At 57.7% G+C, this 57,671-nt stretch carries 41 protein-coding genes and 10 tRNA genes (1 of these 51 running past the window's edge); 41 read left to right on the forward strand and 10 right to left on the reverse strand.

Going from position 1 to position 57,671, the window contains the following annotated elements; translation table 11 throughout:
• Positions 1-104 precede the first annotated feature (104 nt).
• From H7C18_RS02580 to H7C18_RS02625, 10 genes are all read left to right on the forward strand, one after another.
• Positions 105-180, forward strand: a tRNA-Thr gene (locus H7C18_RS02580).
• A gap of 13 nt (positions 181-193) precedes the next feature.
• Positions 194-268: transfer RNA gene (locus H7C18_RS02585), tRNA-Glu, on the forward strand.
• A gap of 5 nt (positions 269-273) precedes the next feature.
• Positions 274-349: transfer RNA gene (locus H7C18_RS02590), tRNA-Val, on the forward strand.
• A gap of 14 nt (positions 350-363) precedes the next feature.
• Positions 364-438 (forward strand) — tRNA-Gln (locus H7C18_RS02595).
• 7 nt (positions 439-445) lie between these two features.
• Positions 446-521, forward strand: a tRNA-Lys gene (locus tag H7C18_RS02600).
• A gap of 16 nt (positions 522-537) precedes the next feature.
• Positions 538-620, forward strand: a tRNA-Leu gene (locus H7C18_RS02605).
• A gap of 351 nt (positions 621-971) precedes the next feature.
• Positions 972-1,046, forward strand: a tRNA-Gly gene (locus H7C18_RS02610).
• Positions 1,047-1,049: 3 nt separating this feature from the next.
• Positions 1,050-1,126: transfer RNA gene (locus H7C18_RS02615), tRNA-Arg, on the forward strand.
• A 20-nt stretch (positions 1,127-1,146) separates the two neighbouring features.
• Positions 1,147-1,223 (forward strand) — tRNA-Pro (locus H7C18_RS02620).
• A gap of 16 nt (positions 1,224-1,239) precedes the next feature.
• Positions 1,240-1,313: transfer RNA gene (locus H7C18_RS02625), tRNA-Gly, on the forward strand.
• Between the two features lie 46 nt (positions 1,314-1,359).
• On the opposite strand, the gene H7C18_RS02630 is transcribed toward H7C18_RS02625, so the two are convergent.
• A complete protein-coding gene (locus tag H7C18_RS02630) occupies positions 1,360-2,499 on the reverse strand; it encodes a glycosyltransferase 87 family protein (RefSeq protein ID WP_185127458.1) in 1,140 nt (379 codons plus the stop codon).
• Positions 2,500-2,725: 226 nt separating this feature from the next.
• Here H7C18_RS02630 and ppc point away from each other — a divergent pair, with 226 nt between their 5' ends.
• From ppc to glmS, 7 genes are all read left to right on the forward strand, one after another.
• A complete protein-coding gene (ppc, locus tag H7C18_RS02635; protein ID WP_238357426.1) occupies positions 2,726-5,521 on the forward strand; it encodes a phosphoenolpyruvate carboxylase in 2,796 nt (931 codons plus the stop codon).
• Between the two features lie 157 nt (positions 5,522-5,678).
• Positions 5,679-6,233, forward strand: coding sequence for an RNA polymerase sigma factor SigW (gene sigW, locus H7C18_RS02640; RefSeq protein ID WP_420481832.1), 555 nt, complete (start codon positions 5,679-5,681; stop codon positions 6,231-6,233).
• Between the two features lie 106 nt (positions 6,234-6,339).
• Positions 6,340-6,948, forward strand: coding sequence for a zf-HC2 domain-containing protein (locus tag H7C18_RS02645; RefSeq protein WP_185127461.1), 609 nt, complete (start codon positions 6,340-6,342; stop codon positions 6,946-6,948).
• A 173-nt stretch (positions 6,949-7,121) separates the two neighbouring features.
• Positions 7,122-7,952, forward strand: a complete 831-nt coding sequence (gene cdaA, locus H7C18_RS02650) for a diadenylate cyclase CdaA (RefSeq protein WP_185127462.1) — start codon at positions 7,122-7,124, stop codon at positions 7,950-7,952.
• Positions 7,945-9,420 (forward strand): CdaR family protein, encoded by a 1,476-nt coding sequence (locus H7C18_RS02655; RefSeq protein ID WP_185127463.1) that lies wholly within the window; start codon positions 7,945-7,947, stop codon positions 9,418-9,420. The genes cdaA and H7C18_RS02655 overlap by 8 nt, the downstream gene beginning before the upstream one ends.
• A 48-nt stretch (positions 9,421-9,468) precedes the next feature.
• A complete protein-coding gene (glmM, locus tag H7C18_RS02660; protein WP_185127464.1) occupies positions 9,469-10,809 on the forward strand; it encodes a phosphoglucosamine mutase in 1,341 nt (446 codons plus the stop codon).
• 591 nt (positions 10,810-11,400) lie between these two features.
• On the forward strand, positions 11,401-13,233 hold the full coding sequence (glmS, locus tag H7C18_RS02665) for a glutamine--fructose-6-phosphate transaminase (isomerizing) (protein ID WP_185127465.1): 1,833 nt from the start codon (positions 11,401-11,403) through the stop codon (positions 13,231-13,233).
• 330 nt (positions 13,234-13,563) lie between these two features.
• Here glmS and H7C18_RS02670 read toward each other — a convergent pair whose 3' ends face one another.
• Both H7C18_RS02670 and H7C18_RS02675 read right to left on the reverse strand, forming a co-directional pair.
• Positions 13,564-14,625, reverse strand: coding sequence for an NADH:flavin oxidoreductase (locus tag H7C18_RS02670; protein WP_185127668.1), 1,062 nt, complete (start codon positions 14,623-14,625; stop codon positions 13,564-13,566).
• 333 nt (positions 14,626-14,958) lie between these two features.
• The gene (locus H7C18_RS02675; RefSeq protein WP_185127466.1) at positions 14,959-15,336 is read right to left on the reverse strand and encodes a winged helix-turn-helix transcriptional regulator; all 378 of its coding nucleotides are present in this window, start codon (positions 15,334-15,336) and stop codon (positions 14,959-14,961) included.
• A 327-nt stretch (positions 15,337-15,663) separates the two neighbouring features.
• Between H7C18_RS02675 and H7C18_RS02680 the strand changes: the two genes are divergently transcribed.
• The 6 genes from H7C18_RS02680 to H7C18_RS02705 all read left to right on the forward strand — a co-directional run bounded on the left by H7C18_RS02680 (position 15,664) and on the right by H7C18_RS02705 (position 24,128).
• Positions 15,664-16,326 (forward strand): MBL fold metallo-hydrolase, encoded by a 663-nt coding sequence (locus H7C18_RS02680; protein WP_185127467.1) that lies wholly within the window; start codon positions 15,664-15,666, stop codon positions 16,324-16,326.
• 397 nt (positions 16,327-16,723) lie between these two features.
• Positions 16,724-19,057: a helix-turn-helix domain-containing protein gene (locus tag H7C18_RS02685; RefSeq protein ID WP_185127468.1), complete on the forward strand. Its 2,334-nt coding sequence runs from the start codon at positions 16,724-16,726 to the stop codon at positions 19,055-19,057.
• A gap of 186 nt (positions 19,058-19,243) precedes the next feature.
• On the forward strand, positions 19,244-20,914 hold the full coding sequence (locus H7C18_RS02690; RefSeq protein ID WP_185127469.1) for an extracellular solute-binding protein: 1,671 nt from the start codon (positions 19,244-19,246) through the stop codon (positions 20,912-20,914).
• A 15-nt stretch (positions 20,915-20,929) separates the two neighbouring features.
• On the forward strand, positions 20,930-21,889 hold the full coding sequence (locus tag H7C18_RS02695; RefSeq protein WP_185127470.1) for an ABC transporter permease: 960 nt from the start codon (positions 20,930-20,932) through the stop codon (positions 21,887-21,889).
• Positions 21,890-21,901: 12 nt separating this feature from the next.
• On the forward strand, positions 21,902-22,783 hold the full coding sequence (locus H7C18_RS02700) for a carbohydrate ABC transporter permease (RefSeq protein WP_337912771.1): 882 nt from the start codon (positions 21,902-21,904) through the stop codon (positions 22,781-22,783).
• Positions 22,784-22,826: 43 nt separating this feature from the next.
• Positions 22,827-24,128 carry a sulfatase family protein gene (locus H7C18_RS02705; protein ID WP_185127471.1) on the forward strand — a complete coding sequence of 434 codons (1,302 nt, stop codon included), beginning with the start codon at positions 22,827-22,829 and terminating at the stop codon, positions 24,126-24,128.
• Positions 24,129-24,325: 197 nt separating this feature from the next.
• Here the strand turns inward: H7C18_RS02705 and H7C18_RS02710 are convergent, their stop codons facing one another.
• Complete coding sequence (locus H7C18_RS02710) at positions 24,326-25,171, reverse strand: SDR family oxidoreductase (RefSeq protein ID WP_185127472.1); 846 nt, start codon at positions 25,169-25,171, stop codon at positions 24,326-24,328.
• Between the two features lie 94 nt (positions 25,172-25,265).
• Here H7C18_RS02710 and H7C18_RS02715 point away from each other — a divergent pair, with 94 nt between their 5' ends.
• The gene (locus tag H7C18_RS02715; protein ID WP_185127473.1) at positions 25,266-25,679 is read left to right on the forward strand and encodes a MerR family transcriptional regulator; all 414 of its coding nucleotides are present in this window, start codon (positions 25,266-25,268) and stop codon (positions 25,677-25,679) included.
• Between the two features lie 63 nt (positions 25,680-25,742).
• On the opposite strand, the gene H7C18_RS02720 is transcribed toward H7C18_RS02715, so the two are convergent.
• Positions 25,743-26,612, reverse strand: coding sequence for a helix-turn-helix transcriptional regulator (locus tag H7C18_RS02720; RefSeq protein ID WP_185127474.1), 870 nt, complete (start codon positions 26,610-26,612; stop codon positions 25,743-25,745).
• A gap of 114 nt (positions 26,613-26,726) precedes the next feature.
• Between H7C18_RS02720 and H7C18_RS02725 the strand changes: the two genes are divergently transcribed.
• On the forward strand, positions 26,727-28,256 hold the full coding sequence (locus tag H7C18_RS02725) for a glycoside hydrolase family 31 protein (protein WP_185127475.1): 1,530 nt from the start codon (positions 26,727-26,729) through the stop codon (positions 28,254-28,256).
• Between the two features lie 145 nt (positions 28,257-28,401).
• Here H7C18_RS02725 and H7C18_RS02730 read toward each other — a convergent pair whose 3' ends face one another.
• Entirely contained in the window at positions 28,402-30,342 is a 1,941-nt protein-coding gene (locus H7C18_RS02730) for a glycoside hydrolase 5 family protein (protein ID WP_185127476.1), read from the reverse strand.
• A gap of 103 nt (positions 30,343-30,445) precedes the next feature.
• On the opposite strand from H7C18_RS02730, the gene H7C18_RS02735 reads away from it, so the two are divergent.
• The 15 genes from H7C18_RS02735 to H7C18_RS02805 all read left to right on the forward strand — a co-directional run bounded on the left by H7C18_RS02735 (position 30,446) and on the right by H7C18_RS02805 (position 52,259).
• Entirely contained in the window at positions 30,446-31,351 is a 906-nt protein-coding gene (locus H7C18_RS02735; protein WP_185127477.1) for a helix-turn-helix domain-containing protein, read from the forward strand.
• Between the two features lie 145 nt (positions 31,352-31,496).
• Positions 31,497-33,164 carry a DUF4091 domain-containing protein gene (locus tag H7C18_RS02740; protein ID WP_337912775.1) on the forward strand — a complete coding sequence of 556 codons (1,668 nt, stop codon included), beginning with the start codon at positions 31,497-31,499 and terminating at the stop codon, positions 33,162-33,164.
• A 293-nt stretch (positions 33,165-33,457) separates the two neighbouring features.
• On the forward strand, positions 33,458-34,630 hold the full coding sequence (locus tag H7C18_RS02745; RefSeq protein ID WP_202886915.1) for a right-handed parallel beta-helix repeat-containing protein: 1,173 nt from the start codon (positions 33,458-33,460) through the stop codon (positions 34,628-34,630).
• A 203-nt stretch (positions 34,631-34,833) separates the two neighbouring features.
• A complete protein-coding gene (locus H7C18_RS02750; RefSeq protein WP_185127478.1) occupies positions 34,834-35,739 on the forward strand; it encodes an ABC transporter permease in 906 nt (301 codons plus the stop codon).
• A 34-nt stretch (positions 35,740-35,773) separates the two neighbouring features.
• Complete coding sequence (locus tag H7C18_RS02755; RefSeq protein WP_185127479.1) at positions 35,774-36,670, forward strand: carbohydrate ABC transporter permease; 897 nt, start codon at positions 35,774-35,776, stop codon at positions 36,668-36,670.
• Between the two features lie 45 nt (positions 36,671-36,715).
• Complete coding sequence (locus H7C18_RS02760) at positions 36,716-38,407, forward strand: extracellular solute-binding protein (protein WP_185127480.1); 1,692 nt, start codon at positions 36,716-36,718, stop codon at positions 38,405-38,407.
• 71 nt (positions 38,408-38,478) lie between these two features.
• Positions 38,479-40,014, forward strand: a complete 1,536-nt coding sequence (locus H7C18_RS02765; RefSeq protein ID WP_185127481.1) for a response regulator — start codon at positions 38,479-38,481, stop codon at positions 40,012-40,014.
• Positions 40,015-40,030: 16 nt separating this feature from the next.
• Positions 40,031-41,764, forward strand: a complete 1,734-nt coding sequence (locus H7C18_RS02770) for a cache domain-containing sensor histidine kinase (RefSeq protein ID WP_185127482.1) — start codon at positions 40,031-40,033, stop codon at positions 41,762-41,764.
• 127 nt (positions 41,765-41,891) lie between these two features.
• The gene (locus tag H7C18_RS02775; RefSeq protein ID WP_337912780.1) at positions 41,892-42,794 is read left to right on the forward strand and encodes an ABC transporter permease; all 903 of its coding nucleotides are present in this window, start codon (positions 41,892-41,894) and stop codon (positions 42,792-42,794) included.
• Positions 42,795-43,223: 429 nt separating this feature from the next.
• Positions 43,224-44,120: a carbohydrate ABC transporter permease gene (locus H7C18_RS02780; RefSeq protein WP_185127483.1), complete on the forward strand. Its 897-nt coding sequence runs from the start codon at positions 43,224-43,226 to the stop codon at positions 44,118-44,120.
• Positions 44,121-44,200: 80 nt separating this feature from the next.
• A complete protein-coding gene (locus tag H7C18_RS02785) occupies positions 44,201-45,916 on the forward strand; it encodes a type 2 periplasmic-binding domain-containing protein (RefSeq protein WP_185127484.1) in 1,716 nt (571 codons plus the stop codon).
• Between the two features lie 70 nt (positions 45,917-45,986).
• Entirely contained in the window at positions 45,987-47,786 is a 1,800-nt protein-coding gene (locus H7C18_RS34920; RefSeq protein WP_185127485.1) for a histidine kinase, read from the forward strand.
• Between the two features lies 1 nt (position 47,787).
• Entirely contained in the window at positions 47,788-49,350 is a 1,563-nt protein-coding gene (locus H7C18_RS02795) for a response regulator (RefSeq protein WP_337912837.1), read from the forward strand.
• A gap of 233 nt (positions 49,351-49,583) precedes the next feature.
• On the forward strand, positions 49,584-50,768 hold the full coding sequence (gene nagA / locus H7C18_RS02800) for an N-acetylglucosamine-6-phosphate deacetylase (RefSeq protein WP_185127487.1): 1,185 nt from the start codon (positions 49,584-49,586) through the stop codon (positions 50,766-50,768).
• A gap of 81 nt (positions 50,769-50,849) precedes the next feature.
• Positions 50,850-52,259 carry a polysaccharide deacetylase family protein gene (locus tag H7C18_RS02805; RefSeq protein ID WP_185127488.1) on the forward strand — a complete coding sequence of 470 codons (1,410 nt, stop codon included), beginning with the start codon at positions 50,850-50,852 and terminating at the stop codon, positions 52,257-52,259.
• Between the two features lie 682 nt (positions 52,260-52,941).
• Here H7C18_RS02805 and H7C18_RS02810 read toward each other — a convergent pair.
• From H7C18_RS02810 to H7C18_RS02825, 4 genes are read right to left on the reverse strand one after another with little or no spacing between them, the layout of a single operon-like run.
• Entirely contained in the window at positions 52,942-53,703 is a 762-nt protein-coding gene (locus H7C18_RS02810; RefSeq protein WP_337912839.1) for a DeoR/GlpR family DNA-binding transcription regulator, read from the reverse strand.
• Between the two features lie 48 nt (positions 53,704-53,751).
• Positions 53,752-54,717: a 1-phosphofructokinase family hexose kinase gene (locus H7C18_RS02815; protein WP_185127490.1), complete on the reverse strand. Its 966-nt coding sequence runs from the start codon at positions 54,715-54,717 to the stop codon at positions 53,752-53,754.
• Entirely contained in the window at positions 54,714-55,580 is an 867-nt protein-coding gene (locus H7C18_RS02820; RefSeq protein ID WP_185127491.1) for a class II fructose-bisphosphate aldolase, read from the reverse strand. Before H7C18_RS02820 ends, H7C18_RS02815 begins: the two co-directional genes overlap by 4 nt.
• Before the next feature lie 24 nt (positions 55,581-55,604).
• Positions 55,605-56,663, reverse strand: coding sequence for an SIS domain-containing protein (locus H7C18_RS02825; RefSeq protein ID WP_185127492.1), 1,059 nt, complete (start codon positions 56,661-56,663; stop codon positions 55,605-55,607).
• A gap of 220 nt (positions 56,664-56,883) precedes the next feature.
• On the opposite strand from H7C18_RS02825, the gene H7C18_RS02830 reads away from it, so the two are divergent.
• Positions 56,884-57,671, forward strand: partial view of an ROK family protein gene (locus H7C18_RS02830; RefSeq protein WP_185127493.1) — the 5' portion only. The gene runs 199 nt beyond the window's last position; only the first 788 of its 987 coding nucleotides appear in the window; it begins with the start codon at positions 56,884-56,886; the stop codon falls past the right edge of the window.

Genomic DNA, 57,671 nt, shown 5'->3' on the forward strand with positions numbered 1-57,671 from the left:
ACGGATGAATACAATCGCTAACGTTTCGTATCCGGTTATCAAGGTCGATTCTTCTTTGCTTGTTAAAGGGAAAGAAGACATCGGGCAAGGCGCAAGCCTGATATGCTCTCATAGCTCAGTAGGTAGAGTGCATCCATGGTAAGGATGAGGTCACCGGTTCGATCCCGGTTGAGAGCTCCACTTTTTCTTAAACGGCCCGTTGGTCAAGCGGTTAAGACACCTCCCTTTCACGGAGGTAACGGGGGTTCGATTCCCCCACGGGTCACCATTTATGGAGGCTTAGCTCAGCTGGGAGAGCATCTGCCTTACAAGCAGAGGGTCGGGGGTTCGATCCCCTCAGCCTCCACCATTCCATCTTATCGCTGGGGATTAGCCAAGCGGTAAGGCAACGGACTTTGACTCCGTCATTCCTAGGTTCGAATCCTAGATCCCCAGCCAGCTATAGGAGCCATTAGCTCAGTTGGTAGAGCACCTGACTTTTAATCAGGGTGTCGAAGGTTCGAGTCCTTCATGGCTCACCATTTTTGTATTGCCCATGCGCGTGTGGCGGAATTGGCAGACGCACCAGACTTAGGATCTGGCGGGCAACCGTGGGGGTTCAAGTCCCTCCACGCGCACCAACTTCGAAGCGAAAGGCCCTTAAGATCCAAACGGTCTTAAGGGTTTTTGTTTTCAAACGATGCAGTAAACCACAATCATCGTTTCGGAACGGAAGCAAAGCGGAGCTTCGTGGTAGCTTGATGCGATCCCAGCACGGTTAACGTTGGCCGGCTTCATTGCAACGCGTGAATATGCAGCGGATACCCCGGAGGCGTTGAGGCACGTGAGCCCCATCTACCATGGAATTTTCGGCCGAAAGCAAAAAAACGAAAAAAAGATGTTGCATTTGTCTCAAGAACCTGTTATTATAAATGAGTCGCTGTCGAGACGGTAACGCGGAAACGCCAGCGGATAAACAATAAGCAACCTATGCGGAAATAGCTCAGTGGTAGAGCATCTCGTTGCCAACGAGAAGGTCGCGGGTTCGAATCCCGTTTTCCGCTCCATATGCGCCCTTAGCTCAGCTGGATAGAGCGTTAGACTACGAATCTAAAGGCCGGGAGTTCGAATCTCTCAGGGCGCGCCATTCAGTTAAGCAATTGTTCACGGGACGTAGCTCAGCTTGGTAGAGCACCTGGTTTGGGACCAGGGGGTCGCATGTTCGAATCGTGTCGTCCCGACCATTATTGTCCCATATATGCGGGTGTAGTTCAATGGTAGAACTCCAGCCTTCCAAGCTGGTAGCGTGGGTTCGATTCCCATCACCCGCTCCATATCGCGTACAATCGAAAGTCTTGATTACAAGGCTTTTTTTGTTGTTTATTTGGCACGAACTTGCTGACGGTTGCGGTTCAGCCGGTAGTCGGCGATCGGGACGGTTTTGCGCCGCTGCGTGAGGCGGAGCTTCCGGACGAGAACGATCATTGTCATCAGAAGCAGCGGGATGGACAAGGCTGGAACCGCTGCAGCGAACGGGAGCGACAGGAAGAAGCAGGACAAACCCCAAAATTCGGCGGGACCGATGCGCAAAGCGGCGTTGGCGTCGTTATACTTCTCCGTAAAAATGCCGATGAAAGCCAAGTAAAGCGGCATGGCCGCCAAGAAAGGGACGGAGCTGAACGGCGGGAGAACGAGGAGAAGGAGCAAGCACATCAGCGAATACGAAAGCCGTCTCCCCAAGTGACGGGTTAGACGACGCGTATCCCAGATCAGGATCGCCAAAAGCAGCATCGTAACCGATAGCAAGGCGAACGGTGCCGCAGCGGAGAGGCCGGGAAGCGTCCAGAATGCCGTGAGCGAATCGGCTTGGAGTCGGGAGGCAAAGCGGGTGTATGCTCCCTGGCCGTACGCCAGAACGGCGACGGGGGTTAGCAAAGCGGTGAAGAAAAAAGCATGCCGAACATAAGCGTCCCGGCGCAGCCTTCCGCTTGTCAAGAGAACCAGCAGCGGAACGATAAACAGATGAATCGCGAGCGCCAGCGCGATAGCTGCGCGCTTGGTGTGTCCGCGCTCGCGCAAACGGAACGAAAGTCCAAGAAGAAGCAGGAGCAGCGAATCCAACGTTCCGAGTCGAAAGCTTTCCGCGAAGGGGGCAAACATCGCTCCGAAGATCAGCAGTACGAGACGGGACGAACGGCGCTCGCCTTTGTACAAGATGTCGCTCCAGAGCCATAGTGCCCCTGCGTAAGCCGTTGCGGCCAGGAGACTTTGCCATATGGTGATTTGCCGGGACGGAAGCAAATGGAGCCATGAGAAAGCTGCCGTCAAGGCCGGAGACGGTTCCAATCGATGGGCGAGGGGGTTAGAGATCTCCTGTGCGGCAGGATGCAGCAGAAACGCGAGCGCGGCGGCGAGAAGACCGAGGCCGAGCAAGCAAAATGCTTGAATGCGTTTGCCGCCGTCCGGCTTGGCGATGGCGCGGGAACGATTTTTCGAATGATGAACCTGCAAGCTTCTCATCCCGAATCCCCTCCTTGGGGCGTGAACCGGATTATACCTGCTTCATTATAACAGGTGATTGATACAAATTGTATCATAATTTTAGACGAGGTAAAGTGCCGATGGGATTGGTAATCCGTTCCGTTCGACAACGAATTCGTTTAGGGGGAAGATTTTCGAGGTTATTTGTAGTATGATAAAAAACAGGGCATTTTTCGATCGAAATGCAACATGTGGGGTGAGAGAGTTGACTGAACTGGCCAATACGAGCATTCCGTCTTCGAACCACCTGCTTCGCCGCGACGTTCGTTTTTTGGGCAATATTCTGGGCGAAGTGCTGGTTCATCAAGGCGGCCGGGAGCTTCTGGATCATGTAGAGAAAATTCGCGAGACGAGCAAATCCCTCCGCGCGGACTTCGATCCCAAGCTGTACGACGAATTTCTGAACGCCATCAATCACTTGGCTCCGGACATCCGGCACCAGGTTATTCGCGCGTTCGCGACTTATTTCCAGTTGGTCAATATCGCCGAGCAGAACCACCGGATCCGCCGTAAGCGCGATTACGAGCGGTCGACGGGCGAGGCCGTGCAGCCCGGCTCCATCGAGAGCGCGATTCAAGGGCTGAAGGATAAGAATTTGCCGCTTGAAGAAGTTCAAGAGCTGATCCAAGGCATCTCGCTGGAGCTGGTCATGACTGCCCATCCGACGGAAGCGATGCGCCGCGCCGTGCTGGACATTCATAAGCGGATTGCCGACGAGATGATGGAGCTCGACAACCCCTCGCTCACGTACCGCGAGCGGGAGAAGCTGTGCGATCAGCTTCGCAACGAAGTGCTGACGCTCTGGCAAACGGACGAGCTGCGCAACCGCAAGCCGACCGTTATCGACGAAGTGCGCAACGGAATGTACTTTTTCAACGAAACGCTGTTTGACGTACTGCCGGATGTGTATGACGAGTTGGAGCGCTGCCTGGGCAAATATTATCCGGAACAGAGCTGGCACGTGCCGACGTATTTGCGCTTCGGTTCCTGGATCGGGGGAGACCGTGACGGCAATCCTTCGGTTACGGCCGACGTAACTTGGCGGACGCTGAACATCCAGCGGGGATTGGCGATTTATAAATACGAGACGCTGCTGCGGCAGCTGATGCGCAAGATGAGCTTCAGCACCAGCATCGTGGAAGTGAAGCCCGAACTGATGGAGTCGATCGAACAGGATCGCGCCAACGTGGAACTGAAGTCGGTCGAGCCTTGGACGAACGAGAAGGAACCTTACCGCATCAAGCTGACCTATATGATCCAGAAGCTGCAGAACGTGCGCAGCGAGCTGTTCAAGGGCACGAAGCAAAGCTACAACGACGCTTCGGAATTCGTAGCCGACCTTCTGTTGATCGACCGCAGCCTGCGCCATCATTTTGCGGATTTCGTGGCGGACACGTACCTGAAGAAGCTCATCCGCCAAGCCGAGCTGTTCGGCTTCCATCTGGCCGCGCTGGACGTGCGCCAGCATAGCCAGGAGCACGAGAACGCGATGAAGGAAGTGCTCGCGAAGGCGGGTGTCGTCAGCGACTACGCCGCGCTGTCCGAAGAGGAGAAGATCGAGCTGTTGGGCGGCCTGCTGGAAGATTCGCGCCCGCTGCTGCACGAGAACGCGAACCTGACGGACGGCACGAAGGAAATCCTGAACGTCTACCGGACGATCTTCCGGGCGCAGCAGGAGTTCGGCCGCGAATGCATCCGCACCTACTTGATCAGCATGACCCAAGGCGCCAGCGACATGCTGGAAGTAATGGTGTTCGCGAAAGAAGCCGGTTTGTACCGTCGGACCCGGGACGGCTCGATCGTCAGCACGCTGCAGTCGGTTCCGCTGTTCGAGACGATCGACGACCTGCATGCGGCGCCGGAGATTATGAAGACGCTGTTCGAGCTTCCGATCTACCGCGAGACGCTGGCGTCGATGGGCGATCAGCACGAGATCATGCTCGGCTATTCGGACAGCAACAAGGATGGCGGCATGGTGACGGCCAACTGGGAACTGCGCGTCGCCATGAACAAGCTGACGGGTATCGCCAAAGAATACGGCGTTCGCCTGAAATTCTTCCACGGGCGCGGGGGAGCGCTGGGACGCGGCGGCATGCCGCTGAACCGCAGCATTCTGGCCCAGCCGCCGCATACGATCGGCGGAGGCATCAAGATTACGGAGCAGGGCGAAGTGCTGACGTCCCGCTATTCGATGCAGGGTATCGCGTACCGGAGCCTGGAGCAGGCGACGAGCGCCCTCGTCAAAGCCGCTTACATGTCGCGACATCCCGAAGAAGGACACGCGGATTCGGAAGCGGATTGGGAACGGATCATGCCCGGCATTTCCGAGACGGCTCTCACGAAGTATCAGGATCTTATTTTCCGCGATCCGGGCTTCCTGACGTTCTTCAAGGAGTCGACTCCGCTGTCGGAAGTAGGGGAACTCAACATCGGCTCCCGTCCTTCGAAGCGCAAGAACAGCGAACGGTTCGAAGACTTGCGGGCCATTCCGTGGGTGTTCTCCTGGACGCAGAGCCGGTACTTGCTGCCGGCATGGTACGCGGCGGGGACGGCGTTCGACCGTTATATCGGCGGCGACAACGCGAAGCTGGAGACGCTGCGCGGAATGTATCGCGATTATTCGTTCTTCCGCTCGCTGATCGACAATCTGCAGATGGCTTTGGCCAAATCGGATTTGATCATCGCCCGCAAGTACTCTGACATGATCAAGGACGAGGAGATTCGCAAGCGGATCTTCGCGCTGATCGAAGAAGAGTTCGAGCTGACGAAGAAAACGATTCTGGCGATCACGGGTCAAGACGACATTCTGGACAACGTTCCGGTCATCCAGGAATCGATTCGCCTGCGCAACCCGTATGTCGATCCTCTGAGCTATCTGCAGGTCCAGCTGCTGACCGAACTTCGGGCGAAGCGTTCGGCCGGCGAGGACGATCCGGAGCTGCTGCGCGAGGTACTTCTGACGATCAACGGAGTTGCGGCGGGGATGCGGAATACCGGCTGATCGGACGGCAGAGGCTTTGCCTATACGAAGTCCGAGCGAAGGGGTGCCCGGGGCTGGATAAGCCCGAGAGGGCGCCCTTCTTGCTTTTTGGCCGATCGTCGATTACCATTTTACTAGGAGAATGCGTTTCGTTATCGGAGGATGGACGGTGAAGCCAATAGAGACGCGGCTCGCGAGGTTGGCCCGGAAGGGAGACCAGCGGGCGTTCGCGGAGATCGTGGATTTGTACAAGGACAAGCTGTACCATTTGGCTTACCGGATGATGAACAACCGTCAGGAGGCGGAAGACGTCGTTCAGGAGAGCTTCCTTCGGGTGTACAAACATCTGGACCGGTACGACGAGAACCAGAAGTTCTCCACTTGGATTTACCGAATCGCGACGAATCTGTGCATCGATCGGCTGCGCAAGCGGCGTCCGGTCTACTCGCTCGACGCGGAGACCGACCATGAAGGGTTGGACGGATATGCGATGCTGCCGAGCGACGAACGGACGCCGGAGAGCGAAGTGATCCTGTCGGAGACGCAGCGCCTCATTCGCGACGCGATCGAGACGCTGCCGGTCAAGTACAAGTCCGTCATGATTTTGCGCTACTTGCAGGACTTGTCGCTGCAAGAGATTTCGGATGTGCTGGACTTGCCGGTGACGACCATCAAGACCCGGGTGCATCGGGGACGCGAATTTATGCGGAAGAAATTGGAGAACAAGCTTTGACGAAATAAGGGCACATCGCTTGAAACCGCAACGATTCCGCAGCGTACATTATAGAAGCAATCGCTACGGAGTATGAGCTCCGATGCAGAAGGGGATGGCATTAAACATGGAATGCAAAGCCGCCATCGCATATATGCACGATTATCTGGATCGCGAGCTTCCCCGGGAGCAGACGCTGGAGCTGCAGAAGCACCTGGCTTCCTGCGCCGAATGCCGGACCAGGCTGGAAGCGCTGGAGAAGACCGATGCGCTCATGCGAACCTTGGCCTCGGAGAAGACGCCGGACGATCTGACATACCGAATTATGAAGTCGCTGCCGAAGTCGCGGAATCCTCGCGCATGGACAACTTGGGTGAGAAGGCATCCGGCGATGTCCGCGGCTGCAATGTTCATTGTCGTCATGGTGTCCAGCTTCGTCGCCATGTGGAACCAGAACCAGCAGCTTACCGTTCGAGGCGATCTGGATCACGTGGTCATTCAAGGCCATACTGTCATCGTGCCGGCCGGGCAGCAGGTAGCCGGCGATCTTACGGTCGAGAACGGCGTCGCGCAGGTAATGGGCGACGTTCAGGGGAACTTGACGGTGATCGACGGCAACGTAACGCTGGCATCCACCGCGCATATCGCGGGCAAGGTCAAGACGATCGATCGCGCCGTCGACTGGGCTTGGTATAAGGTTACTTCTTGGTTCGACACGATCGCTTACGGATCCTGAAGCGAATGGGGCCCAATTTCGCGAGGGGGCGGCCTCCCTGGGACTTTGGGAGGTTTTTTTTCCTTTCGAGAGGATTTCGAAGCGGGAGTAGAGAACTGAATAAAGATGTAAACTAAGCGCAATCTGACAAGAATCGGGAAAACCCGGTCGAGACGCCAAACAGGGGGTGCGTCTTGGAAGGTTACTTTCAATCGTTGACATGGCAAAGCGCCATCAAAGATATCGCCGACATCTCGATCGTCAGCTACATCATTTATAAGCTGTTCCAGCTTGTCCAAGGGACTCGCGCTGTCCAGCTTCTTAAAGGAATCTTTTTGATTATCGTCACATGGGCGCTCGCTACGTGGCTGAACCTGTACACGCTCAAGTGGCTGATGAATCAGATGTTCTCTTGGGGAATCGTGACGGTCGTGATCATCTTCCAGCCGGAGCTTCGTCGGGCGCTGGAGCAGCTAGGCAGAGGCAAGCTGTTCAGCCGAACGGCTGCCGAACAGGATATCAGCCAGACGATAGGCGAGCTCATTAAGGCTGTTAACTACTTGTCCCGGCGCAAGATCGGCGCACTGATCGTATTCGAGCGCAAGACCGGGATCAACGATTATATTGAGTCCGGCATCAAGATGGAGTCTCGGATCAGCTCGGAGCTGCTGATCAATATTTTTATCCCGAACACGCCGCTTCACGACGGAGCGGTCATCGTCCGGGAGACGCATATCATGGCCGCGGGCTGTTATTTGCCGCTGTCCGAAAACCCGTTTATCAGCAAAGAGCTGGGAACGCGGCATCGCGCGGCGATCGGCGTCAGCGAGGTGTGCGACGCGATCTCCGTCGTCGTCTCCGAGGAGACGGGACAAGTCTCTCTGGCGATGAACGGGCAGATCGTCCGCGACATCAAGGAAGAGTCTTTGATCTCCAAGCTGTTCGAGGAGCTGCGTCCGAACCAGAGGGCAAAAGGAAGAGATTGGGCGTTCTGGAAGCGGAAAGAAGGTGACGGCCATGGATAAATGGCTCAGCCATCCGACGGTTATGAAGCTGGTCGCGCTGACGCTGGGCATCATCCTCTGGGCGGTCGTCCACTTCGACGATACCCAGCCCGCGGCTTCCGTCACTTCCTCGCTGGAGACGAAGACGTTTAGCGCCGTTAAAGTCGAGACGTACGGATTGAACGAACGCAATTACGTTCTGAAGAACGCGGCCCCGCAGTCGGTCAAGCTGACGGTTCGCGGAACCCGTTCCGACCTGCTCAAGGCCAGTACGGAGGATTACCGTCTGCGGGTCGACTTAAGCACCGTGACGGAAGGCCAGCATACGCTGAAAGTGCAGGCGGAGCTGCCGCGCGGCGTCGATCTGGTATCGATGACGCCGGATACGATCTCGGTGAACGTGGAAGAGCTTCAGACGAAGGAATTCGAAGTGGCGGTGACGACCAAAGGAACGCCGGCTCAGGGATATAAAGCGGGAATCCCGATCCTGCGGCCGACGAACCGCGTTCATGTCACCCTGCCTTCGAGCGAACTGGCCAAGGTCGAATCGGTCGGCGCCAACATCTCGGTCGAAGGCGAGAGCAAAACGATCAAGAGCAAGAGCGTCAAACTGGCGGCATACGATGCCGACGGCAAGCCGATCCAAGGAGCGGTGCTGGATCCGGCGGTGCTGGAAGTCGAGGTTCCGATCACGAACCCTTACAAGACGGTTCCGCTCCAGTTCAAGCTGATCGGCCAGATGCCGGCCGGGCTGAGCATCGCCTCGTTCAAGCCGGAGACCGAGCAGCTTACGATTTACGGTCCGCAGGACGTGCTGGACAAGATTGAGTTCGCCGAGGCGGACGTGGACCTCGGCACGCTGACCAAATCGGGGAAAGCGACCGTGCCGATTAAGCAGATCGACTCCATTACGGAGTATTCTCCGACGGAAGTGGCGGTGAACGTCGAAGTCGTGCTGTCCCAGACCCGTACGATCCAAGGTCTTCCCGTCACGATCGAGGGGCTGGCGGACGGGCTGCACGCGAAGATAACCGATCCGGCGTCGGAGAAAGTGGACATTGTCATGCAGGGCGCGCCGGCGGTGCTCGATACGCTCCAACCGGGCGACGTGGACGTCGTGGCGGATCTGAGCGGGCGAGGTCCGGGCGTTTACACGGTTCCGATCGTGGTCAATTCGCCGCGGTTCGTCGACCAAGCGGGCGGCAATACGACGATCACCGTGGAAATCTCCGCGGACGTGCCGGCAAACGGCACTCCGACCGACGGGAGCGGTCAAACGGACATCGTGCAGGGCGACACGTCCGCGTCCGGAAGCGCCGATACCAAGACGGGAAGCGAGAACGGCGGGACCGTAACGGACCCCGGAACGGATTCCGATCCGAAGACGGATTCGAATTCGGGTTCGAATTCCGGTGCGAACGCCGGCTCGGGTTCCGCATCGAACGATAATGCCCCATCGGGCAGCGAACAACCTCCGCCGTCGGAGTAATCCGATACGACGGAGGGAGAGTATGCAGTTGAAGGAGCAGTCTATACAATGGGAAAATATTTCGGAACCGATGGCGTCAGAGGGATCGCGAATCGAGAGTTGACGCCGGAGTTGGCCTATCGAGTCGGCCGCTGCGGCGGTGTCGTGCTGGCAGGCCGCGCGGAGCGGCCGAAGGTTGTCATCGGCATGGACACGAGAATTTCCGGTCCCTTGCTGGAGAGTGCGCTGATCGCGGGCCTCTTGTCGATCGGCGCGGACGTCGTCCGGCTGGGCGTCGTCACGACGCCGGCCGTAGCGTATTTGACCCGGGAGCTGAAGGCGGATGCCGGAGTCATGATCTCGGCTTCGCACAATCCGGTGGACGATAACGGCATTAAGTTTTTTGGCGGCGACGGCTTTAAGCTGCTGGACGAGACGGAAGCGGAGATCGAGCGGCTGATGGACGCCGAGACGGATGAGCTTCCTCGTCCGACGGGCGGAGCGATCGGGACGGTGACGACCGATTCGGAAGCGAAGCATCGTTATGTGGAGTTCCTGAAGACGACGGTGAAGCATCCGCTGGCGGGAATGAAGGTCGTGCTCGACTGCGCGCACGGCGCCGCGTACGAGCTGGCTCCGGCCGTATTCCGCGAGCTTGGGGCGGAAGTCATCGCACTCGGGGCGGAACCGAACGGGTTGAACATCAACGACGGCGTCGGCTCCACGCATCCGGAGATGCTGGCCCGGAAGGTCGTCGAGCTTGGCGCGGATCTGGGGCTGGCCTTCGACGGCGACGCGGATCGGCTGATCGCCATTGACGAGAACGGCGACGAGGTCGACGGCGATTATGTCCTGTGTATCTGCGGAGACGCGATGAAGCGGGACGGCCGTCTGAACCAAGATACCGTCGTAACGACGGTTATGAGCAACATCGGCTTTTTCAAGGCGGCGGAAAAGATCGGGCTGAAGACGGCGCGGACCGCCGTAGGGGACCGGTACGTCATGGAAGAGATGGTTCGGGGCGGCTACAACCTGGGCGGGGAACAGTCGGGACACGTTATTTTCCTCGATTATAATACGACCGGAGACGGCATTTTGACCGCCCTGCAGCTTGCGGACACGCTGAAGGATTCCGGGCGAAAGCTTAGCGAACTGAAGACGCTGATGCGCAAATATCCGCAAGTGCTCGTCAACGTGCGGGTTGCGGACAAATCCCGCTATCCCGGCAATCCTGCGATCGCGGAAGCGGTCGCCACGGCGGAGAATGCGCTCGGAGACAACGGACGGGTTCTGGTGCGGCCGTCGGGCACGGAAGCGCTCATCCGCGTTATGGCGGAAGGACCGGACCGTTTCGAGATCGAAAAGCATGTGGAGACGATCGCGGACGTCATTCGCAAGGAATTGGTCTAATTTAATCGTAAGCCTCCGACATCGAATGGTCGGAGGTTTTGTCATTTCCTCGGAAATAACCGCATCCGCGGTTGCAACAGGTCGTGAAAACGAATATGATAGGAGATAATTCAAAAGAGGAGAGGCAGGGCAGCGTAAACGGAAGCCACATAAGCGCCAGAACTTGGCGGCCATTCGTTGGCGGGATCGGACGTTAAAGGACCGAGCGATCGGGGAACCGGAACGGGTAAAAGGGTTCCAGGACGCTCACCTTGCAGACGACGGCGATCACGGCTTGAACTGGAGTCAAGTTGACGAGGTGGAGGTGTTCGGATTGTTCGGCGGGGACCTCCCGGCCCGCATCGGGGCCGACAGCCGGAAGACAAATCGCTCAGGGCGACCGGGCGGACAATATTCCGGTACGATGAATAGCCCGAAAGGAATCGGAATGCGCATCGTAGCATTGCGTCACTTTCGGGGGAGAAATTATACAGTCCTATGGGCCGAGCGAGGCCGCATGCGGACTGGTTGAATATGGTCAATCGCCAGCTGCGGCTTGGCTTCGGACTCCATGGACTCATTTACGAATCCGAAGCGGAGGTCTATTTAAATATGTGCGGTATCGTTGGATATATTGGAAATCGGCAGTCTCAGTCCATTTTGCTCGAAGGACTGAAAAAGTTGGAATATCGCGGGTACGACTCGGCAGGTATCGCGGTTTTTACCGATCAAGGGTTGGAGATTACGAAGACGGTCGGACGGCTGGCCAATCTGGAAGGACGGCTGACGAGCGAGCCGCTGCGCGGAACGGTCGGGATCGGGCACACGCGCTGGGCGACGCACGGCAAGCCGTCGGATGTGAACTCTCATCCGCATACGGACAACTCGCTTAAGTTTTCGGTCGTCCATAACGGCATTATCGAGAATTATCTGGAACTGAAGGAAGAGCTGATGCATCAGGGCCACCGGTTCGTGTCGGAGACGGATACGGAGGTCATCTCGCACCTGATTGCGGGACTGTACGAAGGGGATATCGTCAAGGCCGTTCAGAAGGCCGTACGCAAGATGCGCGGAGCGTTCGCGCTCGGCGTGCTGACGGAACATGAGCCGGACCGTCTGGTGGCGGTTCGCTATGCCAGCCCGCTCATCATCGGCATCGGCAACGGGGAGAAGTTCATCGCTTCGGACATCCCGGCGATTCTGGAGCATACGCGCGACATCTACATCCTGAACGACGGAGAGATGGCGGTGCTGACGCGGGACGGCGTCGAATTGATGACGATCGAAGGGAACTTCATTTCGAAGGATGTATTCCACGTCGATTGGGATTTGATGACGGCGGAAAAAGGCGGCTACGATCACTTCATGCTCAAAGAAATCTACGAGCAGCCGAAGGCGTACCGCGACACGATGCGCGGCCGAGTGAGCGAGGACGGAAAGTCCGTCACGCTGAGCGAGCTGTCCATGACGCCGGAACAGATTCGAGCCTTCCGCCGCGTTCATATCGTCGCTTGCGGAACCGCGATGCACGCCGGCATGGTCGGCAAAACGATCATCGAGCAGCTTGCCCGCCTTCCGGTCGAGACCGACGTCGCTTCGGAGTACCGTTATCGCTCGCCGATCATTACGCCGGATACGCTCGTCATCGTCGTCAGCCAGTCCGGCGAGACGGCCGACACGCTGGCCGCCTTGCGCGAAGCGAAGCGCTGCGGCGCCCGGGTTCTGGCGATCACCAACGTGGTCGGCAGCTCGGTAGCCCGCGAGGCGGACGACACGATCGTCACGCTGGCCGGTCCCGAGATCGCCGTTGCTTCGACGAAGGCGTATACCTCGCAGCTTATTGCTTTTTACTTGTTCGGGCTGTATCTGGCCCAGACGCTGGGTACGCGGGACGAAGCGTTCGTGGCCAACATGCTGGCGGCCATGCAGGCGCTGCCGGAGCAGGTCGAGAGGATTCTGGCCCAGGCGGAGACGATCAAGGAGATCGCCGATGCCATCGCGCACAATCGCAGCCTGTTCTTCATCGGGCGCGGCGTGGACTATGCCGTGGCGCTGGAAGGATCGCTCAAGCTGAAGGAGATCTCGTACATCCATTCCGAAGCGTATGCGGCCGGCGAGCTGAAGCACGGAACGCTGGCGCTGATCGAGGAAGGCGTGCCGGTCATCGCCTTGCTGACGCAGGAAGAGCTGTTCGAGAAAACGATTAGCAACATTAAAGAAACGAAAGCACGCGGAGCGAACGTGCTCGGCATCTACAACGAAGGCCAGGAAGCCGAAGTCGCCAAGTCGGTCGACAGCCAGTTCGCCATCCCGCGCACGCTCCCGCTGCTGACGCCGGCCCTGTCCGTCGTGCCGCTTCAACTGCTTTCCTATTACGCCTCGCTGGCGCTGGGCCACGACGTGGATAAACCGCGGAATCTGGCGAAGAGCGTGACGGTGGAGTAAAGGCGGACGGGTGAACCGAGCGAATGAATGTAACTAAAAGATAAATACTGTAACTAATCCATTAGGTTGTTCTGATATTCAGAACAACCTTTTTTATTTTGATTGGTCACTGAGATTGTAGTAAATAAATTTATTGAGCGGCGGTGTTCATGTCTAATAATGCGGCGTAAATGGCTTTTTAAAGGCCTCAGCCAGAAGAGATCGGCTGGCTTTGTTCAACTAAACCGGGCAGGCTCCATTGGAGCGGCAACTGGCTGCTTAGTAAAATAAAGTGTTTTGATCCCTGTCTCAGAAATGGGGGTCAGTCCCGTGAAACTCATGCAGCTGCTATTAGTACAAAACATTAGCTGATTCTGAAGTAAACGGTATTAACTCGTTCCATCGGCCATCGCGAAGCTTGACTGCCCAAGCGGGATCAGCGAGCAAGGGTCTCCCTACGGATACCAAATCAAATTCCTCCTGGGCCAGTCTCTCCATCAGTTTGTCGATGCTGGAGATCTCTGCCCCTGAGCCTTTTCCTCCACCTAAGTAAGTCATGACGTCACTATCCAGCCCAACCGAGCCAACCGTTATGGTAGGTTTGCCAGTCAGCTTCTTGACCCAACCTGCCAGATTCAGATCAGAACCGTCAAATTCGGGCTCCCAGAAGCGGCGGGTGGAGCAGTGGAATACGTCCACACCGGCTCTAACCAGCGGGGTGAGAAATTGAGCGAGTTGCTCGGGCGTCTCAGCCAGCTTGGCCGTAAAATCGGATGTTTTCCATTGCGACAGTCTCAGCACGATCGGAAAATCCGGTCCGACGGCCCGGCGGCAAGCCTCAATTAACTCTACAGCAAACTGTGTCCGCGCTACGATATCGCCGCCATAACGGTCAGTGCGCTGATTCGTTTTTTTCCAGAAAAATTGATCGAGCAGGAATCCATGTGCTCCTTGGATTTCAATACCGTCAAAACCGAGCCGTTGGGCATCGGCTGCCGCCTGCGCGAACGCTTCGATCATTTTCGTAATCTCCGCTTCCGTAAGCTCTGTCACGTTACGGTTTGGATCTGTGCTGCCCGCATGGAATAATTGCGGAATAATCTTACCTTGCGCTGCATGAACTTCTTCCACAACTTTTGACCACCCAAGCAGTGCTTTTTCCCCATAAAAGTGCGGCAAATTGACGCCAGGTTGCTGATGAGCATCCGGATGGTTCACAACCGTTCCCTCCGTCACAATAAGACCTACACCATTCTCGGCCCTGCGCCGATAATAGGCAGCGACATCCGAACCTGGAACGCCCTCAGGGGAAAAAGCGCGTGTCATCGGAGCCATCACGATGCGGCTTTGCAGTGTCATATTTCCTACGACAACAGGTTTAAACAATTCCTGAACTGATTGAGTTGTATTCATGATTCCCTCCAACAATGTGGTATTTTGTGAAATCTTTTTCATATCGCTGTGTCCTATTTCAATTGGAGCTCATTAAGGGGGGCGATGATGTACAGCACAATTGCCATGATTCAAACTTCCCTTCTGTAATTAAAATAATTAACTTCCTGGACCAATCATATAATACATACTTAATTATCGTAAGTAGAAACAATAATGTGGTATAGTATCAAAAAAGGTACTAACCGAGATGGATTTCGGGAGGAACGATAGTACAAAAAACCGCCCAGTCTCACGGGGCGGCTTTAATGTGGTCATTATCAACAATCTAAAGAAATGGGCGCAAGTAATTTATTACTCCGCTTTTACTAACATATCCCTTTTGTTTGCATTCTCCTGGTTGTACCTCAACCCCCAGTCTCTCATGAGATCAATGATTGGTTCTAAGGTACGACCGAACTCCGTTAACGAATATTCAACCCTTGGCGGAACCTCTTTATAAACCTCCCTGTGTACTACCCCGCCATCTTCTAATTCACGAAGCTGAAGGGTCAACATTCGCTGTGTGATATCCGGCATTAACCTGCGAAATTCATTAAAGCGCCTTGTCCCCGATAGTAAATGATATAAAATAATGCCCTTCCATTTGCCTCCAATCACTTCTAATGTGGTTTCTACCGGACATCCGCGGGGGTCGGGACAAGATGGATACTCCGTATTGATGCTTTTCATTTATATGCCTCCATTTAGTATAAGAAAGTACACTATACAACAAAATTGTGCGTACTTACACAAAGTAACTAACCGCATTATTATAGCAGAAGTCCGAACATAACGGTAACCAACACCCCTTTTTATACCGTTAAACAACTCTAAAAAACTAGACGAGAGGATGAAATGCACTATGGAAACAATGAAGGCTGTTGGCTTGCATCGTTATTTGCCTATTGAAAACCCAGAGCTGGCCTAGAGTCATTGGTAAAATTGCCATTGAAAATTGTTAATGCAATCAAAAACGATATCAGAAATTCCAAACCCTACTAAAAGGAAGTGCATATCGTGAACCTGATTCAACTATCGGAACATGTATATAAATGCGAATCTGTAGTCACTGAACCTATCCGCATCCCCGTTAATACTTGGTTAATTAAAGACCAAGATGATGTTTATATCATCGATACAGGTCTAGAAGGATTAGTAGATGCTCAAATGAGGGCAGCCACGGCTATTGGTACTCCCAAAGCAATTTTCCTTACTCATGGCCACAGCGATCATATTCAAGGTGCTGCGAAGTGGTTAGAGAAGTTTAACATTCCTATTTATGCCCATCAGAAAGAACTTATTTATATCAATGGAGAAGCACCCTATCCGAACTTCAATACCCTTGAAAATACAGGGGTAGCCAATAGGGTTCTGCCATTAACGGAGCAAACAATTGCCCACCTGCCTATCCAGTACTATCTAACACCTGGGCACTCTCCTGGGCATGTCATCTATCATCATGCAACGGACAATGTACTTTTAACAGGAGATCTCTTCATTACAAGTAAGGAGGAATTACATCCACCCATTAGAAGTTTTAGCATTGACGTCAACGAGAACATCGATAGCGCCGCAATTATTGATGAAATTAAACCCACACTACTCAGCTCTTCGCATGGACAAGAACTTCTGTACAATGATGAATTGTATACAAATCATGTGATACGTTATCGAGATTGAAAGTCTATTCAGCGATGGCGATTCTAAAAAAGTGTGTATGCTTCCAAAGAAAAGGCCATTTCAATTCAATGGCAAGCGGATATACTGGAAGCAGATGCGAAAGGAAAAAACGGCTAGGAGTATCTAATACGAAGAGCAGCTGCATTAGTGCGGGTGCTCTTCGTTTGTTGGGAGCGTGGCACTGGAATCAAAATTTCCAGGCGCCAGGTCTAAACCCACCGCTTTAGCCGGTCAGATTCCAGCACTTTGATAGTGCTGTGGGCATATCTAACATAGAGATAGAGGTGAGTAGTGTGCTCGACTACCAGACAGGCGGACAGTCTGAGTATAAGATGGGTACAATTTTGACGCTTAAACAGCATGTAGGTCGTGAGCCCGGATTAAAGGTGGTCAACCGATGAAAGGGTTTTGGAGATATTGGGGGAAGCGTAAACCGAAAAGTATTTTCCGCATTTTTTTTCTCTCCTATTTGGTAATCTTGCTTATCCCCATTATGCTTGGAATTATTAGTTACAGAAATTCGGCAGTTGTATTAAAAGAGCAGATGGGGGTTTACAACGTATCGTTACTAGACCAAACCCGTCAAGTATTTGACACTTATTTATACGGCGTCGATCAGCTGATGAATAATTTGTCTCTTGACGAAACCATTCTCGATTTTTTGCATTCCAAGCTCCCCATGTCGCCTAGAGATCAGTATGCCATGTCGAGAGCGGTCAGAAGCTTGTCCACACTTATGAATACGAACGATTTCATCAGCAATCTCTTTGTTTATTGCAGAGGGACAGATGCGGTATTGACTCCTACCGGAAAGTACACGCCGGAATTGTATTTCGGTCAGGAAGCGAGTTATATGGGCACAAATGTCGACGAGATCGTGAGTTCGCTTCAGCTTTTCAGTTATAAAACGTTCAGATCTGCCGAAGGAACGGGAGCAGCTCAAAACCAACGCTATTTGCTCTATTTGAATTCGCTTCCATTAAATCAAAAAAACGAGCCGTTGGGAACGGCGGTTGTCGAGATCGACATGAATAAATTAGAGGCCTTTCTGCAGAATGCGGATATGCTTGATCAAGGGGCAGCTTACGTCATAGACGGCAACGGACAGACGATTTTTGGCGTAGGCGACGAAAAATGGCTGAGCGGAATCGATTGGAACCGAGCAGATGGCAAAAGGTTTTTCTTTACCCGGACAAATGAAGGCCAGAATATCATTGTTTCCTATTCGCAATCTACCCTAAACAACTGGAAATATGTTTCCGTCATTCCGAGCGATATTGTTTTGAAAAAAGTAAATTATATTAAAAACTGGACAATTGTGATTACGCTTGTAGAACTGGCGCTCGGCGGATTGCTGTCGGTTTACTTGGCCAGGCGGAATTATATCCCGATCAAGCAACTGGCCGATAAGCTCAAATTGAAGGTTCAAGGGAATTTCTCCGGGCTGAATAACGAGTTGGCATTCATTGAATCCGCGGCGGAAGCGGCAGTTGGCGAAAGCGCAAAAATGAAGGGGATATTTGAAATGCAGCGCCCGGTTATGCGCGTAACCGTGCTAAACCGACTATTGAACGCAAATGAGGTCATGGTTGCCGGTATAAAGGACTCGCTCGGCAGCTTGGGTATTCATTTCAAGGGCGATATTTATGCCGTTTTGAACATCGGCATTGAGCATTACCGCAAATCGATATCTCCGGATACCTATGAGCAACAGTCGATTATCCGTTTTGTCATTGTGAATGCGTATGAGGAATTGCTTAAAGGTTCCTATACGGCATACGGATTTGAGACGGTCGGGGATGAGCTTGCGGTTATTGTCAACATGACGGAGACGCCGCCGGATTATCTTGAATCGATGTATGAAATCAGTCAGCAGGTAAAGAGGTTCGTAGAGCAGAAATTTCATACTCTGATTACGATTGGAATCGGCGGAACGCATCAAGGGGTTGAAGGATTGGCGAGGTCATACGGCGAAAGCAAAAAGTCGCTGGAATATAGAATCGTGAAAGGCAGAGGCTCCATTACCGCATTTGCGGAATTAACCGATCGGCCTGTTCCCTTTTACGCATTTCCGGTGCAAACCGAAGCCAGCATCTTGCAGTGCGTCAAAGCCGGAGACATGGAGAAGGTCAATGAACTGCTGAACGGAATGTTCCTTTCGGATCATGGCGGAGCAAGCATGACGATCGAAGAAGCGAAGTGCATGTTTATGCATCTTGTCAGTACGGGGCTAAAGGTGCTCGGGGAGACGATCATTGACAGTAATAAAGTGTTCGGAGACAACTTCCAGCCGGTCGTCAAAATTTTGAGTTGTACGACGGTGGTAGAGATTCAAACGACGCTGCACACGATTTTCGGGAAGATTTGTCTGTATATGGCAGAAAACAAGAAAAGCCACAATGATGAATTAAAGGAGAAAATAATTGAATACATCTATGACCATACAGCCGACACGAATTTGAGCTTGTCGAGCGTAGCGGCGTTTCTGCATATGAATCCTTCGTATTTGTCGCATTTCTTCAAGCAGCAAACCGGTGAAAACTTTATTGAGTTTGTAAACAAGACTCGACTGGAAAAGGTCAAGAGTTTGCTTCGGACAAGCAAGTTGCCTTTATCCGACATCTGCAGCCGAACGGGGTTCTCTAGCCCGGCAACGCTGATCCGCGTGTTTAAGAAGCTGAACGGGGTTACCCCCGGCCAATATAGAGAGGGCGGTTTCGAGCCCGATTGACGTTCACACTTCCAGGGCGCGGGTGGCCTGGAAGTGTTTTTTTGCGAACAGGGCGATTCTAAAAAAGTGTGAATGCTTCCAAAGAATAAACCATTTCACTTCAGCGGCAAATAGGTAGACTGGAAGCAGATGCGGAACGTGCCGCATCCATCATGAACATCATTCGTACGGGGGGAAGGATCAAACGTGAGAAGGTCTAAATGGACATCTGCATTCTTGTGCACTGCCCTGGCAGGCTTCATGCTGGCGGCCTGCAGCAACTCCGATAACGCGGGAAATGGGGGAGCTGCAACCACAGAACCGTCAACAGACGCCGATCAGGGGGAAGCAGTCGAAAGCGGTCCGGCAACGGCGGGACTTCCTATTTCGCAGGGAGATTTGACGTTGAAGTTTTTTATCGATCTCGATTCGAAGGTCGGCGCGACGATGAAGTCGTATAACGAAATCGCCGCTTTTCAGGAAATGGAGAAACGAACCGGCATTCACATCGATTTCCAGCATCCGCCGGTAGGTCAAACTACAGATCAACTCAATTTGATGCGGGCCTCCAACAGTTTGCCGGATATTGTGTTTTACAATTGGCCGTCTATACCGGGCGGAGCGGCGAAAGCGATTGCAGACAAATCGATTCTTAAGCTGAACGATTTGGTGGATAAGTATGCGCCGAACTTCAAGAAAATTCTTGAGACGAACGAGGAAGTACGCAAGATGGCTACCTTGAATGACGGAACGATCTATATGTTTCCGGTGTTGTGGATCGATCCAGCCGTTCGGGTGAACTACGGTTTTCAGATCCGAAAGGATTGGCTCGACAAGCTGGGGCTGAAGGTGCCGGAAACGATAGACGAATGGTATACGACCCTCAAGGCTTTCCGGGAAAAAGATCCGAACGGGAACGGAGATCCGACCGACGAAATTCCGTTCGTTTCTTCGGCTGGCGACTTCCGCAATTTCAGCGGCGCATGGGGGATAAATGCCAGTACCGGATTTTATCAGCAAGACGGTAAAATCAAATATTCAGCCATGGAACCCGCATACAAAGATTTTCTGGAAACGATGGCAAAATGGTATAAAGAAGGGCTGATCGATCCCGAGTACGCGTCGACCGACGGGAAAATGAAGGATTCCAAGATTACCTCCGACAAAGGCGGCGCATTTATCGGCTCATTATCCGCAAACATGGGCAGATATTTGGGACTGGCGCAGCCCAATATCGAGGGATTCGACTTGATTGGCGCACCGGCTCCGATCGGCCCAGCCGGCAAGCCGTACACGAACACAAATAACTTCATTAAATCGGTGCCGGGTCCCGGAGCGGCAATCAGTATGAATAATAAGCATCCCGAGGAAACGGTCAAATGGCTCGATTATCTCTACGGTCCCGAAGGGATCAAGTTGATCAACTGGGGGATCGAAGGCGAGAGTTACGTCATGAAGGACGGCAAGCCGCAGTTTACCGACATCGTGACGCATAACCCGGATGGTCTGCCGATGGACCAGGCCGTTACCCGATACGCTCTTCCTCATGTGGCGATGCCGACAGTGCGCGTTAAGGACGCCAATTGGGCGATTACAACGACGTTGCCGCAGCAGATAGATGCGGTGGGAACGTGGGAACAGTCGGACACCTCGCTGCTGCTGCCGCTTATTTCTCCCGATGAGAAGGACAGCGCCAGATTGGCCTCGATCATGAACGAGGTACAGACCTACGAAGATGAAATGATCAACAAAATCGTCATGGGAATCGAGCCGGTCAGCAAATATGAAGAAGGCGTGGAGACTCTGAAGCGCATGGGGATCGAAGAAGCGATTGGGATTATGCAGGATGCTCTGGACCAGTACAATCAGAAAAAGTAGCGAAGGAGTAGGAATATGGAGAATCCGGTTACACCCATCGACGTTCGGGGCGGGATATTCCGCACTTCCAGACTTCAGGCTATCAAAAAAGATTTCGCCAAACGCAAGCTCATTTATTTCATGCTTTTACCCGTGGTCGCATTTTATGTTGTTTTTCATTATTGGCCGATGTACGGTGCGATTATCGCATTCAAGAACTTCAGCCCTGCCCGAGGAATTCTCGGAAGCGAATGGGTAGGATACCAGAACTTTCAGGACTTTTTCCGAAGCTACTATTTTTTTCGAGTGTTGCGCAATACATTTCTGATCAGCATATACGAGCTCATATTCGGGTTCCCGGCGCCGATCCTGCTAGCGCTGCTGCTGAACGAGTTGCGGAACAAATGGTACAAAAGGGTCGTTCAGACCGTCACCTATTTGCCTCACTTTATATCTCTTATGGTCATTTGCGGAGTTGTGACCGATTTTCTGGCCAAGGATGGCGTCATCAATGACGCGATCGCTTTTTTTGGCGGATCGCGGGAATCTTTTTTACTGCTGCCTCAATGGTTTCGTACGATCTTTGTCAGCACCAGCATCTGGCAGCAAGTCGGCTGGGGCAGCATCATCTATCTTGCGGCGTTGTCCGGAATCGATCAGCAGCTGTACGAGGCGGCACGAATGGACGGAGCGGGACGATTCCGGCAAATATGGCATATTACCATTCCCGGAATCGCTCCGACGATTATGATCTTGCTCATTCTGCAGACCGGCCACATGATGAATGTCGGCTTCGAGAAAATTATTTTGTTATACAATCCGAATACGTTTGAAACGGCTGACGTGATTTCCTCATTCGTCTACCGCAAAGGACTGCTGGAGATGAATTACGGCTATAGCGCAGCTGTCGGTCTGTTTAATTCGCTTATCAATTTCACGCTGCTGATCTTGGCCAATTGGGCAAGCAAGATGGCCAAACAAACAAGTCTGTGGTAGGAGGTGAACGTAGTGGCAATTAGAAGAACATGGGGAGAGAAATGGTTTGACGGGGTCAATATCGCTGTTTTGTTCGTGTTAATGGCGGCTACCTTATACCCGCTGATTTATGTCGCTTTTGCTTCCGTCAGCGATCCCTCGCTTTTCGTTCGACATTCCGGATTGCTGCTCTATCCGCAAGGCTTTACAATAGAGGCATACAAGCTTGTTTTGAATAACCCGATGATTTACATTAGCTATCTCAATACGCTTCTCTATGTTGTGGCGGGCACTGTTCTGAATTTGGCAATGACGATCCTCGGAGCTTATGCCTTGTCCCGAAAAGATCTCTATTGGAAAAATGCCATTACGCTTGTTATCGTCTTCACAATGTTCTTTAGCGGCGGGTTGATTCCGCTCTATTTTACCGTAATGGACCTCGGATTGCTGAACAACCGGCTGGCCTTACTATTGCCAGTCGCGATCAATACGATGAATCTGATTATTATGAGGACCTCGTTTCTCTCGATCCCGGTCGATCTGGAGGAGTCGGCGACGATTGATGGTGCAAACGATTTCACGATACTACAACGGGTTATTCTGCCGCTGTCGGGTCCGATCATCGCGGTAATGATTCTGTATTATGGCGTCGCCCACTGGAACTCTTGGTTCAATGCCATGATCTTTCTAAGGGATCGGGAGCTGTATCCCTTGCAATTGATTTTGAGAGAGATCCTGTTGTCGAACAGCACGGATACGATGATGACGGACGTATCCTCCGTTAACAAGACGCCGGTCGGAGAAACGATCAAATATGCGACGATTATCGTTGCCACGATTCCGATTTTGTTTGTTTATCCGTTTCTCCAGCGCTATTTTGTCAAAGGCGTGATGATCGGTGCACTGAAGGGGTAGACGGTCGGGAATCGGATTTTATAGGAAAGGAATGGAATCGTACATGAACTTGATCTATATAAACACCCACGACACGGGCCGTTATATCGAGCCTTATGGACATCGTGTCGCAACTCCCAACTTGATGAGGCTGGCAGCGGAGAGCGCCTTGTTTCGCCAAGCGTATTGCGCCGGGCCAACCTGTTCTCCGAGCCGTGCGGCTTTGCTGACGGGCTTGGCGCCCCATTCCTGCGGAATGACCGGGCTGGTGCATAGAGGCTTCCGACTTCGGGACAGCGATCGCCATTTGGCGAATTTTCTGAAGCGGAACGGCTATGATACCGCGTTGAGCGGGATACAGCACGAGGCAGCGGACGCCGCCGATCTGGGCTACCAAACGTTGCTGAACGCGCAGTCCGTCAAGGATCCGGCTATGCGGGATTACGCCAATGCCCTGGAAGCCGCCGAATTTATCAAGAGGAAGCACGACAAACCTTTCTTTCTGTCGTTCGGCATGTTCAATACACACCGTCCGTTCCCGCCCGCTTCTCCGAAGCATCGGCCGGCGTATATTCTTCCGCCGTCGCCGCTTGCGGATACAGAGATCAATCGCGGCGACATGGCGGGTTACCATACTTCGATCGATATCGTGGATCAATGCGTCGGCATCGTCATGGAGGCGATCGAGGCGTCCGGATGCGCCGGGGAGACCGTCGTTGTTTTCACGACCGATCACGGCATCGCGTTTCCCTACATGAAAGGAACGCTTTATGATACGGGGATCGGCGTCGCCCTCATGATCCGATACCCGGGCAATCCGATGCGGGGCCTGGCGACGGATGCGCTGGTCTCGCAAATCGACCTGTTTCCGACGATCTGCGAGTTGGCTGGTCTGGCGCCCCCAGATGGGCTGCAGGGGCGCTCGCTGCTGCCGATTTTGACAGGAGCCGCCGAGCAGGTCAATGCGTTTATTTTCGCGGAGACGAACTATCACGCTGCTTACGAGCCGATGCGCTGCATACGGAACGCAAGATACAAGCTGATCCGCTATTACGGCGAGCGGGATGGATGGGTTTGGGCCAATATGGATGATTCGGACAGCAAAAAGGCGATTATCGAAGGCTCGGATCTTCCGCAGGCCCGCCCGCAGTGGCAATTGTTTGACCTTCTGACAGATGCGCCGGAACGAGTCAACTTGGCGTACGATCCCCGGTATGCCGACATATTGTCCGATCTCTCGCGGGAATTGGAACTATGGATGAAGAGAACGGACGATCCGTTGCTGTCGGGACCTGTTCCCCGGCCGGAAGGGGCGAGGCTCAATAAGCCGTCGGCCCTCAGCCCGAGCGATGCGGATTATGAATAATTGAGCTTTTGTTAGTGCGCACTACGGATACCGCAATCGATTCGATAAACTGAATTCGCGTAAGCCCTGAAAGAAAGGATGAAGCTTGCGCTTGAGAAGTATCGCAGCAAACTTAGGGATCTGATCGATACGCAAACGCTCGTCGGTCATGAGGGTGTTCCAAGAAGCCGTAAAGGCTCTTGGCACACCCTTCTTTTTTAGGCAAAATAATGCCCTTCTTCGAGATCGGCGATCAGTCCGGGCTGCTTCGGTTCCCAGCCCAGAAGCTCCCGCGTTGCCCGACTCGCTTGCGCCGTGTTGTACAGGCTGGTGATGTCGAAGGCCGCAATAGGGCCAAGAAAGCCGAAATGGTCGGCAGCTTCTTCCGATGTGATGCTGACCGCCGGCACGTTCAATTGCCGTCCGATCACCGAGGCGATCTCGCGGAGCGGAATGCCTTCATCGCCGGCGCCAAGCAGCCGTGAGCCCGCCGGGGCGGATTCCAGCGCCAGACGGTATAGAACCGCCGCATCCAGGCGGTGAACCGCCGGCCAGCGGTTCGTTCCTTCGCCGATATAGGCGGCGAAGCCCTTCGCCCGGGCGATGTTGATCATCATGGGCACAAAGCCCCTATCGCCTTCTCCGTGCACAGACGGTGCAAGAGAGACGATCGATGCCCGAACGCCCCGTTCTGCCGTTGCGAGCACGGCATGATCCACGGCATGTCCATTGGCATGAGCCGTGGTAATGAACGGTTTTCCGGAGCCCTCAAGCGCCGCTCCCATGACTTCGACGGCCCGTAAATCCAGAGCCAGCGCACCTTCAAAGTCGGAAAAATCGTTGGTGAACGCCAGATGAATCACGCCGTCCGCAGCCGCCGCGCCGCTGCGCAGCGTATCGAGATCGTCCAGCGTGCCGTAGAGCGCTTCGGCTCCCGCCGCCTTTAAACCCGCCGCTTTCTCTTCCGAACGGCAAAGTCCCGTCACCGTATGCCCCGCGCCGATCAGTTCCCGGACGACCGCGGAACCGACATACCCTGTTGCTCCTGTAACCAAAACATGCATGATGACATCCTCCTTCAAGAGTTGACTGCTTGAACAGGTTAAGCATAAACTATGAAGTGAACTTTATGGCAAGCGGTCCAAAGGAGAAATAATGATGAAAATTCAGGAGCTGGCGGACAAGATGGGATTAACGATCCATACGATCCGCTTTTATGAAAAGGAGGGCTTGCTGGACGATCGGCATGTCCGGCGAGAAAGCAACAATTACCGCAACTATTCGGAAGAGGCTGTCGAGCGGTTGAAGCTTATCAAGAAGTTCCAATCCATCGGCTGTTCGTTGGCCGAGCTGAAGGAAGTTCTGCAGGAACACGACGCCAATGCGCGCACCAACCAGCAGATTATAGATTGGATTCAGGCCAAGAAAAAGGAGATCGAAAGCAAGAAGGAAGAATATGACCAAATGTTGGACACCCTAAACAAGATGCTGGAGTATCGGACTCTGCTCATGGACGATCCGCAAACAGCTCAGGAGATGCTAAAGACTTGGCATGCCGGCTCCTCCGTTTGAGTATCCAGTCTGCTGAAGCTTTCCGTTCGTTCCCGTTCGCACCTCTTTTTCGGAGCATCGGGATCACTCATAATACACGGCGTCGTAAGGAAACTCCAGCTTTTTGGCCCGATAATCCTTCGGCGTCATCGCCATGTATTCGCGAAAGACTTTGCCGAAGTAGCTTGGACTGTCGAAGCCGCATCGCTTGCCGACCTCGTGAACGGGCAGATCCGTCGCTCGCAGCAGGGCGAGGGCGGCTTCCACCCTCCGGTCACGCAGATAGGCCAGGGGCGAGGTACGCTCCGACTTCTGGAACAGCCGGCACAAGTAGTGCTTGTTGACGCCGGTCTGCTTCGCGATCGCGTCCAGCGTAAGGGGCGAGGCGTAATGCTCCTTCAAATACTTCTTGGCCTTATCCAGGATCGAGCTGGAGCTGGCGCTCATCTCCTTGCCGACCTCGCGGCTCGATTGCACCAAGGTCAACATCCATTCATACACCAGGCCGGACAGCCGGTACTTGTCGGTCACCTTCTCTTCGGCGATCATCCGCAGCAGCTCCCAGAAATGAGCGATTAAAGGGGAGTCCGCTCCCCGGCGAATGACGGGGCCTTCCCGTTCCGTTACGAGGTCCCAGATCCGGTTCGCTTCGTGTCCCCTCAGATTCAGCCAGATGATCTCCCACGGCTGTTCCGATCCCGCGTAATAGTAACGGTGCCGGCTCGGAACCTTGGCCAGAAACCCCGTGCCCGGCGGAAGGGCGAAGCTGTGCTGGTCAACCTCGATATACCCTTGTCCGCTCAGCGTATATTGAAAGATGACATGGCCGACATCCGGGCGATCGTCGCCGGCGAAGCTGTACTCGGGGCTGACGATCGCCTGCCAGCCGATGGAGTCGAGCGTCAGGATCGATCGGTCGTCGTTGCGAAAGGCGTAGGCCGCGGGCTTGAGCATATCGGGTTCTCCTATTGAGAAAAGTCAATTTTATTATAGTATAGGGCACAACTTTAAGATTGTCCTCCCCTCTCCCGAACGGTAAGATCGAGGTAGACAAAGGAGTGTTAGCGAATGACTAAGCACAACAGGGAGATCCGCCTGCTGCCCGGGGAGTATTGGTGGGGAGGGCGCGCCGCGGACGGGAAAAGCATGCCTTACGGCCTGTCGCCGTTCGGAGCGGACCTGGCGGCAAGCAATGAAAACAATCAGGCCTGTCCTTTGCTCCTCTCGAGCAAGGGACGTTATGTTTGGTGCGAGGAGCCGTTTTCCTTTCGCTTCGAAGACGGCGTTCTGACGGTGAGCGGCGAGGGGGGAGATTTGGTTTTCGGCGAAGGCCATGGGACGCTGCGCGAGGCGTTTCGTTACGTATCCCGCACGTTTTTTCCGCCGGTGCCGATTCTGCCGGAAGAGCTGCTGTTCTCGGCTCCCCAATACAATCTTTGGATCGAGCTTCTCTACGAGCCTACGCAGGAGAAGGTTTTGGCGTACGCCAAGCGCGTGCTGGCCCACGGGATGCCGCCGGGCGTCATCATGATCGACGACAATTGGCACGAGCCTTACGGCAACTGGCGCTTCCATTCGGGGCGCTTCCCCGACCCGAAGCGGATGGTCGAGGAGCTTCATGCGATGGGCTTCCAGGTCATGCTCTGGGTCTGCCCTTTTATCAGTCCGGATTCCATGGCTTTCCGCAAGCTGGAGCCGGAAGGGCTGCTCCTTCAGGATCGCGAGGGCAAGACGGCGATTCGCAAATGGTGGAACGGACACAGCGCCGTTCTGGACTGCACCAACCCGAAGGCCGTCGAGTGGATTCACGGGCAGCTGGACGCCCTGCAGGCCGAGTACGGCATTGACGGCTTCAAGCTGGACGCCGGCGACCTCGAGTTCTACGAACCAGACGATCGAAGCCATGCGCCGGCGACCCGCAACGGGCACTGCGAGGCGTGGGCCAAGGTCGGGCTGAAATATCGGCTGAACGAATATCGCGCCTGCTGGAAGCTCGCCGGACAGCCTCTCGTCCAGAGGCTGAAGGATAAGAGGCACGAATGGCAGGGCAACGGTCTCGACTCCGTCATTCCGGACGGATTGGCGCAAGGACTGCTCGGCTACGCGTATACGTGTCCCGATATGATCGGCGGCGGGGAATACTCGAGCTTCGCGACCGGCCGCTTGGATGCGGAGCTGTTCGTTCGTTACGCCCAGTGCTCGGCCCTGTTCCCCATGATGCAGTTCTCCGCCGCGCCATGGCGGGTGCTGAACGAGGAGCACCTGCGCTATTGCGTGGAAGCGGCCCGGCTGCATGCCCGAATCGGATCGGAGATCGTGGAGCTGGCGAGACAGGCAACCGTCTCCGGAGAGCCGATCCTTCGCCACATGGCTTACGAATTCCCGGAGGAAGGCTTGGAGACCGTTCAGGATCAATTCATGCTGGGCGGCTCGCTGCTCGTCGCCCCGGTCGTCGAGAAAGGGGCGAGAGCCCGCAAGGTGGCATTCCCTGCGGGTACTTGGGAGGGGGACGACGGCAGCGTCGTGGCCGGACCGGCGATTCGGGAGATCGACGTGCCGCTCGGAAGGCTTCCTTACTATCGCAAGTTACCGATCTAAAGCGGGACTTAAAGCAAAGGGATTGTCCAACGGTTATCAACCGTAAGGACAATCCCTTATCTTTTAGCAACGATCATTCCCTATCGATAGCAGGCTTTGCTATTCGTAATGTCAAATAAGTTCGCCAAGCCCGGGCGCAACCTATTTAACGTTTGCGCAGCAGAACGACGGCACCGTCGCTCGGCGCCAGCGTGCATCTTGGAACCGCACCGGGCAGCACTTCGCCGTACAGGCACTCTTCGAACGTCCAAGCGTCTGCCAGCCGCAGATCCAGGACCGTCTCGCTCTCCGCATGATTCACCAGGACGGCGAGACGGGAGCTCCGGTCCCGGTCGTGCTCGGTCATCCCGACGAGAGGGTGCTTCACGCGAATCGCCCGTTCGGATAGGGCACGTTCGGCGAACGCCTCATAAACCGTCCAATAAGGGAAGGCATCCGGCCGATAGCAAGCTTCCGGACGGCGGATCAGCTCGAGCTCGAGCGGCACCGAGAGGAAGAAGATGCGCCCTTGCCCGAAATTCGCCACCGTAAACACCGGATTCCCGTCCTTTTCCGTTGCCAGAACCCGGGCGCGGACGGCCCGCACCTCGAGCTTGAACGAGGCTTCGGCTACCGGAAAACCGCCGGCGGCGCATTCGCTTTCCCCCGCAAGCATTGTCACGACGGTCTCCCCCGAGCGTCGGCCGCGTCCCCTGACTTCCAGCCCCGTCGCCCGCTCGAACTCCAGCAGGTACCCGTCGTCGACGGACACGTAAAGATCCGCTCCGCCGCTCACTCGCTCCAGCAACTCCAGCCACCGGAGCTTGGGAATTCCCCTCGTGCCGCTGACGCAGGGAAGCATGTACAGCTTCGCGTCCGGCAGCGGCTGATCCTCGAAGCGATAGATCAGATCGAACCCCGCCTGCTTGGCCAGCATGAATGAGCCGAAAGCGACGGGCCAATGCTCCTGCGACGAGCCTACGATGCAGACCGCTTCCGTCCGGCGGGGAGGCAGCGTCGGCAGGCCCGCGAATACGCGGCGCAGCCGATCCATCTCGCGAAGCGTCGGCTTGGCCCGTCCTTGCTCGGTCACGAGTCCGAGCTCTCCTTCGCACGCATTCGAATCGTAAGGCGCATGGGGAAGCTGCATCTGGTCGAACGCGCACCACCACAGCAGCCCGTGGCATCCGTGCGCCCATAGGCTGAGCATGCTCCCGCGAAGGAACGCGGCGGCTTCCGCCTCCCCGGACACCATCGGTCCCATCGTGCCGATCTCTTCCGCGAAGCACGGTTTTCCTCCGATTTGCCCGTAATACAAGTTCTCCGCCGTCGCGTGAAGCTGGGGGCGGATCGTCGTGATCGGATCGTAATCGGCATAAGGCGTCCAATAGGGGTAAGGATGGGTCGTCAAAATATCCGTAAGCTCCCCTTGATCCTGCATCCGCCAATTCCCCGTCGGCGACAAGCCGTGCATGCCGGAGATGAGCGGCCTTCCGGGGTCCGCGGACTTGATCGCGCCCGACAGAGCCGAAGTCCATACGAACGCCTCCGAGCTGGAGCGAACCGGTCCCATCGCGTTGCACTCGTTGCCGAGATCCCAGGCGACGATGGCGGGGTGATCCTTCGTCGCGCGGACGAAGCCGTTCACGAACCGCACCTGCCACTGGATCGCCTGGGGGTCCGTCAGCACGTTGCGGCCCTGAAGGGCCGGCGGCACGAAAAGCCTCCCGCTCATCCAGCCGGTGACGAGACCGACGATCAGCTGCAGCCCTTGCCGGCGAGCGATATCCGCGAACTCCCGGAACTTGCCCATCGCCTCTTGAGATAGCCCGGCGCGCCCCATCTCGTCATCCGGAAGCCGGCGCTCTCCCAGACGGATATCCATCTCATGGCCGTGCCCGCCGTACAAGGTCGCGATCGGCTGGAAATCCGGCCACAGCGGAAAGACCCGCAGCACTTCCAAGCCCTGCTCCGACAGCAGTTGCAAGTCCCGTTCGACCACGTCCGGCCGCCAATCCGACCACATCGCCGTTCCGGCATGAGAAGCCCAATAATTGCACCCGACGAAGAACGAGTCCTGACCGGGCCACAACGAATTCGTTTTCATTTTCCCCGCCTCCTTGTTCTTCTTCACCCTATCCGAAACCGCAAGGGGAGGCTATAATGGGGGTGCGAAAAAGTATAACGAATCTATGGCGGGGGTGTCGTCCGTGTTCGAGACGGGAAGCGTACAGCCTTATTTCGAGAACAACAAAAACCGGGCGGGCGGCTTCGAATATCCGTTCTACGCGGCGGAGGTCGACGCCGGATCGCTAGGTTACGAGGTCGGTTCCCATTGGCACTACCACATGGAGATGCTTTACTTCGCCGAGGGAACGGCGGACGTGCTCGCGGGATCCCGGACGATCCGGGCGGAGGAAGGGGATCTGATCCTCATCGCGCCTTGCTGCGTGCATGCCGTTACGGTCGCTCCCGGCCAGATTTCCCGGCATCGCGTCATCAGCCTGGAGCCCGACTTGCTGTCGCCGATGCCCGCCTTGTTTACGAACGTCAAATACATGCTCCCGTATTCGGCCGACGCCTCCATTCACTTCCATGCGAATCTCCTCCGGGCATGCGGACTTGGCGACCTTCCCCGGCAGACGGAGGAGCTGCTCATGGAATACAAGCGCAAGCAATCTGCATTCGAACTGACCGTGACCTCGGCCATCTATCGGCTGCTCGCCCGCCTCGTCCGCGCCATGCCGGAGCTGGGGATGGCCGGCGACGAATCCGCGTCCGGACAAGAGAAGGACCGTCTCCGGCTCCGGGAGACGCTCGCTTATATCGACGAGCACAGCCACGAGCCGCTCACGGCATCCCGGATGGCGCGCCTCAGCTTGATGAGTTACAGCCATTTCGCCGCCAGCTTCAAACGAATGACGCGCGCTCCTTTTTCCTCGTACCTGCAATTCGTGCGCGTTCGCAAAGCGGAACGGCTGCTGCTCGACCCGGCTCTCAGCATCACGCAGATCGCGCTTGAGACAGGCTTTAACGACTCCAGCTACTTCATCAAGCATTTCCGCCGCATCCGCGGAATGACCCCTCTTCAATACCGCAAAATGGTGCTGAAATAACCCTCCGTCGCCTCGCGATCTGTACTTTCGCGGGCCACTCCCTATAGTTACAACCGTTGACCAAAGCCGCCGCGGCGCCCGAGAATGAAGCCAGCGGCGTTTTTTTCTGCGACAAAACCCCACAAAGAAGGACAGGTGAATCTCCGTGGCATCGACCGATTTTCGAACCCGCTGCCTGCATTCGCTGGTCAAAGTGTTTGCAGACGAGGAGCTGGCGGCGCAAGCTTATGCACGCGGCACATCGCTCGGCAACGAAGCTTTTTCATTTCAAGTCGCGTACCGGTCGGAATGGCTCAGAAGAGGCATCCGCGCCGAGGCGGATTCCCCCGTGGCCGATCGGATCTCGCTTCGGAGCGTGGGCCTTGTGCCTTCGGATTTCCCCGCGCGCGACGATCACGACGACGACATTCTGCGGACGGCGCCGGGATTGTATCCGGATCCGCTGCTCCCCTTGGACGGGATCGACGGGCTCCATGCGCCGCCGAACCAATGGCGGTCTGTCTGGGTGACGGTCGATCCCGGGGAGCGGCCGCTGCCTGCGGGCGTTTATCCGATCCGGATCGGCTTCTTCTCGGAAGAAGGTGAAGCGTTGGGGGACGCCGCGTTCGAGCTGGAAGTCATCCCCGCATTGCTGCCGGAGCAGAAGCTGCTGCATTACGAATGGCTTCATTTCGACTGTTTGGCCACTTACTACCGCGTGCCCGTGTTCAGCGAACGGCACTGGGAGCTGCTGGAGAATTACGTAAGGGAGGCCGTCCGGTACGGCATCAACACGTTTCTGACGCCGATCGTGACGCCGCCGCTCGATACCGCGATCGGCGGGGAGCGGCCGACGGTGCAGCTCGTGGACATCGAGAAGGCCGGCGACGGTTACCGCTTCGGCTTCGACAAGCTGCAGCGCTGGGTCGACCTTTGCAACCGGTGCGGCGCGAGTCGCTTCGAATTTTCCCACTTGTTCACGCAGTGGGGGGCCAAGCATGCGCCCAAAATCATCGCCAAAGAGAATGGGGTGGAGAAGCGCATTTTCGGCTGGGAGACCGATGCGACGGGAGAGGAATATCGCACCTTCCTGGACCGGTTCCTTCCCGAGCTGAACCGCTTCATCCGGGAGAACGGCTTGGAGCGGCGGTCGATCTTCCACGTCTCTGACGAACCGGAGCCGCACGATTTCGAGGCATACCGTCAGGCCAAGGAGATCATCGCCCGCCATCTCGAAGGCTATCCGATCATGGACGCGCTGTCGGACTATCAATTCTACGAGACCGGACTGGTCGAGCGCCCGATCCCCTCCAGCGACCACATCGGCCCGTTCCTGGACAACGAGGTTCCGGATTTGTGGACGTACTACTGCAACGCCCAGCAGCGGAAGGTGGCGAACCGCATGTTCAGCATGCCTTCGCGCCGCGGCCGGGTCATCGGGCTTCAGCTGTACAAGTTCGGGCTGGCAGGCTTCGCGCATTGGGGCTACAACTTCTGGTACACCCGGTACGCGACCCGGCCGATCGATCCGTACCGGGTGACGGACGCCGGCATGGGGTTTCCTTCGGGAGACTCGCATCTGGTGTACCCGGGTGAAGACGGGCATCCCGTCGGCTCGATCCGTCTGGAGACGCTGCGCGAGGCGCTGCAGGATCTGCGGGCGCTTCAACTGTACGAGAGCTTCGCCGGCAAAGAGGCGGCCGTCGCGCTGCTCGAAGATGGGCTGGAGCAGCCGATCACCTTCGCGGATTATCCTCGCGACGACGAGTGGTTCCTGTCGTTCCGCGAACGGCTGAACCGCGGGCTGCTTCAATGGGTTGCGCCGAAACAATAGGCATTCACGATTGAAGCCCCCGTTCCGTCGCGGAATCGGGGGCTTGCCGCTCGGCCGGCGCCGTCCTGCCGTCCTCCTGTTTCGGGCGAATCCGACAACGTCGTTGATCGCGGGTGCGTTTCGTTGGATTCGGGACTTACTTGGGCCGCGGACCGGCTTTTATAATGAGGATGAATTCGGCATCATCGCACGCCGGCGGTTTCGGGGACCGCCAGTATCGCTGGAAACGGGTCTATGCAAGCGGTTCGGCAATCATTTCTGAAAGTCTATTTTAGAAAAGGAGAGTGTCGATGATGAACATGGCTTGGAACGCGAACGCAAAACGTATTTCCCTGAAAAACCGCTTGCTCGGAGCAACGCTCGTCGCATCGCTCATCGCTTCGTTTACGATGTTCGGTCCCGAGCGGGCGCACGCCAGCCAGGTGCAAATCGCATGCGCCAACGCGAGCACGGACGCCGCCACGATCAACGCCGCCATCGGCGGCAGCAACGTCGGCGACGAGATTGTCTTCAAGGGAACCTGCCTCATCAACCAGGTCATCAAATTGAAGCCGGACCGGTCGTACCGCGGCGAGAGCCGCACCGGCACGGTGCTCAAGCAGGCGAACAACGCCAACCTGGTCGGCATTCTCGTGTCGGAAGGCTTCGTGAACAACACGACCCAGACCGATACGCCGGTGTCCGTCCGCCAGCTCACGATCGACGGCAACAAGGCGAACAATACGACGGCCGCGACGTCCGGCATCATCCTGCGCTCGTGGGAGAGCGTCGTCAAGGACGTGTATGTTACCGGAATGAAGGGCAACGGCATCCGCGTCACGAACCAGAGCGCCAACGGAACCGAGATCACGAATACGCAGGTGAACGGGCAGATCGTCGGGAACTTCATCGAGGATTCCGGCCAATACGGCGTATTCATCGAGGATTCGGGCAACTCCGTCACCGACTGGCAGCTGACCGATAACTGGATCGCCGAGTCCGGCGTCGACGGCATCCATATGGACAATGCCGCCGGCTGGTACGTCGAGCGCAACCACATTTACGGCGTCCCGCAAAACGCGATCTACGCAAATCGGATGTACGGAACGTCGATCTCCGACAACTACATCGAAGGCTTCGGCGAAGGGTCCGCTTCCGGCACGTATTACGGCATTCAGGGCACCGTGCAGGCCGACGTCGCTTCTACGATCGCGAACAACCGGGTGTTCCGGCTTGGAACGACCGGCAACGCGGGCTCCACGTTCCGCTTCATCGGCCTGACGGCGGTGAACTACGACGGCAAGGGCGTCGTCAACGTCAACGGCAACTCGGTCCGCGGGCAAGCTTCAGCCAAGGATATCGGCCTGTACTACGCAGGGTCTTCGTCGGCGAGAACGCTGCTCGTGCTGTCGACCGACAACCTGGTGACGGACGTCGGCACGGCCAAGACGCTCGGCTCCAACGCAACGGCCGCTGCCGGCAACTGACCAGCCTTAGCCGGCAACGGGCAGCGGCCTCCGATGTGCGCGACAGGAGGGCTGGCCTGAAGCCCCGGCCTCGGCGCTTGACCGCTTGACAGACCCTTTCCGGCGATACTGGGAGGACCCGACTCCCGCCGCCGCCTCGCAACCGAATCGGGCGCCGGAAGCCGCCGCCGCCGGCGCCCGCGAAACATCTCCCGGAGGTTCCTATGAAAGCTAGATGGCTCAAGCAGTGGGATTTGCAGCTGATGGTCGTCCCGGCGCTCCTCTTCGTTCTTCTTTTCAGCTACGTGCCGATGTGGGGGATCGTCCTCTCGTTTCAGCAGTACAACTTGTTCAAAGGAGTGTTCCACAGTCCGTGGGTGGGGCTGGACAACTTTAAGCTGTTCTTCAACGCGCCGGAGTTCTGGCAGCTCATGCGCAACACGGTCGCGATCAGCCTGCTGAAGTTCGTCACCGCGTTTCCCGCGCCGATCGTCCTGGCGCTGCTGCTGAACGAGATCCGCAGCATGGCGTTCAAGCGGTTCGTCCAGACCGTGACCTACCTGCCGCATTTTATGTCCTGGGTCATCGTGGCCACGTTCGTCACTTCGCTGCTCTCGGTGGACAACGGCAGCCTCAACATTTTGCTGCAGAAGCTGCATGCGATCGGGGATCCGGTGAACTGGCTGTCGATCCCCGAATACTTCTGGGCGATCATCGTCTCCGTCGGCGTCTGGAAAGAAATCGGCTTCGCCGCGATCGTCTACCTGGCGGCCATCGCCGGCGTCGATCCCGCCCTGTACGAGTCGGCTTCGATGGACGGAGCCAGCCGGCTGCGGCAGATGTTCGCGATCACGATTCCGTGCATCTCCCCGGTCATTGTCATCTTCCTGATTCTGGCGATCGGCAGCATCCTCAACGCGGGATTCGAAGATTTGCTGCTGCTCGGCAAAAATCCGGTGCTCGGCAGCGTCGCGAACGTGATCGACACCTACGTGTACCGGATGGGGCTCAAGGAAGCCCAGCGCTACTCCTACGCTACGGCAGCCGGCCTGTTCCAGGCGGTCGTCAACGTCATCCTGCTTGTCGTCGCCAACCGGACGGCCCGCCGCTTCGGACACAGTCTATGGTAACGGCGGATCACCCGGAGAGGAGTGGGAATCGGTCATGCGGTTAAGCCGAACGGAACGCACGGTGCAGGTCGTCATCTACGTGCTGCTCACGCTGCTTGCTTTCTTGACGCTGTATCCGTTCTGGAATTCGCTCGTCATCTCTTTCAACCTGGGCTCGGATACGTCGCTGGGCGGAATTACGTTCTGGCCGAGGGCGTTCACCTGGGAAAATTACGAAGTCGTGCTGCGGGATCATCGGATCGCTCAGGCGTTCGTCGTCTCGGTCGCGAGGACGGTCGCGGGTACGGCGCTGTCGATCCTGGCGACCGCGGTCTTCTCGTACGGAATGTCGAAAACGGAGCTCGCCGGCCGCAAATATTACATGATTTTCTGTATCGTCACGCTCTACTTTAACGGCGGTTTGATTCCTTACTTCCTGCTCATTCACGGGCTTGGCATGATGAATACGTTCTGGGTGCTGATCGTGCCCGGCGCGATCAGCATCTGGAATATGATCATCTTCCGGACCTTCTTCAAAGAGATGCCTGCGGGACTGGAGGAATCGGCGAAGATCGACGGCTGCGGCCACTTCGGGACGTTTTTCCGGATCGTGCTGCCGCTGTCCGGCCCCGTCATCGCTTCGCTGTCTCTTTTCGTAGCGGTCAATCTATGGAACGACTGGTTTACCGCCACGCTGTTCATCAACAATCCGAAGCTCGTTCCGATCCAATCGCTGCTTCAGGAGATCATGAACGCCAACACGGTCACGGAGCAGCTCCGGTCGCAGGGCGGGTCGAACTTTCTGGACAAAATTTTTCAAGCCCGGACCGTCACCACGAAGTCGCTGACCATGGCGACGATGATGGTGACGACCCTTCCGATCATCGCCGTTTATCCGTTCGTGCAGAGGCATTTCGTCAAAGGCGTTCTCGTCGGTTCCCTCAAAGGGTAACTGCGTTCGCATATGGAATCTTCCGTGGGGGGTTGAATTTCACGAATGAACAAGCGCAAATGGTTCTCGATTCTGTTCGGCTTGACCCTGATCGTCGGCGCCTCCGGCTGCTCCGGCTCGAACTCCGGCGGGAATGCGTCTCCGTCCTCGTCCGGCACGGCGCCCGCTTCTCCGTCCGCATCGCCTTCTTCGTCGGCTTCCTCTTCGGCCTCCGGCAGTCCATCGGCATCCGCCGACGCCGAGCCGCTCAAGTACACGATCTATCCGAATTACGATTGGTGGACGATGCAAGCGTGGGGCGACGATCCGATCTCCAAGTGGATCCAGGACAACAAGAAGGTGACGATCGAGCCGATCTCCTCCGGCGGGGCGGCGGCCACGAAGCTGAACACGATGGAAGTGTCGGGCAGCTTGCCCGACGTCATCATTCTCGAACGCAAGGACGTGCCGCGCTTCGTCGAGAACGGCCAATTGGTCGCGTTGGACTCGTATCTGGACAAATACCCGAACGCCAAGGCGGCGATCGGCGAGAAGACGCTGGGCTTGCTGCGCGCCAAGGACGGCCATATCTACATGCTGCCGAACTGGTTCGCCACGAAGCCGACGAACAACGCGGGCTGGGTCGTGAACATGAAGATCTACACGGCGCTCGGCTCGCCGAAGCTGGAGACGTTCGACGACCTGGAGGCGTATCTGAAGCTCGTCAAAGAGAAGTATCCGGACGTCGTGCCGCTGGAGGTCGGCTTCCAGGGCGACGGCATCGATACGCTGATCTATGCGGGCATGGCCGAAGACCATCCTTCGTTTTATGCGAACGACTCGATGTTCGTCTATCCGGACGGGGACCAGCTGAAGCCGGTGTTGGAGGACCCGGCTCTGAAGGAAGCATGGCAGTTCGCGGCGCGTCTGTTCCGGGAGAAGCTCATTACGCAGGACGCGTTTACCCAGACAAACGATCAATACTTGGAAAAGGTGAATGCCGGCCGGGTGGCCGTCTACGCGACCGGCAGCGCCGGACCGGACGGCGAGCAGGCGCTTCGGCTGCTGAAGGCCAAGGACCCGACGTTCGACTATAAAGTGATCTGGCCGCTGCACAAGGAAGGGCTCGATCCGAACAAGATCTGGCCGGGCAACTGGAACTCGCTCGGCTGGAACGCAATCGTCATTACCCAAAAAGCGAAGGACCCGGAGCGGATTTTCGCCTTTTACGACTGGCTCGTCTCGCAGGAAGGACAGACGGTGACGTTCTTCGGCCCGAAGGGACTGTTGTGGGACGATCTGACGCCGGACGGGGTTCCGATTCCGAACGAGTACTCGAAGACGATCTCGCCCGACGCGCTGGAGAAGATCCATCCCGGCCAATGGACGGACCTGTTCGGCAACTCGGCGTTGGTCGACCGGATCAAGACGGCGCAGGAGGAGCTGAAGCCCGCCGACCAGCAGAGCTGGCTCGTGCGCAGCCAGCAGGACGTGCTCTGGAAAACGTCGATGAACGTAGACCCGTTCGTGAACAGCGACCCGGATCCGAATTCGCCGGCGGGCATTGCCTCGACGCAGATGATCGAGTTTTTCAAGCAGACGTTCGCCAAGGCGATCTACGCGAAGGATGACGCGGAAGTGGTCTCGATCATGGAGAAGGCCGACGCCGACTCGAACAAATTCGGCTTCGACAAGTACGTCCGGTTCAAAAACGACAAATGGCACGAAAACTTGCAGAAAATAAACGGAAATTCATAGAAGCGGGAAGACAAGGGTATATACTCGGCTATATACCCGTTGTCTTTTTCTGCTATCGGAGGGGGATGCGCATGTATCAAGTGCTGCTTGTCGACGACGACCGGATGGACCTTGAAGGCCTCGTTCGGCTCATTCCGTGGGAGAGCTTGGGCATGGCCGTATGCGGCACCGCCTCCAACGCATACGATGCGCTGGATCTGGCCGAAGGCCGTCCGGTGGACCTTCTCGTGTCGGACATCAAGATGCCGGCGATGACCGGGCTGGAGCTGGCGGAGCGGCTCGCGAGCTTCCATCCGGGCGCGCGGTTTCTGTTCGTCAGCGCCTACGAGGATTTCCATTATGCCAAGCAGGCGATCGCCATTCATGCAAGCGGTTACGTGACGAAGCCCTACGATAACCGCGAGCTGGTGTCCGCGCTGGAGCGGGTGCGCGCCGACCTGGACAAGGAGCGGAAGCGCAAGCCGATGCTGGTCGCGGATGCCGTCCGGGAATGGCTGGAAGGCGAGAGAGAGGCGGAGGCGTTCGAGGGGGCGCTGCGCGAATACGGCCTTGCTCTGGGCGCGCGAGCCCCGGCGGTCGGCATCGCCGAGATCGACGATCCGTGGCGGATCCATGCCGATCCGGAGCATCCCTATCATGGCCGGATCGGGGAAGCGGTCCGGCTGATCGTCCGGATGTGCGGGGAAGCCGGGTACCCGCTCGCTTGTCCGCTCGGCGACCATCGAGTCGCCGTCATCCTGGACAAGCCGGAAGGCGCGGCCCGCATGGAGGAGCTGGTCACGGCGGTGGGCGCCCGCGAGCCGTTCACGATCACGGTCGGAATCGGCCGGCCGGGCGCGGGCGGCGATGTGCGCGAATCGTACCGGCAGGCGAGCGAAGCGCTGTCCTGCAAGCTGTTCTACGGCAAGAACCGCACGATTGAGACGGCGCCGGCCCGCCGGCACGAGCACCGGACGAACGCCGCGGATTTGGACGGCTTGTTCGAGCAGCTGTTCGTCGCGGCCGCCGGCTACGATCTGCCGCGCATCGAGGACGGCGTCGAAGCGCTGTTCCGCTATGCCGCCTTGTTGAACGGCAAAATCAAAGCGAACCATTTCGCCATGTTCGTGCTGTCCAAGATGGACGCGCATCTGGGCACGTTGAACGTCGGGCTGCTCGAGCTGCCGGAAGCCGACTGGCAGTCGTTCGACGAGCTGGCCCGGCTGGAGACGCTGGACGAGATGCGGATGTGGTTCCGCCGCCGGATGCTCGAAGTGTCCGAGCTGCTGCAGGAGCGCAAGACGAAGAAGGGAAGAAGGCTGATCGAGGAAGTGGAAGCGTTCGTGCGCGGCCGGCTCGCGGATCGGCTGACGCTGCGGGACGTGGCGGACCGGTTCGCCTTCTCTCCGAACTATTTCGGCCACCTGTTCAAAGAGGAGACGGGCGAAAAATTTACCGATTACGTCACCCGGCTTCGGATCGAGAAAGCGAAGGAGCTGCTCGGGGACCCGAAGCTGAGAGTGTTTGAGGTGGCCCATCAGGTCGGATTCAAGAAGATCGCCCATTTCAGCGTGCAGTTCAAGCAGGTCTACGGGCTCAGCCCGGGCGACTACCGCAAACAAAGCTGACGGAGGCGGGGGACGGATGCAGCGGAACCGGACATACGGCAACCGGATGACTTTTCAATACAAGCTGTTCCTCACGTATTCGCTTGTCGTGCTGCTGCCTGTCGTCGTGCTCGGCACGTTGGCTTATCGCTTCTCCCTGGACGCGGTGCGCCAAAGAACCGACCAGTACATCGCCGGCACGGCCAGCCAGATGGTCGACAATATCGGATATCAGCTGGATGCGATCGGCCGGATGTCCGACCAGATTTTTTTCGACGAATCGATCCAGCAGGCGCTTCGCCTGAGCGAGGCGGGCTGGGACATGCAGCAGGCGGCGACGATGACGGTGTTTCCGAAGCTGGACGCGGTGATGAAGATCGCTCCGGGCAACGCGGCGCTGGAGCTGTATCTCCGAAACGAGAAGTTTCCCGAGCTGTATTACGACCATAGCAAGACGAAGCCGCTGGACCGGGGCAAAATTTACGAGGTGTACCATTTCAGCCGTTTGCGGCAGTCCGAATGGTATTCCGGCGTTCAGAGCGCGCTGGCGACTTACAATCCCTCGTGGAGGCAGGTCGGAGAAGACGCGGCCGAGCACAGCGTCTCGCTGCTCCGGCCGTTGACCGACCTGAACAGCCATGAACCGATCGGCTTGTTGCGCATCCGCGCGGAGATGAAGGACGTCTTCCAGTCGCTTCTGCTCCGAAAGTTCGGGGTGCAGGGCTATTTGTTCGTGAAGGATGCCGAGGGCCGGATTCTGTACGGCAGCGATCCGAACCGGCAGCCGGTCTTCCGCTGGACGGAGCCGGAAGGCGCCTACTATACGATGGAGAGTCCCATCCCCGGCACGGATTGGAAGCTGGCTGTCAAAATCCCCTATGCCGAGCTGCGCAAGGAAAGCGTCTACGTCCGCAACGTGACCATTCTCGCCTGCTTCGGCTGTCTGCTGCTTCTGCTGCTGATCAATTACGCCGTATCCGGCTACTTCTCCAAGCGGATCCGCAAGATCGTGTCCTTCCTCGGCGTGCTCAAGGACGGCGAATGGTCGCGCCGCTTCCGCTACTCCGGGCAGGACGAATTCGGCTATATCGCATCGGCGCTGAACGAGATGGCGGAGAATATCGACGACCTCATCCGCAAAGTGTACGTGGCCGGCCTGGAGAAGAAGGAAGCGGAGCTGCGGGTGCTGCAATCGCAGATCAACCCGCATCTGCTGTACAACGCGCTCTCTTCGATCACCAAGATGGCGAAGCTGAACCGGAACGAGGATATTCACGACATGGCGCTCGGGCTGGCGAAGTTCTACCGGCTTACGCTGAACGAGGGCAAGGACATCATCGCCATCGACCGGGAGATCGAGCAGATCAAAGCCTACATCGACATCCAGCGCATTCGCCACGGCGACCGGTTCTCGGTCAGCTACGACCTGGACCCGTCGGCGCTCGGCCGCAAGACGATCAAGCTCATCCTGCAGCCGTTCGTCGAGAACGCGTTCGAGCATGCTCTGTTCCGGGGCCGCCTGAATATCCGAATCGCCGTCCGGAGAGAGGGAGAGCGGATCGTCTTCCGCGTCATCGACGACGGCGCCGGCATCGCGCCCGAGACGCTCTCCCAGATCATGGGGGAAGGCGAGGTGCGTCCCGGCTACGGGATCCGCAACGTAGACGAACGCATCAAGCTGCAGTTCGGAGACGAGTACGGCGTGACGATCGCGAGCCGGCCGGGCATCGGCACCGGCGTGCGCATCCTGATTCCGGCCGCCGTTCCATAATGGCGACGGTCATCTTCTAAATTCCGCTCGCCGTTCCATAATTGCAACGGTCATCTTCTATATTCCGCCCCGTTTCGTCCCTCGGCGGCTCGCAGCATAATGGATACATGAGGGGGGAGGAATCCGAGTGTACCGCAAGCTGCGAGCCCAATACCAACTGCTGATCATGTCCATTCCATTCATGGCCGTTCTCGTCCTGTTCAGCTACGTGCCGCTGTGGGGCTGGATCATGGCCTTCCAGAATTATTCGCTCAGCCACGGCATTACCGGCAGTCCGTTCAGCGGGTTCAACCACTTCGCGGATCTGTTCCGGGACGACCGATTTTACCTCGTGCTGCGCAACACGCTGGTCATGAGCGGCATGAGCCTCGCCACCGATTTCGTCGGCGCGATCGGATTGGCGTTGCTGCTCAACGAGGTGCGCCTGCGTTTCTTCAAGCGTACGGTGCAGACGATCACCTACATCCCGCACTTCGTCTCCTGGGTCGTCATGGCGAATATCGTGCTGGGCAGCCTGTCGCCGGACGGCGGCATCGTCAACGAAGTGCTGATGCGGCTGGGGATCGTCCACGAACCGATCATGTTCATGTCCAAAGGGTCGTGGTTCTGGGCCATTCACACGCTGGCGGGTCTATGGAAAGAGTTGGGCTGGAGCACGATCATTTATCTGGCCGTCATCGCGGGCCTCAACGCCGAAATGTACGAGGCGGCGGAGGTGGACGGAGCGGGAAGGCTCCAGAAAATGTGGCACATTTCCGTCCCCGGCCTCATGCCGACGGCCGTTCTGCTGCTGATCCTCGCGACCGGGAACCTGATCAACACCGGCTACGAATCCCAGTTCCTGCTCGGGAACGGACTGAACATCGATTACTCGCAAGTGCTCGACCTGTACGCGCTGGACTATTCCTTCAGCATCGGCGACTACTCCTACGGGGTGGCCATCAGCGTCTTCAAATCGGCGGTCAGCATCCTGCTCGTTCTCGGAGTGAACCAAGCGGCCCGAAGGCTCGGCGGCTTCAAGGCGTTTTAAAGGCTTGGTCCATTTCTGTCAGGATGGCTTAACGACACGGCGTACCGCTAACGTCTTCCCGTCTTCCACGCCGCACATTAGCCAACGGGCCTTTTCCGATGAGTAAGTCACAAAAAACCTGCAAAAATGCAGCTTTTGACTTGCGAGAGTGGCGATATGGCGATAAAACCTGCAAAAGTGCAGGTTTTGGATGGTCGAACGACCGAATTGCCAGTTTGAAGCGGGAAAAAGATGCATAATCGCAGGTTTTTGCTCCTAAAGGCCACTCATGCCCCCAAAAAACTGCACAAATGCAGGCTTTTGAGAAAACGGCTGTGTTTGAAGGCGAGGCTTGACGATAATATCACGGGCATAGAGTCCGGCGGCGATATCGTCGCCCTGCGTATGCCTTCCCACGTTTTTAGCCTTGCAGAAAGAGGTGCTGCCCGAATGAATCGCAATTACGGCGTCGGGGACTACGCGTTCCAGGTCGTCAACTACGGCTTCCTGCTCCTGTTCGGCTGCTTGACGCTGTACCCGTTCCTTAACTTGCTGGCGATTTCGCTGAACGACTCGGTCGATTCGGTGCGCGGAGGCATTTACCTGCTTCCCCGGGTGTTCACGCTGACGAATTACAAAGTCATTTTCCAAACGGACAATCTCGTATCGGCCACCTTCGTGTCGCTCGCCCGGACGCTGCTCGGCACGTTCCTGTCGGTGCTGTTCACCGCCATGCTCGCGTACACGATCAGCCGCAAGGAGTTCGTGCTGCGCAAAGCGCTGAACATGGTCCTCATCCTGAGCATGTACGTGAACGGAGGGCTCATTCCCTACTATTTGCTAATCAAAGACCTTCATCTGACCAACTCGTTCTGGGTGTACATCATTCCGGGTCTGATCGGCGCGTTCAACGTCATCATCATCCGCAGCTATTTCGAGCAGCTGCCCGAAGGGCTGGCCGAATCCGCCCGTATCGACGGAGCGAGCGACTTCCAGGTGCTGTTCCGGATCCTGCTGCCGGTCAGCATGCCGGTCATCGCCACGATCACGCTGTTCGTGTCCGTCGGCCATTGGAATTCGTGGTTCGACAACTACTTGTTCAACAGCAAACAAAGCTTGTCCACGCTCCAATACGAGCTGATGAAGATTCTGCTCAAATCGGTGCAGCAGGTGTCCACCGACGCCGCCCGCTCGGGCAAAGTCGACAAGGCGATGGTGAACGCCGTGACGCCCCAGTCGATCCGGGCCAGCATGACGATGGTCGTGACCGTGCCGATCCTGTTCGTCTATCCGTTCATGCAGCGGTATTTTATCAAGGGGATTACGGTCGGCGCCATGAAAGAGTAGACGGCGGCGAGCGAGGCAAATCCGATATCACCCGGGCCTCCGCCCGATGATATAATCAGGACATAGGGGGAAATAGGAACATGAGGAAAACGTTCATCCCGTGGTTATCCGCCTTATTCGTTCTCGCCCTGCTGCTATCGGGCTGCTCCGGCAATAGCGACGAGCCGGCGGCATCCGGCTCAGACGGAAGCGGAAGCGCTTCCGGGCCGTCAGGTTCGGCCTCGGCTTCGGGGGAAGCATCCAAGGCCGCGAACCTCGATCCGGTCAAAATCTCGATCAACAGCATCGACCCGAAGTTCTCGCCGGATAACGACGTGGCGCAGCAAATCGCCAAGGAGACGGGCGTCACGCTCGATCTTCAATACGTCGTCGGCGACCTGACCCAGAAGCTCGACCTGTGGCTGGCCGGCGGCGATTATCCGGAGATCGTCGTCATGCACCCGAAGGAAGTCGGCAAGTATATCGACGCCGGAGCGGTCATTCCGCTGGAGGATTTGATCGACCAATACGGTCCGAACATCAAGAAGGCGTTCGGCAAGTATTACAACCTGCTGAAGGCGTCGGACGGCCATATTTACGAGCTTCCCGCCCCTTATTTGACGGAGGAGACGCCGGCCGACTGGGAAGCCCCTTGGGCGGTTCAGTACGACGTGCTCAAGGAAGCGGGCTATCCGGAGATCAAGACGCTCGACCAATTGTTCGACGTTCTCAAAGCCTATTACGAGAAGCATCCCACGATCGACGGCAAGCCGACGATTCCGTGGTCCGGCGTCGGCGGGGCCGACCATCCGGACTGGGACTTGAACAATCCGGCCTTTCAGGCGGCGGGCCGGCCGGACAACTCCTGGTTCCTCATCGACGACCAGAACAACGTGACGCTGAACATCCTCTCGGATTATCAGAAGCGTTACTACCAGTTTCTCAACAAGCTCTATTTGAACGATATGCTCGACAAGGAATTTTTCACGATGAACTACGACGAAGCCGAGGCCAAAGCGGCCCAGGGCCGCACGCTCGCCGGCAGCCTTCCGGCCTGGTTCCTGAAGTACCCCGAGCAGTCGCTGCGGACGCAGGGCAAGGCGGACCGCCAATTCGCGAACATCGAGCTGCTGTTCGACGAGAATTCGCCGGATCACTCGAATACGATGACGCCGATCAACTCCAACAACAACTGGCATATCACCAAGAACGCCAAGGACCCGGCCCGCATCATCCAGTACGTCAATTTCCTGCTGTCCGACGAAGGGCAGAAGCTGATCAACTGGGGGATCGAAGGCAAGCATTACGACGTGACGAACGGCAAGCGCGTCGTCAACGCGGAGTGGAAGGCGAAGACGGAAGCCGATCCCGAATACATTTTCAAGAACGGACCTTCCGGCCCTTATTACTGGTTCACCTACGGCGACGGCGCCAAATTGTCGGACGGCGATTACGCCACCCCGAACACGAAGGACTACTGGGCGTCGACCTATGACCCCACGACGAAGGAACTGCTGGCGAAGTACGGCAAGGAGGTGTTTTCCGAGTTCATGCCGCCCGTCGAGCGGGTTCCCGCCTGGATCTGGCAGCTGGCGGAGCCGACCGAAGGCCGCGCCGAGTTCAAGAGAGTGCAGCAGGTGTTCAAGAAGGATGCGCCGAAGATCGTCTATTCCAAGACGCCCGAGGATTTCGAGAAGAATTGGAACAGCTACGTGGAGGAAGTGAAAAAAGCGGGATCGGCCAAGGTCGAAGCCGCGTACGACAAGCTGTGGAAGGGATATATCGCGCAATACGATCAGACGATGGGCCTTCAATAACCGCGTGCCTCGCCCTCTTAAGTGAGGCGCGGGGCCGCTTTACGCTTCGACGCCGGGGGAGAGAGTCGCCGTGAGCATCCGCACGAGATGGTTTATCGCGAATTTGCTGGCCGTTCTGTTTCTGCTGGGCACTTTGACGTTTACGATGACGATTTACAGCAGGGATTCGATCTATCAGAAAATCCGGGAGAACTCGCGGTACTCCGTCTCGCAGCTCGCGCTGAACGTCGACCACCTCATGCAGTCCTATGAGCAGATCATGGACTTCCTGTACACGAACAACAACCTGCAGGAGCGGCTGCTGGCGCAATACGATTCCTTTCCCGAGGCGGAACAGATGTACTTCGAGACGGTCGACCCGTTGCTACAGTCCGTCAGAGGCTCGCAGCAGATCTCGAACCTGATTTTCTATACGGAAAATCCGCTGTTCGAGTTCGCCGGTTTTTTCCCGATCGACGACGAGGTACGGAGCTCCGACTGGTACGTTGCCTTTCGCTCGAATCCGGCCATGGCCAAGATCTGGTGGCCGCCTCTGAAGGACACGTTCCGGAACGAGGGGTTCCTTCGCCTGACGCAGCGGCTCAACAACCTCAATCCGGACGCGGAGCTGTACGTCACGATGGACCTGAACGCCCGGCTGTTCGACAACCTGATCGCGAACGAGAACAAGCGGCACCGCTACATCGTCGCGCTGCCTTCCGGGGGCGTGCTTCTGGACAGCCAGCAGTCCGATATTTTCGGCCGGAACCTGCGGGATTACGGCTTCTACGGCAAGCTGGGCGACGCGGATTCCGGCAGCGTGAAAGTAACGGACGAGACGGGCTCCTATCTGCTCATCTACCAGACGCTCGGCGGACGGAGCAGCGTTCGCGGGACCAAGGTCATCTCGCTTATTCCCGAGGAAGAATTGCTCACGAACGCGAACGAAATCCGGCGCATCGCGCTGCTGCTGTTCGGAGCGGCGGTCGTGCTGTCGATCGCGATCGTCTACTTTCTGTCGCGAGGCATGACGAAGCGGCTGATGAAGCTGGCGAGCGGCATGAGGAGCATCAACACCGAGCAGCTGCGTCCGATCGCGAACATCAAGGGCAACGACGAGATCAGCGCGCTCGGCCGGATTTTCAACGGACTGATCGACCGCATCGACCGGCTGATCCGGGACGTCTACCAATCGGAGATCAACCGGAGGGAGCTGGAGCTGCGCACCAAGGAGTCGGAGCTGTACGCCCTGCAGACGCAGATCAACCCGCATTACCTGTTCAACACGCTGACGGCCATCCGCGGCAGCCTGTTGGAGAACGGCGACAAGGAAAACGCGGAAATGATCAAGCTGCTCGCCATGTCGTTCCGCCGGGTGCTCGGCAAAAGCGGCCAAACGATCCGGCTCCAGGAGGAACTGGAGACGGTGGACATGTATTTGCGGATTCAGCGCTTCCGCTTCGGCGACCGGCTGCTCTACGATATTCGGGTTCCGGAAGATTTCCACCGTTGCGCGGTGCCCCGGCTCGCGCTGCAGACGCTCGTCGAGAATGCGATCGTCCATGCGCTGGAACGGAACGAGAAGCCGACGACGATCGAGATTCGGGCCGAGTCGGCCGATTCCGATACGATTCGGATCGATGTGGAGGACAACGGCCCCGGCATGGCGAAGGAGGCGCTGGCCGAGATCCGGCGCGGGCTGGACGAAGCGGCTCCGTCGGGGGAGAAGCATATCGGGCTGCGCAACATTCATCAGCGGCTGCGGCATTCGTTCGGACCGCCGTTCGGGCTGGAGCTCGCCAGCGAAGAGGGAGCCGGTACGCGGGTCTCGATGCTGCTGCCTTCCGCCGGGAAGGCGACCGACGCCGAAGGAGGTGGAACGCTTGGATAAGGTGCTGATCGTCGATGACGAGCCGGGCGCGCTGAAGGCGCTCAAATACTTGCTGGATTGGGAGTCGTACGGGTTCGAGGTGGCGGGGGAAGCGGCGAACGGACGCGAAGCGCTCGATCGGCTGGCCGAAGACGAGTTCTCGCTGATCGTCACGGACATTCGGATGCCGGGAATCGACGGCTTGGAGCTGATCCGCCGCGTCCGCGAGCTTTCGGGCATTCCGATTCTCGTCATGAGCGGCTTCGAGGAGTTCGAATACGTCAAAGCGTGTCTCAAGTTCGGTATCAAGGATTATTTGCTCAAGCCGGTCGCCGAGGAGGATTTGGGCCGGCTTCTGCAGGACGTGCGTGAAGATTTGAACCGGGTGCGCAAGCTGAACCGGCAGCTGTACCACGGAATGAAGGCGATGCGGGATCAAGTGCTGCGCCAATGGGCGAGCGGGGCGATGCGGACGCAGGACGCGGAGGAACGGTTCCGGCTGACGGAGCTGCCGCTCGATCCGTCGCGCCACGCCGCCTGCTGCCTGCTCGTCGAGATGGACTTCATGGACGAGACCGACGTTTTCCTGACGGACGGCACGATTCAGGTGCTGCGTTTCGCGGTGCGCAATATTATGGAAGAAATCGTCGGCGACGGCGGCTGCGTGTTCGAGCTGACGGATCAGCGGTTCGGCATCCTGCTCTATGAAGAGAGAGACCGCCTGACGGCGGAAGACGTGCTCTCTGTCGCGGACGGGGTGCAGGTTCATGTGACGCGATACGCGAAAGTATCGGTCACGATTGGCATCGGCGATATCGTATGGCCCGCCTCTTCGATCCCCAGATCATTCGCCGTCGCGGAGAAAATGCTGGACCGGAAGTTTTTTGCCGGCGGGAACGCGGTGATCTGGAAAGCCACGTTCGATGAAGAGACGCCGGGCGAAGGGACGCGCGAGCTTCAGCCGCTGCTGGATGCGGTTGCCTGCGCGGACGAGAAGCAGGTTCATCTGCTGCTCAAGCGGCAGATGGAGCGTTTCGCGGCGGGAGGCGCCAGGCCGGCCCAAGTCCGATCTTATATGCTGGAGCTGTTCGTGAACTTGTTCCACCTGCTGATGAAGGAAGGCGTTCGGGCGGAAAGCTTGTTCCGGGATGGCGGGGGCAGCCTGGCCGCGCTCGAAGCAAAAACGATCTCTCAACTGTTCGCTTATGCGCAGACGAAGTGCACGGAAGCGATCGCGCTAAGGGCGGCGTCGCAATCGCCTCAGCCGGTGACGACGGTGGAAGCGATCAAGCGGATCGTGGACGCGGAGTACGGCTCCGGCACGATCAGCCTCAAAGCGATCTCCGAGCAAATTTACATGAACCCGGCTTATCTGGGGCAGCTGTTCAAGTCGGCCGAAGGCATGTCCTTCAACGATTATCTGCTCCGCGTGCGGATGGAGAAAGCGAAGGAGCTGCTGCGAAAGACGGACAAGAAAGTGCTCGAGGTGGCCATGGACGTCGGGTATCGCGAGCTCAACTGGTTCTACAAGAAGTTCAAGGAGTATACCGGCGTCAGCACGAGCGAGTTCCGCGCGGTCAAATAGCGTTGACGGGCGGCCTATTTCGTTGATTCGGGCACTGGCGGAATGCGGTAGGGTCTTGAGAAGATAGGATGGGGAAGCGCCGGATTGCCGGAGGTTCGCGACAGGATGAGGAAGCGCAAGTTTTCCGGGATGTTACGGACCGAATTCGAGATTCGTCGGCGCGGTACCCGCTGCCGGCCGGATTCGATCTAGTAAGGACGGAACGTAAAGAATGTCAGGCAGGAGGTGCCGAGTTGAAGAACGAAGCTACGTTCGATTTGGCGGATGCCCGCCTTTACACGCCCGGGGCGGTGTTGGAGCGGGGAGTGCTGCAAGTTCGCGGAGGGCGCATTGCGGCGGCGGTGCCGCTTCAGGAATGGGAGAGAAACCGCGACGAGTCGGTGCCCGTTCACGATGCGGCGGGGGCGAACGCGATTCCCGGTTTCGTGGACGTGCATGTGCATGGAGGCGGCGGGTACGACTTCATGACCGGGAATAACGGGAGCTTGGAAGAGATCTGCCTGTTTCACGCTTCGAAGGGAACGACCGCCTTGCTGGCGACGACCGTCACCGCGGAGCATGAGGAGCTGAAGGTGGCGGTGCGCATGATCGTCCGGGCGATGAAGCGCGGCAATCGCGGGACGGAAGTCGCCGGGATTCACCTCGAAGGGCCGTATCTCAATCCGATTCGCGCCGGCGCCCAGAATCCGGCTCATATTCGGCTGGCCGACCCGGACGAGATCCGGGACTATTGGGTGCTGTCGGAGGGCACCGTTCGGCTGGTTACGCTGGCGCCGGAACGGGAAGGCGGCATGGAGGCGCTGCGCTTTTTCCGGGAGCGGGGAGTAACCGTGTCGATCGGGCATTCCGACGCGACGCTGGAGGAGACCCGCGCAGCCGTGTCCGCGGGAGCTTCCCACATCACCCACCTGTTCAACGGCATGCGGCCGTTTCATCACCGCGAGCCGGGTTTAGCGGGGGCCGCGCTCATGCTGCCCGAGCTGGCGGTGGAGATGATCTGCGACGGCATTCATATTCATCCCGACGCCGTTCGTTACGTATGGGGGACGAAGCGGCGGGACCGCATCGTTCTGATAACCGATTGCATGGGGCCTGCGGGCAAGCCGGACGGCCATTATTCGTTTGACGGCATGGCGGCGGCGATGCGCGGCGGCGTCCTGCACCTGGTGAACGAGGACGGAACGGAAGGCAGCTTGGCCGGCAGCACGCTGACGATGGATCGGTCGCTTCGCAACGTAATGAGCTGGACGGGAGCCAGCCTGGAGGAAGTGCTTCCCGCGCTGACGATCCATCCCGCCCGGCAAGCGGGGCTTGCGGACCGCAAAGGCTCGCTGGAGCCCGGCAAGGACGCGGATTTCGTCCTGCTGGACGACAGCTGCAAGGTTCAGCAGACATGGGTAAGAGGCATACGGGCGTAAGATGGCCTGCGGGGCGGCGGGAGTTGCCGAGGCGGAACGTCGCTCTGGTCGGAACGGTCTTCATAAAGAGGAGGAATCGCATTGACGCAAGTCGTGTTCTTGTTCGATACGGAGGATTACACGGCGCCTTTCTCCGATGACGCCATCCTGCGGCTGGCCGAACTGCTTCGCAGTGAAGGCATCCGCGGCAGCTTCAACATCGTCGGCGAGCTGGCACGCGTGCTCGAGGAGCGGGGGCGGACGGACATCGTCGCCGCTCTGAAGCATCACGAGGTCAATTATCATACGTACCGCCATTCCTGGCACCCGACCATCGCCGAGTACGGAGACGACGAGTCGTGGGAGCGTCCTTACGAGAGATTCCTGGCCGAGGAAAAGGAAGGCTCGGCGATCGTGCGCCGCGTGTTCGGCGTGGGCGAGCTGCCGGCCTACGTGCCGCCCGGCAATAACATTAGCGCGCAATCGCTTTTTGCGGCCGCGAAGCTGGGAATGTCCGTCGTCGGCGGTTCACTTTTCAAAGAGACCGGCGGGAAAGCGGTCTGGTTCTGCAACGGGCTTCAGCTCGAATGCAACGAGTACCTGGACGATCTGCTGCTGAGGGACGGCATCGAAGAGGCGAAGCGCCGCCTTCCGCTCTGGAAGTCCTGGGACCGTCTCGTGATGTGCTGCCATCCGAATCTGGTTCATTACGAGAAGTTCTGGGACGCGGTGAACATGAAGGGCGGCAACCTGGTCCCGTGGGGGGAATGGAAGTTCGCGGATCGGCGGACGGATGAGGCGATCGAGCGCTTTTTCGCGGATTTGACGGAATTGCTCCGGCTGCTGAAGACCGACGGCGGATTCGAGTTCACGGTCTGCCGCGACATCTTGCTGCAGCATGGAGGAACGGCGGAGCGCGCCCTTGACCGCGAGTCGCTGGTTGGAATGCTCGGTAGGCTGGGGGATCGCTTTTTCTACGGCGAGAGCGAAGGTGTCAGCTATTCGCTGGCCGATCTGTTCAAGGCCGCCGTCCACTACCTGTGCGAAAGGGAGGACGTTTATCGCACGGAAAGCCTGATCGGGCCGATTCACGAGCCGCAGGGCATCTCGGGCAAGCTGACGATCGACGCCGACACGCTGCGCCGTACGGCGGCGGAGCTGGCGGACGAGGATACGATCCCGCACCGCATTCCGCTAGGCGTATCCATGGGCGCTGACGGTGCAAGCGTTGCCGGCGAAGACGTTGCCGGTGCAAGCGGCGCAGGTAAAGGCGTTGCCGGGGTCGAGCCGCTGTTCATCGGCCCCGGCGATTTCCTCAGGGCGGCGGCGCAGGTCCTGTCCGGTGCTGCGGTCGCGGTCGTCGAACCGGGGCCGCAGTTGCCCGACACGTCGGACTTTTATTGCTTCGACGATTTTCGCTTGGCCGGAACGTGGATCTATTCGGACGATTTCAAAGATGAATGGGTGACGCGCAGGCTGAGGTGGCAATCCTGGACGATCCGGAGCGCATAGACGCAGGTGAATATCGGCGCAAAAGCGGTATCGGCCCCGCAACCGAACAGCCGTTCAGCCGTGTGAGACGTCCCGATAACCGAATTCTCGGTTATCTCAGCTCGTTCGACTGGTTGAGACGGCTCGATAACCGAATTTCTCGGTTATCTCCGCCAGTTCGACCGGTTGTGACGTCCCGATAACCGAATTTCTCGGCTATCTCAGCTCGTTCGACCGGTTGAGACGGCCCGATAACCGATTTAATCGGTTATCTCAGCTCGTTCGGCCGGTTGAGACGGCTCGGTAACCGAATTTCTCGGTTATCTCCGCCAGTTCGACTGGCAGAGGCGACCGGATTCACCGGACTTTAAAGGAGGAGAACCTATGCGATTCAAAGACGTGTTCTCCATGATCGGCCAGTTCAAGCGGACTCGCACGGGGATCGGCCGCTAGCTAGCTTGCGGGAGCGGGTCATCGGAAAGGAAGTGGGGAGCAGGATAGGTGTGTATATGCCGAGCGGGTCGGCGAAGCTGGAAGGGGCAGGACCGGATTGAGTATGCCGAACGGGTCGGCGGAACGGGAGTGGGGGCCGGGCAACCAAACTGCAAGCTCGCCGCGTGAATCGGGGGGGGTTGAACCGGCCGCATGCCCGCCGGGCGGACTTGCGGGGGAGTGGAGCATAGGCCCTAAGCACGGAACGCCGTTACAACAACCGCGTTCCCGCGTCGGAGAACGCCTTGCGCGTGGCCGGATCCAGTCCGGAATCCGTCAGAAGCGCGGTTACGGCGGAGAGGCCGCTGATGAGGAACACCGAGTCGCGGTTCCACTTCGAGCGGTCCGCCACGACATACGTCTCGAACGAGTGGCGCATCATGACCCGGTTCGTATGCGCCTCCAGCTCGTCGAACGTGGTGATGCCCCGCGCGAGCGACACTCCGTCCGCTCCCACGAACGTTTTCTGAATCGTCAGCTCGCCCAGCGTCGCATCGGCCAGAGGGCCGGACAACTCGAAGCTCTGCGTCCGGATGACGCCGCCGGTGACGATGAGCTGAATTCCCGGCTTGCCTGCCAGCTCGAACGCGATATTGATCGCGTTGGTCACCACCGTCACCCGCTCGAACGGCCGCTGCTGAAGCGCCCGGGCGATCGCCATCGTCGTCGAGCCGCCCGTCAGCCCGATGACGTCTCCGTCGCGAATCAACGACAGCGCCTTGTCGGCCAGCTCTCTTTTTTCCTCCGGATTCAGGTCCATCTTGCTGTAAAAAGGAATTTCCGTCCTCACCGTCTCCAGAATGGCGCCGCCGAACGTCCGAATCAGCTTCTTCTCCTGCTCGAGCGTCTCCAGGTCGCGCCGGGCGGTCGCCTCGGATACGCCGAACTCCTCCATGATTCCGCTGACCGTCACGGCGCCGTTCTCGCGCAAGGTTTTTATGATCGCTTCGCGTCTTGAATCGGTTTTTCCGATGGCCGTTCATCCTCTCGTCTCGATATTTCGATTGTAACACAAAGAGAATCAATCGGTGATCCGATAGACGCGGGCGATCTCGGCGAAGGCGCGAACCTGCGCGGGATCGACTCTCCCGGCCGACGGCTGCAGCGCGTTGGAGGCGCCGCAGGCCGTGGCCAGCTTGAATAGATCGGCCTGCGGCAGGCCGCGGTGAAGCCCGACCGCAATGCCGGCCAGGAACGCGTCGCCGCAACCGACGGGGTTGACCGCCTGCATGGGAATCGCCTCGACGCGGTAGATGCCGTCGGCCATCCCGACGAGGGCGCCTTTGTCTCCCAGCGAGACGGCGACGCAGCGGATGCCTCCGCTGAGAAGTGCTGCGATGGCATCCGCGAGTCCATCCATGTGTCCGGCCCAGGCGGAAGAGCCCGTCAATTGGGCGACCTCTTCTTCATTCGGCTTGATCAAGTAGGGAGAAGCGGCCGCGCCATATTCGAGGGCGGGACCGCTTGTATCCAGGAGGACGGGCACATCAAACGGCTTCAGCCTCTCGATGATGTCCCGGTATATGTCCGTCTGCGCTCCCGCCGGGAGGCTGCCGGAGAGGACGATGACGGATGAAGCATCTGCCAACTCCTCCAGCATGCGCATCAGCCGGTCGTAATGCTCCGCCTCCGTCGCCAAGCCGGGCTCCAGCAGCTCCACCGACTCCCCGGAATCGGAGACGATGTTCAGGCAGACGCGGGACTCGCCTTCGGCATGGACGAACCGGTGGCAAATCCCCTGCTTCGCCAGCTCCTTCTCGATAAAATCGCCCGTGCTCCCGCCGACGATACCGGTTGCCGTCACTTCCTCGCCGAGCAGATGGGCGACGCTCGCGACGTTGATGCCTTTGCCGCCCGGCTGGGCGATCATGCGGGCGACCCGGTTCGCCTTGCCGGGGGTCAGCGCGGGAACGAAATATGTCTTGTCGATGGCGGCGTTCAGCGTCACGGTCGTGATCCGCTTGCCCGTCCTCCGCGCGTCCGTCATGCCAGATCCCCGGCTTTGCCCGCCGAACCGCACAGCCGGATTTTGGCCGCGGCCGCTTCGCGCAGCGCGTTTTTGGCACGGGTCATGTAGCTGCGCGGGTCGTTCTCGTCCGGGTTGCCGGCGAATACCGCTTTGATCGCGTCCGTGAAGACGATGCGCAGCTCGGTCGCCACGTTCATCTTCGCCATGCCGAGCGCGACGCATCGGCGGACCTGATCATCGGGGATGCCGGAGCCGCCGTGCAGCACGAGCGGTTCCGCCACCTTCGAGGCGATGCGGCCGATCCGGTCGAAATCGATATTCGGATCGCCCTTGTAGATGCCGTGCGCGGTGCCGATGGCCGGAGCCAGCGTCGGAACGCCCGTCAGCTCCACGAAGCGCGCGCATTCGTCGGGGTCCGCGAGCAGCGCGTCCCGCTCCTCGACGACGATGTCGTCCTCGACGCCGCCCACCCGTCCGAGCTCGGCCTCGACGTTCACGCCGGCGGCCCGCGCCACTTCGACCACCTTGGCGGTCTGCCGGACATTCTCCTCGAAGGGAGAATGGGACGCGTCGATCATTACCGAAGTATATCCTGCGCGGATGCAGCGGACGATGAGCTCGAAGTCCGTGCAGTGATCCAGGTGAAGCGCGATCGGGATCTGGCTGCGGTTCGCGGCTACGGTCGCCGCGGCGGCAAGGTAGTCCGGTCCGAGATGCTTGACCGTGCCGACCGTCGACTGGATGATGAGCGGCGAGCGCAATTCGTTCGCCGCTTCGACGACGGCTTGCAGCATTTCCAGCGTGTGGACGTTAAAAGCGGCCACGGCGTAACCGCCCGCCCGTGCAGCCTGAAGCATGGAAGCGGATGAGACCAAAGGCATAGGAATCCTCCTCGGGGGACGCGGTTATTGGATTCTGACGACTTGCGTCAGATTGCGGGGCTCGTCGGGATTGACGTTCTTCTTCATCGCCGTATAGTAGCCGATGAACTGCAGCAGCGGCAGCGCCAGCACGGCGCGGGCGTCGTCGCTCAGCTCCGTGCCTCCTGTCGCGAACGTGTAGTCTGCGAACGCCGTATCGGCGCCGGTTCCGGCCGTGACGACGAGCACTTTGGCGCCGTAGCCCTTCATTTCTTCCGCGACTTTCAACTCATAAGAGCGGGCTTGCTCGGAGAGGATCAAGACGACGAGGGAGCCGGGTTCGATAATCGACTTCGGCCCGTGCCGGAACTCCAGCGTGCCGAAGCTTTCCGTCCAGACGTTGGCCATTTCTTTGATTTTGAGGCATGCTTCCTGGGCAATGCCGGTGAACGGGCCCATCCCGAGATAAATGTAATTGCGGAACAAGTCATGACCGTTCACGATTCGCTTGGCGAGCGTGTCCGCGGCGGGCACGAGGGACGCTCCCGAGGCCAACGCCGCATCCATCTGCGCTACCCAGGCGGGCGAACCGGAGGCGGCCGCGATCGCGGCCTGCATGAGGAACGTCATGCTGCTGAACGATTTCGTCATCACCGTGCTCCGCTCCGCGCCCAGCGGAGACACGAGGCTCGGCGCCAGCCGCGCCAGCGAGCTGTCCGGATAGCAGGTAATGCCGCAGACGGTCCAATCCGGCAAGTCCAGAACCGACCGGACGGCCAGGACGACCTCGGACGATTCGCCGGACCGGGACACGCCGACCAGCAGTTTCGGTCCCGGCGAGGAGGCGTGCTCCCGGAACAGCAAAATCTCGGAAGAAGGAAGCGCATATGCGCTCCGGCCCAGCCATTTGCGGCAGGTAGCCGCCATAACTTGCGCTTGATAATAGGAAGAACCGGAGCCGATAAAAAAGATTTCGCGAAAGATTTCATTTTCCAAATAAGCGCGAACCCAGTCCCGCTGGCGCTCCAGCTGCTGCCGGGCGCCGGCCAGAGCCTCGTGCTGCTCCCGGATTTCCGGGTACGTCAGCGTGCCGTTCACCGTCATTTCCTCACACCTCTCGATTCGATTTGCCTTTTACTATAGCGCAGGTTTTTGATTTAAACAATCATTAATATGAATGAAACGGTCAAAATTTTGTTGCAATAGGATCGGACGATTTTTCCGTAGATTCGCTCTATAGCGGGGCAAAAGCAGCGTTTAACATGGGGGAAAGAAACGTTCTGCGGCTCGGGTCGAGCAAGGCGTCGGCGGGGGGAGAAGGGCTATGGGGAGCTATGCGTTCGGCTTCGACATCGGGGGGACGAATACGGAATGCGGTCTGGTCCGGGCGGACGGAACGGTGGTCTGGCGCAGCCGCGTCTCCACGGAGCCGCGTAAAGGGAACGAGCATGTCATGGCCCTGATCGCCGGGCAAGTCCGCCGATGTTTGCACGAAACGGGCATTCCGGCGACGGAAGTGTGCGGCAGCGGAATCGGTATGCCCGGACTGATCGAACCGCGAGCCGGCATCTCCATCCATTCCACTAATCTGTTTTTCCGCAACTACCCGGTAGCCGCGAGAATCCGGGAATTAACCGGGCTGCCGGCTTATGTCGAGAATGACGTACGGCTTTACGTCTATGGTGAGACGCGCTACGGCGCGGGAAGAAAATATCGGCACGTGCTAGGCCTGACGCTCGGCACCGGGCTGGCGGCGGCGCTGATCAACGACGGCCGCATCTACTTGGGGGACGGATTCCCCGGGGAGATCGGCCATATCCCCGTCGAAGGAATTCCTTATTCTTGCGGATGCGGGCTTCGCGGCTGCCTGGAGACGGCCGTGTCGGCGACCGGGATGGTTCGCCAGGCGATCGACGCCTTGCGGAGCGGAAGCTATAAGGACAGCGTTCTTCACGCTTGGGACTCCGATCTGTCGAAGCTGACGGCCAAAGACCTCTCGGATGCCTACGATCAGGGGGATGCGCTGGCCGCTGCGATCATGGACAGGACGGGAAGGCTGCTCGGGCGGACGTTGTCGTATCTGGTGCCGATGGTGAGCCCGGATTTAGTTCT

The sequence above is a fragment of the Cohnella zeiphila genome (genome assembly GCF_014212055.1).
GTDB lineage: Bacteria > Bacillota > Bacilli > Paenibacillales > Paenibacillaceae > Cohnella > Cohnella zeiphila.

Excerpts from the sequence above, each read along its gene's own strand:
- H7C18_RS02630 (WP_185127458.1), bottom strand. The coding sequence starts at position 2,499 with ATGAGAAGCTTGCAGGTTCATCATTCGAAAAATCGTTCCCGCGCCATC.
- H7C18_RS02645 (WP_185127461.1), top strand. The coding sequence starts at position 6,340 with ATGGAATGCAAAGCCGCCATCGCATATATGCACGATTATCTGGATCGC.
- H7C18_RS02655 (WP_185127463.1), top strand. The coding sequence starts at position 7,945 with ATGGATAAATGGCTCAGCCATCCGACGGTTATGAAGCTGGTCGCGCTG.
- glmM (WP_185127464.1), top strand. The coding sequence starts at position 9,469 with ATGGGAAAATATTTCGGAACCGATGGCGTCAGAGGGATCGCGAATCGA.
- glmS (WP_185127465.1), top strand. The coding sequence starts at position 11,401 with ATGTGCGGTATCGTTGGATATATTGGAAATCGGCAGTCTCAGTCCATT.
- H7C18_RS02670 (WP_185127668.1), bottom strand. The coding sequence starts at position 14,625 with ATGAATACAACTCAATCAGTTCAGGAATTGTTTAAACCTGTTGTCGTA.
- H7C18_RS02675 (WP_185127466.1), bottom strand. The coding sequence starts at position 15,336 with ATGAAAAGCATCAATACGGAGTATCCATCTTGTCCCGACCCCCGCGGA.
- H7C18_RS02685 (WP_185127468.1), top strand. The coding sequence starts at position 16,724 with ATGAAAGGGTTTTGGAGATATTGGGGGAAGCGTAAACCGAAAAGTATT.
- H7C18_RS02695 (WP_185127470.1), top strand. The coding sequence starts at position 20,930 with ATGGAGAATCCGGTTACACCCATCGACGTTCGGGGCGGGATATTCCGC.
- H7C18_RS02705 (WP_185127471.1), top strand. The coding sequence starts at position 22,827 with ATGAACTTGATCTATATAAACACCCACGACACGGGCCGTTATATCGAG.
- H7C18_RS02710 (WP_185127472.1), bottom strand. The coding sequence starts at position 25,171 with ATGCATGTTTTGGTTACAGGAGCAACAGGGTATGTCGGTTCCGCGGTC.
- H7C18_RS02715 (WP_185127473.1), top strand. The coding sequence starts at position 25,266 with ATGAAAATTCAGGAGCTGGCGGACAAGATGGGATTAACGATCCATACG.
- H7C18_RS02720 (WP_185127474.1), bottom strand. The coding sequence starts at position 26,612 with ATGCTCAAGCCCGCGGCCTACGCCTTTCGCAACGACGACCGATCGATC.
- H7C18_RS02725 (WP_185127475.1), top strand. The coding sequence starts at position 26,727 with ATGACTAAGCACAACAGGGAGATCCGCCTGCTGCCCGGGGAGTATTGG.
- H7C18_RS02730 (WP_185127476.1), bottom strand. The coding sequence starts at position 30,342 with ATGAAAACGAATTCGTTGTGGCCCGGTCAGGACTCGTTCTTCGTCGGG.
- H7C18_RS02745 (WP_202886915.1), top strand. The coding sequence starts at position 33,458 with ATGAACATGGCTTGGAACGCGAACGCAAAACGTATTTCCCTGAAAAAC.
- H7C18_RS02750 (WP_185127478.1), top strand. The coding sequence starts at position 34,834 with ATGAAAGCTAGATGGCTCAAGCAGTGGGATTTGCAGCTGATGGTCGTC.
- H7C18_RS02755 (WP_185127479.1), top strand. The coding sequence starts at position 35,774 with ATGCGGTTAAGCCGAACGGAACGCACGGTGCAGGTCGTCATCTACGTG.
- H7C18_RS02760 (WP_185127480.1), top strand. The coding sequence starts at position 36,716 with ATGAACAAGCGCAAATGGTTCTCGATTCTGTTCGGCTTGACCCTGATC.
- H7C18_RS02765 (WP_185127481.1), top strand. The coding sequence starts at position 38,479 with ATGTATCAAGTGCTGCTTGTCGACGACGACCGGATGGACCTTGAAGGC.
- H7C18_RS02770 (WP_185127482.1), top strand. The coding sequence starts at position 40,031 with ATGCAGCGGAACCGGACATACGGCAACCGGATGACTTTTCAATACAAG.
- H7C18_RS02780 (WP_185127483.1), top strand. The coding sequence starts at position 43,224 with ATGAATCGCAATTACGGCGTCGGGGACTACGCGTTCCAGGTCGTCAAC.
- H7C18_RS02785 (WP_185127484.1), top strand. The coding sequence starts at position 44,201 with ATGAGGAAAACGTTCATCCCGTGGTTATCCGCCTTATTCGTTCTCGCC.
- H7C18_RS02815 (WP_185127490.1), bottom strand. The coding sequence starts at position 54,717 with ATGACGGACGCGCGGAGGACGGGCAAGCGGATCACGACCGTGACGCTG.
- H7C18_RS02820 (WP_185127491.1), bottom strand. The coding sequence starts at position 55,580 with ATGCCTTTGGTCTCATCCGCTTCCATGCTTCAGGCTGCACGGGCGGGC.
- H7C18_RS02825 (WP_185127492.1), bottom strand. The coding sequence starts at position 56,663 with ATGACGGTGAACGGCACGCTGACGTACCCGGAAATCCGGGAGCAGCAC.